Below are 45,687 nucleotides of genomic sequence, written 5' to 3' on the forward strand. Positions count from 1 at the left end.
TGTAGGCGAAGCACAGCCCGAGCAGCGCGGGCAGTTCGAAGTTCCAGGTGGTGTTGGTCCAGCCGAGACTGCGTGGCAGCCGGCCGTTGACCAGGGCGTCCTCGGCGGCCCGCAGCGCCTCGGCGGTGGGGGTGCCCTTGAGGGTGAGGTCCCAGGCGTGCAGGGCGCGCACCGGCCGGGAGGCCTCGCTCTCCTCGTCGATCCGGGCGGCGAGTTCGGTGACCTTGCGGGCCCGGTCGGGGCCGTTGTCCTCGTCGCGCTGGAGGGCGGTGTACAGCAGGTGGGCGGTCAGCAGCCGGTCCTTGCCGAGGCCTTCGGGGGTGGTCTCGGCCTCGCTCAGGCAGAGCCGGGCGGCGCCGGTGAGGTCGCCGCCGTGGGCGATCACCTCGGACAGCCGGAACACCGCCTCGACCCGCAGGTCGGGGCTGAGCCCGTCCTCGATGTCGAGTGCGCGGCGCAGCTGGTTGGCGGTCGCGTCGGGGTCGGTGAGCAGGGCGGCGCTGCCGAGTTCGTACAGCACCTCGGCGCGGTCGTCCTCGTCCGGCGGCTCGGCGAGAGCGCGTTCGAGGCAGCGGCGGGCGGCTTCGGGAGCGCCGATGGCGAGGTTCTCGGCGGCGGCCCGGCGCAGCTTGCGGACCATCAGGTCGTCGCCCTCGCCGGGGTGGGTCTCCAGCAGGTGGCGGGAGGCGGAGAGCAGCGATCCGCCCCGGTCCTCGATCGCGGTGGCGGCGACGCCGTGCATGCCGGTGCGGGTGGCTTCCGGGATCGACTGGTAGATCGAGGTGGCGATCAGCGGGTGCACGAATTCGAGCCTGCCGTTGGGCTGGCTGGTGAGCACCCGCAGTCGGCGCAGTTCGCGGACCGACTGGGCGGCCTGTGCCGGGCCCTGGGCGCAGATCGCGGCGGCCAGTTCCTCGTTGATCTCGGTGCCGAGCAGTGCGGCGGCCCAGGCGAACTGGATGATGGTCGGGCCGAGCTTGTCGAGCCAGTAGTCGCGGCCCTGACCGCGGGCGGCCGCGGCGAGGTCGCGCAGCCGGGGCGAGTTCTCCTCGACGGGTTCGAGGTTCTGGTCGCGCACCTCGCGCAGCAGGGCGACGGTGTCGAACGGGGCGCCGGCGGTGACGGCCCACACCTGGCGGCAGAACGCGTCGTCGGCCTCGGCGAACTCGCTGTGCACGATCTCGGCGATCGACAGCGGGTTGAGCGGCATCAGTTCGTGCCGGCGCTCGGCGCGGTCGAGGATCTGCAGGAGCAGCGGGCGGGCCACGTCGTCGAACTCGTGGCGGTAGGCGAAGACCAGCAGCACCGGCAGTTCGCGGGCGCGCAGCACGAACGAGGCCAGCCAGGTCAGCGACTCCTGGTCGACCGCGTGCAGGTCGTCGATCACCACGACCAACGGGGCCCGCCGGGGCGCGAGTTGGGTGATGACGAAGTCCAGGCCGTCGTGCACGCCCTGCGGGTCGATCCGCTCGACCTCGTCGGACGGCGGCTCCAGGCCGATGGCCGGCGCGACGATGTTGTACCAGTTGCCGAAGACGTCGGTGCGCTCGTCCGGGTCGAGGTCGCCGAGGACGGGCAGCAGCAGTTGCCGCAGGACGCGGAACGGTTCGTGCTTCTGCCGTTCGCTGCCGCGGGCGAACAGTACGGTGGGGTCCTTGCGGGCGCCGGCGATCCGGCGGACCTGTTCGAGCATGGTGGTCTTGCCCATGCCGGGAGGTCCGGAGAACAGCAGCAGTTCACCGATCTTTGTGCCGCCGGCTGCAAACTCTCGACACAACTTGTCCACAGCTTGTTCGGCGGACTGGAGTTCACTGTCGCGTTCCCAAAGCCGCTGGGCGGCCTTTCCCTCGCCGACCACCGCCGATTCCTGCGGCCCGCTCTGCTCTTCGGCCACGTCCGTCCTTCCGACTCGCCTTACCGCCACTCCGTTTCCGACCATAGCGTCGCCACGGGCCGCGCGGGCGGCGTTCCCGCAGGCCGGGGCCCGAACGGAGTGTCAGTTCACCTGGTCAGGGGCAAATCCCTTACAGACCGCGGCAACTGAGGATCAGCTAGGCTAACTCTTTCCGGTTTTCCAGGTGTATTCGATCTTTGCGGGGGAAGACCGACGCCGGGCGCAAGCCCGAACCGTTTTGCGTTTCCGCACACCAGCCCGCCCTGGAGATACGTTGGCTGCTATACCTCCGCTCTTCTGCCCCATCCCCTCGTCCCTGCATCCCGCGCACGAGGCGGTCGGCAAGAGCACCGAACTCTGGCTCGACACGATGGGATTCGCCCGGGACGCGGAACGCCGCCGCCGCCTCCTGGCCATCGGCGCACACGAGTTCGTCTGCCGGATCGCCAGCGACGCCGAGGGCATCACGGGGCTGGAACTGGTTTCGCAGTGGCTGTGCAGCATGCTCACGCTCGACGACGAGTGGGACACCGGCCGGTTGAGCCGGGACCCCTCCCGTGTACTCACGATAGCAGCCACACTACTGGCCGTTATCAATTCCACGCCTTCCCACCCGGAGGAGTCCGATCTCTACGTCTCCGCCGTGCGCGACGTGTTCCGCCGGGCCCGGGACTGGGCCCCCGCGGTGGCCGTGAAGCGTTGGGCGGACAGCCAGTTGGAGTCCTTCATGGGCGCCGCCGCCGTCACCGCGTACCGCGCCCAGGGCCGACCGATGACGCTCTCCGAGTACCTGACGATAGGGCCGCTGGACCGCGGCAGCCGCTCCTGCATCGAGATCATCGAGGTCTGCGAGCGCACCGCCGTCCCGCAGTCGCAGCTGGACTCGCCCCGGGTGCACGCGCTCACCGAGGCCGCCAAGTTCCTGGTGCTGGTCTCCGCCGACGTCTACTCCTACAAACGCGAGGACAGCCAGGGCGCGTTGGAGAGCAATATCGTCGACGCGCTGCAGCGACATCTGGGCTGCCCCAGGGAGCAGGCTCTCCTGGAGGCCGCCGCGCTGCACGACCGCACCATGGTGCTGTTCCTGCGCCTCTCGGACCGCGCCGGCCGCCGCGCCGGTCCCGAACTGAGACGCTACATCCAGCAGTTGGCCAACCTGGTGAGCGGGAACCTGGAGTGGGGATTCACCTCCGCCCGATACACCGCCCGGCCGCCCGGCGTCATCCCGATCGCCGAACGCGCCGACCGCCCCGCCGACGGCCGGCTCACGCCGCCGCCCTACCCGGAGATCGCCTGGTGGTGGGAGCAGCTCTGGTGACGGCTCCCTGACTGTCCGACGGCGCCCCACGGCTTCCCCGGCCGCAGCACGGAGGCGCCCATCCGGACATCACACCACACCACTCCCCCGGCCCCGGCCCGCGCCACGCGCCCGGGGCCTAAGCGTGCCCGCACCGGTGGCGCACCGGCTCCGACCGGCCCAGAAGGGCTGGCGAACGGCGGTCCGACGTGGTCACGTCGGGTCAGTGTCCGACCCGACGGGTCCGACCCCCCGTGACACCCCCCGCCCGACCGCCAAGGAGTGAACTCTCATGACCATCGCCGTCGACAAGCTCTCCGACCCCGCCGTACGCCGCCTGCTCGGCGCCGTCAACTCGGGCGACCGGAACGCCTTCTTCGCCGCCCTCACCGACGACGCCACGATGTCCGACGACGGCTCCGATCGCGACCTGGCGGACTGGGTCGACCGCGAGATCTTCTCCTCGCACGGCCACATCGAGGTGCAGACCGAGAAGTCCGGCGGCCGCGCCCTGGTCGCCGACTTCCGCAACGACGCCTGGGGCGAGATGCGCACCGCATGGAGGTTCACCGTCTCCCCGGACGGCCGGGTCAGCCGCTTCGACACCGGCCAGGCCTGACCTACGCCCCCCACCGGGCCGGCGACCGCTGGACCCGGCCCGCCAGGCACTCCCGAACGGCCGTTATCAGCGCCCGCGAACGGATGTCCCCGGTGACGCCCGGCTGCATGCCGTTGGTGACGTAGCCGAAGCCGATGCCCAGCTCGGGGTCGGCGAAGCCCAGCGAACCGCCGCGGCCCGGGTGGCCGAAGCTCGCCGGGGAAGCCATCGGCGCGGTGCCGCTGTGCCGGAAGAAGCCCTGGCCGAACGTGGTGTTGACGATCAGCACCCGGTCCGGCCCCTGCACCGAGGGCCCCGCCGCCTCGGGCAGGGTGGCCCGCCCGAACAGCGCCGACGACCGCTCCCCGGCCCCGTCCGCCCCGTCGACGGCGCCGATCAGCGCCGCGTAGAACCGGGCCAGCGACCTGGCGGTGCCGATGCCGCCCGCCCCCGGCACCTCGACGGCCTGCACCGCCGGGTCGTTCAGGTCCACGCTGCTGCGCACCGAGGCGAACGAACGGGCCGTCAGCGAGCGCGGGTCCCGGTAGGCGTCCACCACGGACTGCTTGGGGCGCATCCGCATCCCGCCCGGCCCGGCCTTGGCCGCCTCCGGCGCGGGCAGGTCGACCAGCCGGCCGACCCGGCCCGACTCGGCGGCGGGCAGGCCGATCCACAGGTCCAGCCCCAGCGGGCCGGCGATCTCCTCCGCGAAGTACCGCCCGACGCTGCGACCGCCCGACGCCCGACGCACCACCTCGCCGACCAGCCAGCCGAACGTCAGCGGGTGGTAGCCGTGCGCCGTGCCCGGCTCCCAGGCCGGAGCCTGCGCGGCGACGGCCGCCGCGGCCGGATCCCACGCCAGCACGTCCTCGATCCGCAGCGGCACGTCCAGCGCGGGCAGGCCCGCCTGGTGCGACAGCAGCCACCGCACCGGGATCCGCTCCTTGCCGGCCTGCTTGAACTCCGGCCAGTACGCGGACACCGGGGCGTCCAGGTCGAGCAGCCCGCGCTGCGCCAGCAGCAGCGCGGCGGAAGCCGTCAGCCCCTTGGTGACCGACCGCAGCACCTGCGCGGTGCCCGCCTCCCACTCCACGGCCGGAGCCGGCCTGGCCCCCACCTCCGGCCGGGCGTCACCGCCCCACAGATCGACCGCCTTCCGGCCGTCCACGTACAGCGCGAACGCCGCACCCAACTCCCCGTACTTCCGGAAGTTGCCCTCGAAGGCCGCCCTGACCGGCTCGAAACCGTCCGCCGTGAAACCCTGGATCTCCACCCGCCCACCTTAGACAGCACCCCTCGCCACCTGCGGCGGGGCCTCGTCCCGATGGGTACACCGCTACTCCATCACTCCACCGTCCAACCGATGTGGCCGATGCCGGAGGAGTAGAAGGCGCAGTGGCCCGCCGACTCCTGCGTCTGCCCGGGCTGGGCCGTCACCGAGGTGCCCGTGACGTCCGGCGCGAGGCCGCACACGATGTCGGCATGGAAGGTGATCGGGGCTCCGGTGTTGTTGGTGCAGTCCACCCCTCCGGTCAGCGGGTCGTTGTTGTGCACCCACGTGAGGCAGTCGAGCCCCGAGCGGACGGCGGCGGGCGCGGGCACCGCCGTCGCGGGCAGCACGGTGCCGAGCCCGAACAGGGCGGCGGCGACGGACAGAAGCGTGACGCTATTCCTCAACATCCCTCCAGCAGTTGCTATCTGACGACCCGATAGCTGACCTTCCCCACCCCGCCGCTCCGCATACCAACTCTTTCGGGTGATACCGCCCGCCCCGGGCCAGAATGGCGACATGGCCACTCCTTCTCCCGCTTCCCCCTCCGACGAACTCGTCGACGTGGTCGACGAACACGACCACGTGCTGCGCACCGCACCCCGCTCCGAGGTCTACCGCGACAACCTGCTGCACCGCTGCGTCTTCGTCCTGGTCCGCGACCCGCAGGGCCGGATCTTCACCCACCGCCGCACCGACACCAAGGCGTTCGCCCCCGGCGCCCACGACTGCTTCGTCGGCGGCGTGGTCGGCGCCGGCGAGAGCTACGCGGACGCCGCCGTCCGCGAGGCCGAGGAGGAACTCGGCGTCACCGGCATCCGCACCCGCCCGCTGTTCCGCTTCCGCTACACCGACGGCGAACGCTTCAGCTGGTGGTCGGACGTCCACGAGGCCGAGTGGGACGGCCCGGTCTCCCCGCAGACCGAGGAGGTCGCCTGGTACACCTGGCTCACCGAGGACGAACTCGCCGACCGCCTCGCCACCTGGGAGTTCGTCCCCGACGGCCGGGAGGCCTGGCGCCGCTACCTGGAACAGCGCGCCACCGGCTGACCACCCCGTCCGTGCTGTCCCGCGCCACCTCGACGAACTAGGGTGTGCCGCATGGCTTCCCGTACGCCGTCCGTGGCGCCCCGCGCGGAGGAACAGCAGCCCGCCCGCACCCCCCGGCGGCGGCTCACCGTCGACGAACGCCGCGAACAACTCATCGCGGTCGCCCTGGAACTGTTCTCGGACCGGGCCCCCGAGGATGTCTCCATCGACGACATCGCGGCCGCCGCCGGCGCCTCCCGCCCGCTGGTCTACCACTACTTCCCGGGCAAGCAGGCCCTCTACGAAGAGGCCCTGCGCCGGGCCGGCCGGGAGCTCGCCGGACGCTTCGAGGAAACCGCCGAAGGTCCCGTCTCCGAGCGCCTCTACCGCGTCATGGGCCGCTACCTGGACTTCGTCCAGTCCCACGAAGCCGGCTTCACCGCCCTGCTGCGCGGCGGCTCGGTCGCCGCCAGCCCCGACGCCGACGCCGTCATCGACCAGGTCCGGCGCGCCGCCCAGGAGCAGATCCTCCGCCACCTCGGCCTCGCGAACCCCAGCCCCACCCTGCGCCGCACCGTCCGCGCGTGGATCGCCAACGCCGAGATCAGCTCCCTCGACTGGCTCGCCGACAAGCCCGTCCCCGTCGAGACCCTGCAACTCCACCTGGTCCAGGACCTCGTCGCCTCCCTCGCCGTCGCCGCCACCCGCGACCCCGAACTCGCCGGCCTCGTCACCGAGTTCTTCACCAACGAAACCCCCGACGGCCCCACCGCCCGCCTCATCCGCGACCTCACCACCACCCTCGCCACCCTCACCCCCACCCTCCTCCACCTCGCCACCCCACCCACCCCCTGACCCCCAACCCACACCCCCCACCCCCGGACGACCCCTCAGCCTGCGTCGTCCACACCGCTCCCCACACGCCACTCCTCGCCGAAGGCGCCCCCTCCCCCACCGCGCCCTCCACCCCGCACCGCAGGCATTCCCCACCCACCCCACCAGCCCCACCAACCCCCACCCCCGAACGACCCCTCAGCCTGCGTCGTCCACGTCTGATAAAAAGTGCCTGAACTGTCCACACCCGAGAACGAGGGGGCTCGGCGAATGACGCAGGCAGGCTTCGCCGCCGCAGACCGGATCACGGCCACACTGGACGCGGCGTGCGCCGCACTCCTCGGCAGCCGCGCCACCTACTACCCCGTCGACGCGTTCACCGCGTTCCGCCGGCCCCAACACCCCGCCGCCAAGGCCCTTTTCGGCCTGCGGATCAGCCAGATCGGCCCCGGCCTGCTCTCCGTCCCGAAGCTCGGCACGGTGATAGAGGTCTCCGGCAACCGCCGCCCGAACGCGAGCGCCGGCCGCGAGGCCGTCCCCGTTCTGACGCAGCGTTTCGCCGCCTCCGCCCTCGACCTGACCGACGGCCCGTCAGCCGCCGCCCTGCGCGTGCACGCCGAGCCGACCGCCGTCGACAGTGAGCCGCTGGCCGGCTTCACCCAGTCCCTCGCGGCGCTGGCCGAGCCCCGCGTCACCGTCGCCCCCGACGAACTGTCGACCGGCTCCGGCGTCGAGGCCCGCATGGTGGTCCCGCCGGCCTTCCACACCCTGACGGTGCGCGGGTCGGGCAACGCTCTGTCCGCTCATCTCGCCGAGACCGCCGAGGAGTTGTTCTCCGGCGCGTCCCCGGCCGAGCGCAACGACTTCGCGGTCGTGGCGGCCCTGCTGGCGGAGCAGTTCTCCGCCGCGAACGTCGCCTACGCGGGCGTCGCGACGCTGCTGGTGAACGGCCGCCGTTCGCGGGTCACGCTGGTGGTGTCGACGGTCCCGTGCGCGCAGCCGATCCAGGAGCTGGCGGTGGAACTGTCCACCGAGCGCCCGCACGCCGAGGTGTGGACGGTGCTGCTGCCGGCCGGCCCGGCGGCGGTGCTGGTGGAGAACCGGTCGATGCCCGCCCTGAAGGAGCTGCGCGACGAGCGCCCGGGCGGTGTGGTGCACAGCTCGGTGGTCGAGGCGTTCGTGCCGATGCCGGACGGGGCGACGGTCCTGTCGGTGCAACTGACCACCTCCGACGCCGAGGACTGGGACGTCTACACCTCGGTCTTCGCCGACCTGCTCTGCTCGGTCCAACTCGCCTGGGACGGTGTGGCCGTGGCCCCCGCCCCGGTCCCGGTCGGCCGGGCCGTGCCCGCGCACGCCCAGACCGATCCGGCACAGCCCACCGCACCGACTGCCGCCCCGGCCGCCCCGCCGGTGTCGGTCGCGGCGCCCGGGCAGCCGGACGCCCCGTCGGGTACGTCGGTGCGGGTGCCGCCGAGCGACTTCAACCCGTTCGCGGCACCCGCCCCGACCGACCCTCCGGCCCACCAGCCGTCCCCGGTGCTGGCCTCCGCCGACCCGTTCGGCGCCCCGGCCCCCGTCGCCCGGCAGGAGCCGGACACGGGCACCTCGGTCCGGGTCCCCGCGAGCGACTTCAACCCCTTCGCGCCCCCGGCTGCCCCCACCGCGCCCGCGCCCGCCGCAACTCCGGCCCCCGAAGCGGCCGACCCGACCAAGGGACGCCTCGTCAAGGTCCCCCCGGCCGACTTCAACCCCTTCGCGGCACCCGCCCCCACCCCGACCCCCGTAGCGGCCGCCCCCGCGGCCCCGGCCGCCGACCCCTTCGGCGCTCCCGACCCCTTCGCGGCCCCGGACCCGTTCGCCGCCACCCCGACCCCGGCCGCAGCGCCCGCACCCGCACCCGCACCCGAGCCGACCCCCGAAGCGGCCGACCCGACCAAGGGACGCCTCGTCAAGGTCCCCCCGGCCGACTTCAACCCCTTCGCGGCACCCGCCCCGGCCCCGGCCGCAGCAGCCGCCCCGGCACCCGCGACCCCGGCCGCCGCCGACCCCTTCGGCACCCCGGACCCCTTCGGCGCACCCGCCGCCGCCCCGGCCCCCGCCGCGGCACCGGCACCCGCGCCTCAGCCCGAGGCCGCCGACCCGACCAAGGGACGCCTCGTGAAGGTGCCCCCGGCCGACTTCAACCCGTTCGCGCCCCCGGCCCCGGCCCCGGCCGCAGCGCAGGCCACCGAGCCGGAGCCCGCCCCCGAAGCCGCTGACCCCACCAAGGGACGCCTCGTCAAGGTCCCCCCGGCCGACTTCAACCCCTTCGCGGCACCCGCACCCGCCCCGGCCGCAGCAGCCGCCCCGGCACCCGCGACCCCGGCCGCCGCACCCGCGCCCACCCGCACGGCCTCCGCCGACCCGTTCGGCACGGTCCTGTCCGCCGAACCGTCCGACCCCTTCGGCACGGTCACCGGCACGCCCAGCAACATTCCGCCCCGCCCCACGGCCCCGCCGGCCGTCCCCGCCCCGGCCACCCCACCGGAGCCGGCCGACCCGACCAAGGGACGTCTGGTCAAGGTGCCCCCGGCGGACTTCAACCCGTTCGCGCCCCCGGCCCCGGCCGCAGCGCGGGCCACCGAGCCCGAGCCGGCCCCCGAAGCGGCCGACCCCACTAAGGGACGCCTCGTCAAGGTCCCCCCGGCCGACTTCAACCCCTTCGCGGCACCCGCCCCGGCCCCGGCCGCAGCAGCCGCCCCACAGTCCCCGCCGCCCTCATCGGCCAACAACCCCTTCGGCTAACCCTGCCCCTCACCCACCAAACGGCGAGCCCCACCCCGGGGCTCGCCGTTCCCCATTCCACCTGACGCCCACCACCCGACGTCCACCACCCGACACTCACCACCGCCTGTCAGCCCCCACTGCGACGATCGACCTCCACCCACCCGGAGGAGAGATCACCATGGGCACCTGGGACATCGGTCCGTTCGACAACGACACCGCCGCCGACTTCGCGGGCGACCTCGACGAGGCCGCCCCGGAGCAGCGCGAGGCCCTGATCCGCGCCGTACTCGGCGGCGCTGTCGGCGAGTTCGACGATCTGGACGCCGACGACGGTGCCCAGATCGTCGCCGCGGCCGCCCTGGTGGCCGCCCAGTGCCCGGGCGGCGCCCCGGTCACCACCGCCTACGGCCCCGCCCAGCCCCTCCCGCACTTCGACCCGGACCTCCGCCGACTCGCCCTGGACGCCCTGGCCGGCGTCCTCAGCGACGACTCCGAACTCGCCGAACTCTGGGACGAGTCGGACGAGGGCCCGACCTGGCGCCGCGAGGTCGAACGACTCCGCACCGTCCTGTCCAACACCGCGGCCTGACCCAAGGTCAGCACGCCCCAGCCCGCCCCCGCCTCAGCACACCCCAGCCCGCCCCCGCCTCAGCGCATCCCCGCCTCAGCGCGCCCCACGCTCGGCGTCGATCTCCTCGGCCAGCATCGCCATCCGGTACAGCGCGACGAAGTACCGCGAGGCGTAGCCGTCGACGCCGAACGTCGGCAGCAGGTCCCCGAGCAGGGCTGTTCGCCGGCTCAGGTACTCGCGGTGGCGGGCGCCGAGCGGCGGCCCGTCGAGGACGGTGGCGGCGAATCCGGTGAGGATGGTGTCCAGGGTGACCAGACAGGTGCCTTCGGGCTCCTGGTCGTACCAGCCGCTGGGAAACCGCATGGCGCTGAACTCGTCCCAGAGGCACGCCAGGAGGTCGGTCTTCTCGTCCGCCATGATGATGATCATGCCGCACGCGAGCTCCGCTGGGAACGCGTCTCCCGCACATCTTCCCCACCAAATCCGGCCACTTGCCGTCCGCGTCACCCGGCCCGGCGCGCCAGGTGCACCACATCGGGCACGCCGCGCTCGACGGCGATCTCCTCGGTGCGGACGTCCGTGAACCCGGCGTCCCGCAGCGCCTGTTCGAACGCGCTGGACGGCTGGGCGCTCCACACGGCGAGGATCCCGCCGGGCCGGAGCCGGTCGGCGGCGTTGGCCAGGCCGACGGGGCCGTACAGGGCGTCGTTCTCCTCGGTGACCGTCCAGTCGGGGCCGTTGTCGATGTCGAGGCAGAGCGCGTCGTAGCGTTCCTCCGCCGACGCCAGGTACGCCACCAGGTCGGTGTGCAGCACCTCGACCCGCGGGTCGTCCAGCGCGCCGGCCGAGAACGCGCCCAGCGGGCCCGTCCGGTGCCAGTCGATGATCGCCCCCTCCCGCTCGGCCACCGCGATCCGCCCCCACCGGCCCGAGGCTGCCGCGTGCGCCAGCGAGAACCCGACCCCGAGCCCCCCGATCAGCACACTCGGCCCGGTGGACCCGTCCAGCGAGTCCAGAGCCGCCTGGATCAGCAGCCGTTCGGAGCGCCCGTCCGCGGTGTCCATCAGGAAGCACCCGTTCGCGATGATCTCGTACTGCTCGCCGCGCCGCCGCAGCGCCACCTCGCCGTACGGACCCTCCCGCCGGTCGATCACTTCGGCCTCGGGCAGGCCTTGACGGCTGGGCAGCACGGACATTCGGCAACTCCCGGTCTACGCACGGTCACGAACCGAACGACCCTAACCGATCCCCGCACCGCACCGCCGATCTTTTCCTCACCCCTGCGCGGCGCTCCCCCACCCCAGCGAAACTCCTCCTCACCCCTGCGCGGCGCTCCCCCACCCCAGCGAAACTCCTCCTCACCCCTGCGCGTCCAGCACCGGCCCGGCGTCGGCGACCGGCGTCGCCCCCTCGCGCGGGCTGCGCCGGCCGCGCCGCTCCAGCCACTTGGCCAGCCAGGACAGCAGCAGACACATGCCGATGTAGATCGGCGCGATCACCATCACCACGGGGATGAACGGCAGGTCGTAGTCCAGGTTGGTGGCGATCAGCTTCCCGGCGTGCAGGAACTCCTCGAAGGTGATCAGGAAGCCCAGCGAGGTGTCCTTCAGCGCGACCACCAACTGGCTGACGATGGTCGGCAGCATCGCCCGGACGGCCTGCGGCACCAGCACGTACGTCATCACCTGCGTCTTGCGGAGCCCGAGCGCGAACGCGGCCTCCTTCTGCCCCTTGGGGACGGCGAGGATCCCGGCCCGGAACACTTCGGCCAGCACCGAGCCGTTGTACAGGGTGAGGCCGGCCACCAGTGCCCACAGCGGTTCGACCTTGAGCGCGACGAAGATGAAGAAGATCATCACCAGCAGCGGCATGGCCCGGAAGAACTCCACCACCAGGGTGGACACCCATCGCACCGCCCGGTGGTCGGAGAGCCGCCCGGCGGCGAACAGCGCGCCGAACGGCAGCGCGAACAGCACCGTCCAGCCGAACGCCTTCAGGGTGTTGCCGAGGCCGCGCAGCAGCAGCTCCTGAACGCCCTTGTACTGGAAGGCCATCCACTTCTGGTAGGTGAACTGGTTGGTGTGGAACAGCATCCAGATCACCCAGCCGATCACGGCGGCGATCACCACCAGCGCCAGGATGCCGTACAGCCGGTGCCGGGCCAGCGCCTTCGGCCCGGGGACGTCGTACAGCGCGGAGGACTCCACCGTCATCGGGACACCGCCACCCGTCGCTCCAGCACGTTGAACAGGGCACTGATCGCCAGCGTGATGATCAGATAGCCGACCGCGATCCAGACGAAGGTCCAGACGATGCTGTAGCCCAGCTCGTTGATGGTCCGGTAGGTGCCGAGCAGTTCGACCACACTGAACGACCCGGCGATCGCGGTGTTCTTCGCCAGCGCGATCATCACACTGCCCAGCGGGGCCACCACCGAGCGGTACGCCTGCGGCATGACGACCAGGCTCAGCGTCTGACCGAACGTCATGCCCAGGCTCCGCGCCGCCTCGCCCTGCCCGACCGGCACCGTGTTCACGCCCGAGCGCAGCGCCTCGCAGACGAACGCCGAGGTGTAGCAGCCCAGCGCCAGCACGGCGAAGGTGAAGAACGGCAGCGTGATGGAGAACCGGGGCAGCCCCAGCACCACGATGAAGAACAGCAGCGTCAGCGGGGTGTTCCGGAGCACCGTCACCCACCCGGTGCCGAACGCCCGCAGCGGTTTCACCGGCGAGACCCGGAAGCCCGCGATCACCACCCCCAGCACCAGCGCGAGCACAGCGCTGACCAGCGTCAGCCAGAGCGTGCCGAGGAAGCCGTGCCAGTAGGTGGACCAGTTGTCGGTCAGGACCTTCATCCGCGCCCCCGCTCAGTTGTACCGGTCGATGGCCGGGGGCGGCGGCGCGGGCACTCCGGAGAGGCCGAGCGTCGCGTCGTACGCCTTCTTCCAGTTGCCGTTGTCCATGTTCAGCTGCAGCGCGTCGTTGATCGTCATCCGCAGCACGGTGTCGTCCTTGGGGACGCCGATGCCGTACGGCTCGGTCGAGAACGGCTCGCCGACCATCTTCAACTCGTCGGGGACCTTCGCCACGTAGCCCTGCAGGATCGCGTTGTCCGTGGTCACCGCGTCGACCTGGTTGCTGATCAGGTTGTCCACGCACGCCGAGTAGGTGTCGTAGCCGACCAGCTGGGCCTTCGGGTAGTCGGTCTGGATCCGCTGGTAGGGGGTGGACCCGGCGGCCGAGCAGACCTTCCGCCCGGCCAGGTCCTGCGGGCCGTTGATCTTCGTCTCGTTCTTGCGGACCATCAGCGCCTGCCCGGCGATGAAGTACGGGCCGGCGAAGCCGACCAGCTTCTTCCGGTTGGCGTTGATGGTGTAGGTGCCCACGTAGTAGTCCACCTGGCCGTTCTGCAGCGCGGTCTCCCGGTTGGCGGAGGCGATGGTGCGGAACTCGATCCGGTCGGGTGCGAAGCCCAGGTAGGCGCCGACCATCTTGGCGATCTCGATGTCGAAGCCGGAGTACTCGCCGGTGGCCGGGTTCTTCTGCCCCAGGTACGGCTGGTCCTCCTTGGCGCCGACCACCAGGCGCCCGCGCGCCCGGGCCGCGTCCAGGGTCGGCGAGCCGGTGACGGTGTTGCTGCGCACCTCGTAGCTGGGCAGCGCACTGGGCTGCGGGCCCTTGGGCGGCGGGGTGCCCTCCTTGCCGCAGCCCGACAGACCGGCCAGACCGGGCAGCACCACGAGCAGGGCCACGACGCGCAGGACGTACCGCTGGTTCACCGCGCCGCCTCAGTGCTTCAGGATCTTGGAGAGGAAGTCCCGGGCACGCTCGCTCTGCGGGTTCGCGAAGAACTCCTCGGGGACGCGGTCCTCGACGATCCGCCCGTCCGCCATGAAGACCACGCGGTTGGCGGCGGAGCGCGCGAAGCCCATCTCGTGGGTGACCACCACCATGGTCATCCCCTCGGCGGCCAGCGAGCGCATCACCTCCAGCACCTCGTTGATCATCTCGGGGTCGAGCGCCGAGGTCGGCTCGTCGAACAGCAGCGCCTTCGGGTCCATCGCCAGCGCCCGCGCGATCGCCACCCGCTGCTGCTGCCCGCCGGACAGCTGCGACGGGTACTTGTCGGCGTGCGCGGCGAGCCCGACCCGTTCCAGCAGCGCCCGTCCCCTGGACTCGGCCTCCGCCCTGCCGCGCTTGCGGACCTTGATCTGGGCGAGCGTCACGTTCTGCAGCACCGTCCGGTGCGCGAACAGGTTGAAGGACTGGAACACCATCCCGACCTCGGCGCGCAGCTTCGCCAGGCCCTTGCCCTCGGCGGGCAGCGGCTGGCCCTCGATCAGGATGTCGCCGCTCTCCACCGGCTCCAGCCGGTTGATCGCCCGGCACAGCGTGGACTTCCCCGACCCGGACGGGCCGATCACCACCACGACCTCGCCCCGGCCGACCGTCAGGTCGATGTCCTGCAGCACGTGCAGCTGCCCGTAGTGCTTGTTCACCCGCCGAAGTTCGATCAGCGGTTCTCCGGTCGACCGCCCCGCGGCCTCCTGCGGGGCAGTCACCTGCTGCTCCGGCCCTTCAGCAGCCAGCCGAGTGCCGTCCCGGCGATCAGCGTCGCCAGCAGGGCGATCCAGAGCGGGCAGGTGACGGTGAAGACCCAGAACTGGATCTTCACCTTGTCCAGGTTGGCGAACAGGAACCAGATCGCGAGCACCACGATGACGCCGATCCCGATCCACCGGGTCGGAACGCCGCCGATCTCACTGCGCCGGGTACTGGACGGAGAGCCACCTGAAGTCTTGGTCACGCTGGCAGTCTGCGCCCGGCCCGCCCGCCGACCGCAGCACCACCACCGCCTCCCCTGCCCATTCACCCGTCCGGAGGACACACCCCGGGGTCGACAGCGGGAATACTCCGCCGTTCGTCCCGGTTGCGGCCCTTTTGGAAGCCTCCGCAAAAGCCAGAAGCCAGAAGCCAGAAGCCAGACGCGCCTGCCAGAAGCGCCTGCGAGGGCCTCCGCCCACCACAGACCACGCACAACCGAAGGGCACCCCTTCTCGTGACCAGCACTCCCGCAGTACCCCCGATCCCCTCGATCACGCTGAACAACGGCGTGCGGATCCCGCAGCTCGGCTTCGGCGTCTGGCAGGTGCCGGACGCGGAGGCCGTCCCGGCGGTCCGCACCGCGATCGAGTCGGGCTACCGCTCGATCGACACCGCCGCGATCTACGAGAACGAGGCGGGCACCGGCCAGGCGATCGCCGAGTCCGGCGTCGCCCGGGACGAGCTGTTCGTGACCACCAAGCTGTGGAACTCCGGCACCGTCGACTGGTCCGGCGAGCAGGGCCGCGACCGGGTGCTGCGCGACTTCGACGAGTCGCTGGCCAAGCTCGGCCTGGAGCAGCTGGACCTGTACCTGATCCACTGGCCGCGCCCGATGCACGGCACGTCCTTCCTGAACATCTGGCAGGCCTTCGAGCAGCTGCACGCCGACGGCCGGGTCCGGGCGATCGGCGTCTCCAACTTCCGCGTCGCGGACCTCCAGCTGCTGGTGAAGGAGTCCTCCGTCGTTCCGGCGCTGAACCAGATCGAGCTGCACCCGTACTTCCCGCAGGCCGAGCTGCGCGCCTTCCACGCCGAGCACGGCATCGCCACCGAGGCGTGGAGCCCGCTGGGCCAGGGCCGCGACCTGCTGGCCGAGCCCGCGCTGCTGAAGATCGCCGAGAAGCACGGCCGTTCGGCGGCCCAGGTGGTGCTGCGCTGGCACCTGCAGAGCGGCGTGATCGCCATCCCGAAGTCGGTCACCCCGGCCCGGATCCGGGAGAACCTGGACGTGACGGGCTTCGAGCTGGACTCCGAGGACCTCGCGGCGATCGCCGCCGTCGACTCCGGCAAGCGGATCGGCCCCGACCCGGCCGAGTTCGACTGGAGCTGACGACCCGCCGTTCGCCCGCGGAACTGACGATGCATCAGTTTCGACTGATGCCCGATCAGCACGGAGCGTGACGACCGGAACAACCCGGAAGGGGCCGACACCTGACGTGGTGTCGGCCCCTTCCGGAGCGTCCCGAGCGGTGCCGCATGCCCGCCGGGGCGCGTTCGCCGCCCAAAAAATTGGGCGACGCTTTGCAGAATCGTTACAGCCGGGCCGCCTTCGCGAGCAAGGCCAGCGCCGGCGCGTGCTCGTGCGGCTCCAGCGAAGCGAGCAGCGCCTCCTGGACCTCGCGGACCCCGGCGGTGGAGCGGTGCAGCAGCTCCTGGCCGGTCGGGGAGAGCGAGAGCAGGTTGCGGCGCCCGTCCGAGGGGTCGCGACGACGCAGCACCAGGCCGCGCCGCACCAGCCGACTGACCATTTCGGCCATCGTCGCCTTGTCGAGCGAGGCAAGCTCGCCCACGGTGCGCTGGTCGGCGCCCGGTTCGGTCTCCAGCGCGTCCAGCACCGCGTACTGCGGAGCCGTCAGCTCGGTGCCGACCTTCTCCGACCAGAGCTTGGTGTGCACCTGCTGGGCGACCCGAATCAGGTAGCCGATGGCCCGCTGGGCGTCCAGCGTGGGCCTGGCGTCGGCTATCACGGCAACGGCGGCCGGCTCCAGCCGGGCGATCCGTGCCATGGTGCGGACGAGTTCCAACTGCTCGTCAGGACTGAGCGGTTCGAACAGGGTCCGCTGGACCCGGACCACTCCGCCGGTCGCCTCGCGCACCGCCTGGGCGCCGCTCTGCGAGAGCGCCAGCAGCTTGCGACGACCGTCGGCGGGGTCGCGGCGACGGAGCACCAGGCCCCGCCGGACCAGCCGGGCGACCATTTCTGCCATCGTCGCCTTGTCGAGCGAGGCCCGTTCGCCGACCGTGCGCTGGTCGGCTCCGGGCTCTAGTGCCAGTACCAGCAGCACCGCGAACTGCGGGGCTGTCAGCTCGGTACCGACGTATTCGGACCACAAGCGGGTGTGAACCTGCTGGGCCACGCGGATGAGGTGACCGGGCGACTGCTGCAGTCGACCGGGCACACGGGTTGTCGGGATCTCCCCCAGCACCATGAAATCCGTCCCGGTGTCACGCTCGGGGGTGTGTGGGACACCCGAGCGGGGCAGTAACGGCGAGTGAGCATCCCGCTGTGAGTAAGGACGCGCCGGCCGTGCAGCCGGTGGCTGCTGGCGCACACTATACAAACGGTCGGCCTGGACCGGCAGGTAGGGGCGCAGAGTAGTCGCAGGTTCGGCAAAGTTGGCATATTTCCCCCGTATGTCGGGACGGCGACCGACCTGGTTCACCCGCTCGGCCGCCGCACGCCCTCACCCTCTGTCACCTGCGGCGCTGCCTCTGGCCGGAATTTCTACTCGCCGGTAGGGTTGCCGCGCTGCGCGCTGCGCACCTCATTCAATTCTCATCCGCGGGTCGCCGGCCCGGGCCGGTTCCGTCGTCCGATTTCGAGAGAGACGAGTACGAAGATGACCGAGCAGAGCACGTCCGCGATCACCGACGCTCCGGTGCGGGTGGCCGTGGTGACGGGCGCGGCCCGCGGCATCGGCGCCGCCACCGCGCTGCGGCTGGCCGCCGACGGCTACGCGGTCGCGGTGGTCGACCTGGAGGAGTCGAACGCCAAGGGCACTGCCGAGGCGATCGTCGCCGCGGGCGGCCGGGCGCTGGCCGTCGGCGCCGACGTCTCGAACGCCGAGCAGGTGCAGGCCGCGGTCGACCGGATCGCCGCCGAGCTCGGCGCCCCCGTGGTGCTGGTGAACAACGCGGGCGTGCTCCGCGACAACCTGCTGTTCAAGATGTCCGAGTCCGACTGGGACACCGTGATGAACGTCCACCTCAAGGGCGCCTTCCTGATGACCCGCGCGGTGCAGAAGCACATGGTGGACGCCGGCTTCGGACGCGTCGTCAACCTGTCCTCCTCCTCCGCGCAGGGCAACCGCGGCCAGGCCAACTACTCGGCGGCCAAGGCCGGCCTGCAGGGCTTCACCAAGACCCTGGCCATCGAGCTCGGCAAGTTCGGCATCACCGCCAACGCCGTCGCCCCCGGCTTCATCGCCACCGACATGACGGCGGCCACCGCCGCCCGGGTCGGCATGGAGTTCGAGGCGTTCAAGCAGGCCGCCGCGTCGGCGATCCCGGTCCAGCGGGTCGGCACGCCGGACGACATCGCCCACACCATCTCCTTCCTCGCCTCCGAGGGCGCCGGTTTCGTCTCCGGCCAGGTCATCTACGTCGCGGGCGGCCCGCTCGACTAGTCGGCCCGCTGCGGGTTCGTGGTGCGCCGCCCACGGCGCGGGTCCAGACTCGACGTGCAGACCTCCCGCCGCCGCCCCCCGGCGGCGGGGCGCACCCATGGAGGATCTTGATGACGGATTCCACGGACAGCGACTCCGCGCCGACTCCGGACAAGCTGCTGCACACCGGGGCGGAGCACCCGGTCGACCCCGAGGACCTGGTGATGGCCTCGGGGCGCGACGTCACGAAGGAGCGGCTCGCGAAGGCGAAGAAGGACATGGAGGAGCACGGCGCGGCAGCCGTCGAGAAGGTGTTGCCCTGAGCCGCGCCACCCCGCCCGACCTGGCGGTCGATTTCCCAAAGTGACGTACGTCACGGAAATCGGCCGCCTCTTTCGTTCCCGCACTACCCGCCCGTCAATTGGAGAAACCCGAGGATAACGGCACTCGGAGGCGTCCCCGAGGGTGATTTCGCACACTCCCCTCCGCTTTCCCGCCCCACCCCTCGACCCTTGAACTGCCCGTATGGGGAAAGTGCGGACAACCGATCACCGGCGGGTGACGGATCGACCGAATAGCCCGGACCCGTCCGAGTCAGCCGGTAATGTCGAACGCGTGCCAGCGAAGCCCGAATGCCCCGTACCGCGGATATCGACCGCACCGCGTACGGTTCCGGTCCAGTCCGAGCGCGATTCCGTCACTACGGCGACCAAATCCGCACTCCCGCCGATCAGCCGGCGGCACGCCCTGCTCTTCGGCATCACCGCCGTGCTGTACCTGGCGGTGGTGCTGGCCATCATGGGCGATTCGCCGCTGGTCGACCTGGACTGGGCGCTGCAGCAGCTGCGCCCGTACAAGGTGTGGCCGGAGGCCCTGCCCTACCTGGACATCTGGGTGGTCGCCGGCCAACGCGGCCCGACCGCCATTGCCGCCTGCCTCTGGTTGGGGTGGCGCTGCTACCGCACGCACTCGTCACGACCACTGCTCGTCATGGGCATGGCACTGCTGCTGCTGAACGTCACCGTCGGGGCGGTGAAGATCCTCACCGGCCGGCTCGGCCCGCACTACGCGCACTACGTGGGCTCGCCCGAGCTGTTCTCCGGCGGCAACATCTTCCCGTCCGGGCACACCGCCAACGCCGTCGTCACCTGGGGCGTGCTGGCCTATCTGGCGGTGCGCTGGCGGCGGACGGGCACGGTGCTGGCCGCGCTCACCGCGGCCTCGATCGGCCTGACCACCGTCTACCTCGGCACCCACTGGATCTCCGACGTGTTCGCCGGCTGGACGGCGGGCGCGCTGGTACTGCTGTCGCTGCCGCTGGCCGAACCGGCCATCGCCGCACTGGACGAGCGGATCCTGGCGATCTGGCACCGCGAGGGCCGCTTCGCCCGCCCCGCCCCCGTGCCCCGGCCGAAGCCGGCGACCGCGCACTGGGCCGGCCGCCCGCTGCCGGTGCGCCCTCAGCCCGCCCAGGCCCGTTCCACCACGCCGCCGCGCACCGTCAGGTTGAGCCGCTCGGACCGGTACTCCATGGTGAGCAGCGCCTCCGGCTCCAGCACCCGCACCGTCCGCCAGCCGCGCTCCGCGGCCAGCGCCCGGGCCGGCTCCACCGGCAGCCCCAGGTAGTCGTCCAACCGGTCGTCCATCACTCCGCCTCCCCGTCCCCGACAGTCCTACGCTGGAAGGGTACGAGGGAGGCGGTGGCGTATGCGGCGGGCGAAGACTCCGAAGGTCTGGCGGAGCGGGACGGAACCCGCCACCGCACGCAGCGATCTGAAGCTGCGCTTCCTGCTGTCGATGATCTTCCTGCCGTTCTTCGCGCTGTGCACGGCCGGTTTCGCGGTCTGGGCGGCCTACGCGTCGCCGCACGGCGCACCGAGCAGCGGCACGCTGACCGTGTTCGCGGTGGCCTGCGGGGTGCTGACGCTGGTGGCGGCGGCGGACCTGTGGGTCGTGGTGCGCCGCCGCCGCACCGAGCTCTAGGACAGGCCCTAACGCGAGCCCACGGCTTGCTTGACCAGCGTCCGGCCGAAGTCCCACATCAGGCCGCTGCCGCGGTGCGCGTCGTCCATCACCTCGGTGAAGGCGTCCATGAAGCGGTCGACCTCCTTCTCGGTGATGATCAGCGGCGGGATCAGCTTGATCACTTCCAGGTGGTCGCCGGAGACCTGGGTGAGGATCCGGTGCCGCTGCAGCAGCGGGACGACCACCATCTGCGCGAACAGCCCCTTGCGGGCGGCCTGCAGCGCCGTCCAGCCGGTGCGGAGCTTGAGCGACTTGGGGCGGCCGAACTCGATGCCGATCATCAGGCCGCGTCCGCGCACCTCGGCGAGCAGCTCGTAGCGTTCGACCAGCGCGGACAGCCGGGCCTTGAACAGTTCGCCGACCCGGGCGGCGTTCTCCACCACCTTCTCCTGCCGCATCACGTGCAGGGTGGCCAGGCCGGCGGCCATCGCCTGCGCGTTGGAACCGAAGCTGGCGGAGTGCACCAGCACCCGGTCCATCGAGGAGTACACCTTCTCGAAGATCCACGACGTGCCGAGGGTGGCCCCGATCGGCACGTACCCGCCGGACAGCGCCTTGGCCGCGCACACCAGGTCGGGGTGGACGCCCTCCTCGGCCTGGTGGGCGAAGAAGGTGCCGGTGCGGCCGACGCCGGTCTGCACCTCGTCGCAGATCAGCAGCGCCTTGTGCGCGTGCAGCAGTTCCTGGGCGGCGGCCAGCCAGCCGGGCGGCGGGGCGAGCACGCCCTTGCCCTGGATCGGCTCGACGATCAGCGCGGCGACGTCCCCCTTCTTCAGTTCCCGCTTCAGCGCCGCCAGGTCGCCGAGCGGGATCGCGGTGTCCGGCAGCAGCGGGTCGAAGCCCTTGCGGAAGCCGTTCTCGCCGTTGACGGAGAGCGAGCCGGTGGTGAGGCCGTGGAAGGCGTGGTCGCAGTACAGGACGCGGCGCCGGCCGGTGGCGTACCGGGCGAACTTGAGCGCCGTCTCGACGGCCTCGGTGCCGCTGTTGCCGAAGAACACCCGGTCCAGCCCGGGCGCGTGGGCGAGCAGCTGTTCGGCGAGCAGGCCGGGCAGCGGGGAGCAGTCGAAGCGGGTCAGGTCGGCGGTCTCCAGGTCCATCGCCTGCTGGACGGTCGCCCGGACGGCGGGGTGGTGCCGGCCGAGCGCGAAGACGCCGAACCCGGCGAGCATGTCGAGGTACTCGTTGCCCTCGGCGTCGTAGAAGTACGGGCCCTTGGCGCGTTCGTAGGTCCGGTCGAAGCCGATGGTGTGCAGCATCCGCGGCAGTTGCGGGTTGAGGTAGCGGGCGTGCAGTTCGTAGCGTTCGCCGCCCCGGGCGTCGAGCAGGGCGGCGAGGTCGAGCGGTTCGGCCTGGGTCACGCGGGTTCGCTCCAATCGGTCAGCGGCATCCTGCGCCGGTACTCCCGGGCGGCGGTGCGGGTTCCGGTGCCGGGCAGCAGGCGGCGGGCGTGGGCGGCGGTCTGGGCGGCGACGCCGGTGCCGGTGAGTCCGATCTCCTCGAGGATCTCACCGCGCGAGGCGTGTTCCAGGAACTCCTGCGGGATGCCGAGGTCGCGCAGCGGGGTGTCGACCTCGGCGTCCCGCATGGCCTGGGCGAGGGCGGCGCCGACGCCGCCGGTGCGGCCGTTGTCCTCGACGGTGACCACCATCCGGTGCGCGGCGGCCAGCTCGACCAGGGCGGGGTCGACGGGCTTGACCCAGCGCGGGTCGACGACGGTGGCGGTGATGCCGTCGGCGGCGAGCAGCGCGGCGGCGTCCAGGCAGGCGGGGGCCATCGCGCCGACGGCGACCAGCAGCACGTCGGGGGCGGGTCCGGTGCGGGCGAGCACGTCGAGGCCGGCGATCCGTTCGATCGCGGGCACCTCGGGGCCGAGCTCGCCCTTGGGGAAGCGCAGCACGGTGGGGGCGTCCTCGACGGCGACGGCCTCGCGCAGCTGTTCGCGCAGCCGGGCGGCGTCGCGCGGCGCGGCGATCCGCAGCCCGGGGACGACCTGCAGCACCGACAGGTCCCACATCCCGTTGTGCGAGGCCCCGTCGTTGCCGGTGACACCGGCCCGGTCGAGCACGAAGGTGACGCCGAGCCGGTGCAGCGCGACGTCCATCAGCACCTGGTCGAACGCCCGGTTCAGGAAGGTCGCGTACACCGCGACGACGGGGTGCAGCCCGCCGGTGGCCAGGCCCGCGGCGGAGGCGACGGCGTGCTGTTCGGCGATCCCGACGTCGAAGGTCCGCCCGGGGTGGGCCTTCGCGAACGGCCCGAGCCCGACGGGGTGCAGCATCGCGGCGGTGACGGCGACCAGGTCGGGCCGTTCGGCGCCGAGCGCGAGCATCTCCTTGCCGAACACGGACGTCCAGGACGCCCCGGCGGACGGCGAGATCGGCAGGCAGGTGTACGGGTCGATCGGGTTGACGGCGTGGAAGCGGTCGGCCTCGTCCTGCTCGGCGGGCCGGTAGCCGCGGCCCTTGACGGTGATGCAGTGCACGATGACGGGCCCACCGAAGTTGCGGGCCTGACGCAGCGCCTGTTCGACGGCGGCGATGTCGTGCCCGTCGATCGGGCCGAGGTACTTCAGGCCGAGGTCCTCGAACATGCCCTGCGGGGCGAAGGCGTCCTTGAAGCCCTTCTTGGCCCCGTGCAGCGCGTCGAACAGCGGCGGCCCGACCACGGGGGTGCGCTGCAGGGCGTCCTTGCCCCAGGCGAGGAAGCGTTCGTAGCCCTTGGTGGTGCGCAGCGTGGCGAGATGGTGGGCGAGGCCGCCGATGGTGGGCGCGTAGGAGCGTTCGTTGTCGTTGACGACGATGATCAGCGGGCGGTCCTCGGCCTCGGCGATGTTGTTGAGGGCTTCCCAGGCCATGCCGCCGGTGAGCGCGCCGTCGCCGATCACGGCGACGGTGCAGCGGTCGACGCCGAGCAGCTGGTTGGCCTTGGCGATGCCGTCGGCGTGGCCGAGAGCGGTGGAGGCGTGCGAGTTCTCGATCAGGTCGTGCGGGGATTCGGCGCGCGAGGGGTAGCCGGAGAGGCCGTCCTTGGCGCGCAGTCGGCCGAAGTCCTGTCGGCCGGTGAGCAGTTTGTGCACGTAGGCCTGGTGGCCGGTGTCCCACAGGATGCGGTCGTGCGGGGAGTCGAAGACGCGGTGCAGGGCGATGCTGAGTTCGACCACGCCGAGGTTGGGTCCGAGGTGGCCGCCGGTGCGGGTGACGTTGTCGATCAGGAAGTCGCGGATCTCGGCGGCGAGCGGGGGGAGCTGTTCGGGGTGGAGTCGGCGGAGGTCGGCGGGCCCGGCGATCCGGCTCAGCAGTGGCATGGCGTGCCCCTCACGGCTGTTCGGGTGGGTGGACGGTCGGTGTCCAGCCTGCGGCCCTGCGCCCCGGGTCGCCTGTCGGCGTGGGCCGCCCGCGCCGTTGCGGCGCGGGCGGCCGGTGACGCGTGCTCAGAGGGCCTTGGGGGCGGCGAGGGTCTCCCGGGCGGCGCGGATCGTCTCCTTGAGCGAGCCCATGGTGGCGAGCACCGCGGTGGGCTCGTACCCGCAGTGGGCCATGCAGTTGTCGCAGCGCGGGTCGCGGCCGCGGCCGTACTTGTCCCAGTCGGTCTTCTCGATGAGTTCCCGGTAGGTGGGGACGTAGCCGTCGGCCATCAGGTAGCAGGGGCGCTGCCAGCCGAACAGCGAGTAGTTGGGGATGCCCCAGGCGGTGCACTCGAAGTCGACCTTGCCTTCGAGGAAGTCCAGGAACAGCGGGCTGTGGTTGAGCCGCCAGCGGCGGCGGTTGCCGCCGGCGAAGGCCGTGCGGAAGAGCTCCCGGGTCTGTTCGACGCCGAGGAAGTGCTCCTGATCGGGGGCCTTCTCGTACGCGTAGGCCGGGGAGATCATCATCTCGTCGACCTTGAGTTCGTCGTTCAGGAAGTCCAGCACCTCGACCACGGTCTGCGGGGTGTCGGTGTTGAAGAACGTCGAGTTGGTGGTGACCCGGAAGCCCCGCCGCTTGGCCTCCTTGATCGCCTCGACGGCCTCCGCGAAGGTGCCCTCCTTGGCGACCGAGGCGTCGTGCCGCTCCTGCAGGCCGTCGATGTGCACGGCGAAGGTGAAGTACGGGGACGGGGTGAACAGGTCGAGCTTCTTGCGCATCAGCAGCGCGTTGGTGCACAGGAAGACGTACTTGCGGCGGGCGACCAGCTGCCGGACGATCTCGTCGATCTGCGGGTGCATCAGCGGTTCGCCGCCGGCGATGGAGACCATCGGGGCGCCGCACTCCAGGACCGCGCCGACCGCCTGCGCGACCGGCATCCGCTGCTTGAGCACCCCGGCCGGGTGCTGGATCTTGCCGCAGCCCTCGCACTTCAGGTTGCAGGCGAACAGCGGCTCCAGCTCCACGATCAGCGGGAACTTGTCCCGGCGCTTCAGCTTCTGCTGCATGAGGTAGGTGGATACGCGGACGGTCTGACGCAGCGGCATGGCCATGGCTTAGCTCGCCTCCTGAGGGAGCGTCGAGGGCTGTGTCGAGGACGGTGGGGTCGTCGGCGGAGGGGGTGCGGCGTTCAGCTGCCGGTGCCAGGCGGTGAGGGCGGGGACGGCGGCCCGCAGCGCCCGCCAGGCCCGGAAGCCGGCGGGCAGGGTGCCGGGGCGGACGAGTTCCCGCTCGGGGGTGTCGACCACCACCCGCAGCACGGCGGCGGGCAGGTCGGGGGCGTGCTCGGCGCGGGCGGCGAGCACCGCGGCGGCCTCCATGTCGACGGCGAGCGCGCCCTCGGCGTGCAGCCGGGCCCGTTCGGCGCCGCGCACCACGTGGTCGGCGGTGCGGTGGGTGCCCAGGTGGACGCGGAGCCCGGCCTCCTCCAGGGCGGTGGCCAGCGCGGGCGCGGTGGCCAACGGGTGGGTGCGGCCCTCGGCGTCGGTGACCCGGTCGGCGACGATCACCTCGCCGGGTCGTACCCCGGGGCCGACCGCGGCGCCGAACCCGGCGACCAGCAGCGCCCCGTAGCCGCCGGCCTCCAGCAGTACGGCGGCCCGCCGCCCGGCCGTCCGGCGGCCCATGCCGGTGCGGGCCAGCACCGGGGGCCCGCCGGCCGCGCCGGACCAGTCGCCGCCGCGCAGCGCCCAGGCCTCGGGGGCGAGCGCGCAGAGCACCAGCAGCGGGGCGGTCATCGGTGGCCGCCCCGGCCGAGCGGGGCGTCGTGCAGGTAGCGGCCGAGGGCGGTGACCGGGAAGACCAGCCGGTACAGGTGGTAGTTGATGGAGAAGTCCCAGGGGAACCCGGTGCCGGTGAACTGCGGTTCGTCCCACGTCCCGTCGGGGCGCTGGGTGCGGGTCAGCCAGGCGACGCCGCGTTCGACGGCCTCGGAGTCGCGTTCGCCGGCGGCGAGCAGCGCCATCAGCGCCCAGGCGGTCTGCGAGGCGGTGGAGTCGCCGCGGCCGGCCCAGGTGGCCGGGTCCTCGTAGGAGCGCATGTCCTCGCCCCAGCCGCCGTCGGTGTTCTGCCGGCCGGTCAGCCAGCGGACGGCGCGTCGGATCGAGGGGTGGCCGGGGGTGAGTCCGGCGGCGATCAGGGCGGGCAGCACGGAGCCGGTGCCGTAGATGTAGTTGGTGCCCCAGCGGCCGAACCAGGAGCCGTCGGCCTCCTGGTGGCTCAGCAGCCAGGCGACGCCGCGCCGGGTGCGCGGGTCCCGGGTGCGGCCGGTCTCGGCGAGCATCTCCACCATGTGCGCGGTGACGTCGGCGGACGGCGGGTCGATGACTTCGCCGAAGTCGCAGAACGGCAGCTTGTTGGGCAGCCGGCTGGTGTTGTCGGCGTCGAACGCGGCCCAGGCGCCGTCCTTGGACTGCATGCCGAGGCTCCAGTCGACGGCGCGTTCGACGGCGCCGGCCATCCGGGGCCGGTCGGGGTGGTCGATGCGGCGCAGCGCGAGCACCACTTCGGCGGTGTCGTCGACGTCGGGGTAGGTGTCGTTCTGGAATTCGAACGCCCAGCCGCCGGGGGCCAGCCGGGGGCGTTTGACGGCCCAGTCGCCGCGGGTGGTGACCTCCTCGCCGAGCATCCACTCGCCGGCCCGGACCAGGGCGGGGTGGTCGCCGGGCAGGCCGGCGTCGCGCAGCGCGATGGCGGCCAGGCAGGTGTCCCAGACCGGGGACTGGCAGGCCTCCATCCAGCGCTCGCCGTCCTCGGTGTGCACGGTGAAGGAGTCGAAGGCGGCGAGGCCGGCCTTCATCACGGGGTGGTCGAGGCCGTAGCCGAGCAGCCGCAGCGCGATCAGCGAGTACACGGCGGGCGGCTGGATGCCGCCCCAGCAGCCGTCGGCCTCCTGCCGTTCGACGATCCAGGCGGCGGCCTGCCGCAGCGCCAGCCGGCGCACCGGTTTGACGGCGTGCCGGTGGTAGTGGTGCATCAGCCGGTCGAGGCGCTGGAAGAGGCCGTCCCAGGTGTGCGCGGCGGCGAGCGGCCGCCTCGGGTACGGGTTCGCCGGGTCGGTGTGCAGTTCGTCGAGGTCGAACGGGGCGGGGCGCACGGGGCGGTGGGCGGAGACCACGGTCAGCGGGACGATGGTCTGGCGGGCCCACTGGCCGAAGGAGTAGATGTTCAGCGGGGCCCAGCTGGGCAGGAACAGCACTTCGGGGGGCAGTTCGGGGAGCTTCTCCCAGGGCCACCAGCCGAACAGGGCGAGCCAGATCCGGGTGAAGACCCGGGTGGCGGCGATGCCGCCGTGTTCGCGGACGAAGGCGGCGGCGGCCCGCATGTGCGCGGCGTCGGGGTCGTCCCCGGCGAGCCGGAGGGCGACGTACGCCTCGACGGTGGTGGACAGTTCGGGCGGGCCGCCGTGGAAGGTGGCCCAGGTGCCGTCCTCCCGCTGCCGGGAGCGGATCCAGGCCGCGGTGGCCCGGGTCTGCTCCTCGGTGCGGATGCCGAGGAACTGGCGGAGCAGCAGGTCTTCGGCGTCCATGGTGACGTTGGTCTCCAGGTCGCCCTTCCACCAGCCGTCGGCGTGCTGGAGTGACAGCAGGTGTGCGGTGGCCCGGCTGAGCGCCGCCGCGGGTGAGGAATCGTCAGATCGTGTTACTGCAACTGAGGTTTGGGGTCCGAGCCTTCCACCCGCGGTTGCTGTCACTCTTACGTCACCTCTCTCTGACCACCACGAATTCGGCGAGTGCGACGAAGTGCTCGCGCACCTCGTCGGCCATGGGCACCTCGCCGAGCGCGGCGAGGGCGGTGTCGTACTGGCGGCGGGCCTCTTCCTGCGTCCAGGCCCGGCCGCCGGCCTGCTCGATCAGCGCGGCGCGGGCGGCGAGCTGCTGCTCGCTCTCCTCGCCGCGGCCGGTCGGGTCGGCCAGCTGTGCGGCCAGCTCGCGGGAGGCGGCGCCACCCTCGGCCAGCGCGGCGCACACCGGCAGCGACTTCTTGCGCGACTGGAGGTCGCTCCAGTGCGGCTTGCCCGTCACTTCGGTGGCGCCCCAGATGCCCAGCAGGTCGTCCACCGCCTGGAATGCCAGGCCCAGGTGGTGGCCGTACCGCTGGAGCGCGTCGGAGATCTTGTCGTCGGCGCCGGCCAGCACCGCGCCGATCGCCGCGGAGGCCGCCAGCAGGGCGCCGGTCTTGCCGCCCTCCATGGTCAGACACTCCTCGACCGTCACCACGTCCCGTTGTTCGAACGAGACGTCCAGCGCCTGACCGTCGATCAGCCGCCGGGTCGCGGTGGTGATCAGCCGGACGGCGCGGGCGGCGTCGGTCGGAGTGGCCCCGCCGGTCACCGCGGCGTCCAGCAGGACCTCGGTGCCGAGGGTGGCCAGCGCATCGCCGACCAGTACGGCCTGCGCCGGGCCGAACACCGTCCAGGCGGTGGCCCGGTGCCGACGTGTCTCGTCACCGTCCATCAGGTCATCATGGAGGAGGGAGAAATTGTGGACCAGTTCGACCGACACGCCGCCGGGTACGCCCACCTGCGCGTCCGCGCCCACCGCCTCGGCCGACAGCAGCGCCAGCGCCGGGCGCACGGCCTTGCCGCCGTCGCCCGCGGCGGGCCGGCCGTCGCGGTCGATCCAGCCGAAGTGGTACGCGGCGACGGTGTCCATCGGTGCGGCCAGACGGGCGACGGCCTCGCGCATCGGCGGCGTGCAGAGCGTGCGTCCGCGCGCCAGCAGGTCCAGGACCGTCGGGGTGTCCCTGACCGTCGAGCCGGTGCGTGCCTCCACGTGCGTTCCCTCTCGGTACGTCTGACCGGCCGCGAACGGCGGCCGGCCGGGTGCGATGTCGGTGGTCGGGGCCTGCCGGGTCTCCGTCATCGGGGCCACCGCCCGTCGGCCCGGTCGACGGGGAGCCGGCCGGTGCCGGCCAGCGCGGCGTCGGCCGCGGCGTGGCCGCTGCGGACTGCGCCCTCCATCGTCGCGGGCCAGCCGGTGGCCGTCCAGGACCCGGCGAGCAGGATGCCCGGGACGTCGGTGCGCGCGCCGGGGCGCAGTGCGGCGGTGCCGGGCGCCGGGTCGAAGGTGGCGGTGCGCTCGCGGGTGACGAAGAAGTCCAGCACCTTCGCGTCGCGGGCGGCGGGCAGCAGCCGGGCGAGCTCCGGCAGGTAGCGGTCCCGCAGTTCGGCGACCGGCAGGTCGATCTCGTCCTCGACGGCGGACTGCGACACGGCCAGGTACTGGGCGCCGGGGACGTCCAGCCCGGAGTGCCGGGTGCGGTCGAAGACGAACTGCACCGGGGAGCCGATCGCGGCGAAGAACGGACGGCGGATCAGCGGCCGGTCGTAGATCACGTGCACGTTGAGGATCGGCGCGGTGCCGAAGTCGGCGAACCGCTCCTGCCCGGGGACGGCGCCGGGCGGCAGCAGCGCCGCCGCGGTGTCCTGGGCGCCGGCCAGCACCACGGTGTCGGCGGTGAGCAGTTCGCCGCCCTCCAGCCGGACGGCGTGCGGTTCGGCGGCCTTGAGTTCGGCGGCCTTGGCGCGCAGCAGCACCCGGACGCCCGCGCGTTCGAGTTCGGCGCGGGCCCGGTCGTGGTGGATCTCGCCGAGCGGGACGCGGGCGGTGCCGATGTCGGCGGCGCCCGGGTCGGACAGCAGGCCGGTCTGGAAGACCTTCGCGGCCAGTGCCGTCGAGGTGCGGTCGGCGGTGGCGTTCAGGGTGGCGACGCCCACCAGGTCCCAGACCGCCTCGACGGTGGCCGGGGTCTGGCCGTGGCGGCGCAGCCACTCGCCGAACGAGATCTCGTCGAGCGCCGGGTCGTCCAGCCGCAGGCCCTTGAGGGCGAGCGCGCCGCGCACCACCCGCAGCCGGTCGGCCGGGCTCAGGTGGCGGTAGGTGGCAAGACTGCCGGCCAGGTGCAGCGGGACGGGCAGGGCGGCGCGGCGGAGCCGGCCGAGGCTGCGGGTGCCGTCGGCGGCGAGGCCGAGCACCGGGACGTCCAGCCGGTCCTGGAGGTCGGTCAGGTCGTGCGCGCCGAGGCGGTCGATCAGGCCGCGGTAGGCGGTGCAGCAGCGCATGAACACGTGCTGGCCGTTGTCGACCGTCAGGTCGCCGCGCTTGAAGGAGAAGGCCAGGCCACCGAGCCGGGGGCGGGCCTCGACCAGGGTGGTGCGCACGTCGGCGTCGGCCAGGCGGAGGGCGGCGGTGATGCCGGCCAGGCCGCCGCCGATCACCACGGCGGTGCGCTGCCGCTGCGGCGTCGGCGTGCTCATCGGTCCTCCCCGGCAGCAGTGGACTGTGGGCACAACAACGTGCGCATGCGTCGTGATTCCCTGTTGACACAGCGTGACATAACTGGCGTGAGAATCAAGAACGCCCTCCGGCGAGCCCGGACAGTGCCACGTACGCCTTCTCCCAGCCGGGCAGCGAGACCCGGCCGCGGAGCACCGAGTGCGGGTCGGCGGCGATCCGGCCGAGCAGGCGGTGGTAGATGCCGGCCATCGCGGCGGTGGCGGCGCGGCTGCGGCGGTCGAGCATCGGCAGCAGGCGCAGGCCCTCGGTGAAGGCCTGCTGGGCGCGTTCGGCCTCGAAGGCGACCAGGCCGGTGAAGTCGGCGCCGACCGGGAGCTGCGGGAGGGCGAAGCCCTGCTGGCAGCCGAACCGGACGAGGTCCTCGGTGGGCAGGTAGGTGCGGCCGTTCAGGGCGTCCTCGCGCAGGTCGCGCAGGATGTTGGTGAGCTGCAGGGCCAGGCCCAGGGTGTCGGCGTACTCGGCGCCGCGCTCCCGGTCGTCGCAGCCGTACACGCCGAGCGAGAGGCGGCCGATCGAGCCGGCCACGCAGCGGCAGTACACCTTGAGCTCGTCGAAGGTCTGGTACTCGACGCCCTTGAGGTCCATCTCGACGCCGTCGATCAGCTCGTCGAAGCCGCCGAGCGGGATCGGGAAGCGGCGGGCGGCGTCGGCCAGCGCGACCTTGATCGGGTCGGTGTCCTCCTCGCCGACCGCGCCCGCCCGGATCTCGTCCAGCAGGGCGCGGGTGCGGGCCAGCGCCTCGGTCTTCTGTTCGGCGGGCAGGTCGCCGTCGCCGATGTCGTCGACCCGGCGGGCCAGCGCGTACAGCGCGGACATCGCCAGCCGCTTGGCCTCGGGCAGCAGCCGGATGCCGTAGCTGAAGTTGCGGGCCTGTAGGGCGGTGACCGCCTCGCAGTACCGGTAGGCCGCCATGACCGGCGCGGACGCCAGTGGTGATGCCCCCACGCGGGCACTCACCTTCCCTTCGCGAAAAGTGCCGCCGCCCGGCCGGCCAGGCGGCGCTTGTCCGGCTTCGCCCGGTGCGCGAGCACGTCGTACCCGGCCGCCGCGATGGCGTCCAGGGCGGCGTACCCGCCGGCGGTGAATCCCGCCAGCAGCAGTCGAAGCCTCCCGTGAACCGTACCTACCAGCGGCGCGCCGCGGTCGAGCAGGGTCCGGGCCCGGCTCGCCTCCCAGGCGATCAGCTGCCGGACCTCGCGCGAGGCGGCGGGAGCGGCGAGGTCCTGTTCGGTGACGCCGAAGGTGGCGAGGTCCTCCTGCGGGAGGTAGATCCGGCCGCGGTCGAGGTCCTCGGCGACGTCCTGGAGGTGTTCGACGATCTGCAGCGCGGTGCAGATCGCGTCGGACATCTCGATGCGTTCGGGGGTGGTGCGGCCGGCCAGGGCGAGCACCAGGCGGCCGACCGGGTCGGCGGAGAGCGTGCAGTAGTGCCGCAGGTCGTCCCAGGTCGGGTAGCGGGTGACGGCCTGGTCGACCCGGTTGGCCTCGATCAGGCGGCGGAACGGCTCGGGGGTGACGGCGTGCCGGTCGATCAGCGGGACGAGGCCGCGGATCAGCGGGTGCCGGGGCTCGCCGGCGGCGGTGCCGAGGACGGTGCCGCCCTGGGCGCGGTCGTCGCCGAGGACGGTGGCGAAGGCCCGGTCGAGGTCGCGCTCCAGGCCGTCCAGCAGGTCGAGCCGGAAGTCGGCGTCCTCGGGGGCGCCGGGGACGTCCAGCAGGTGGGCGACGGAGGCCGGGTCGGCGAGGTCGCCGTCGCCGGCGTCGTCGATCAGCCGGGCGAAGCCGTAGACCGCCATCAGGTCGCCCCGCCAGGCGGCGGGCAGGAAGGCGGGGGCGACCGGGAAGTTCTCCAGGTCCGCCTTGTCCAGCGTCACCGCCGCTGTCTGGTTATCGGATTTGGTTGAAGCCGACACTGCCGTCACTCCCCCGTTCTACACCGGTGCCGGGCGCCACCGCGCCTCGGACACGCTTCCGTCGCCACGCCTTCACCCGCCGCACGGCACAGGGCCGGTGCCGGGGAGGACTCCCCGCGCACCGGCCCTGCGACCGTCGGCCGCGCCCCGTTCAGGGGCGCTCGCCCTTCTCGTACCGCCGGACCACCTCGTCGGTGTGCCCGTCCATGATCAGCTCGCCGTGCTCGATCCAGATGGTGCGCTCACAGGTCTCGCGGATCGCGTTGTTGTCGTGGCTGACCAGGAAGACCGTGCCGGCCTCCTTGCGCAGCTCGTTGATCCGGGCCTTGGAGCGCTGCTGGAAGCCCTGGTCGCCGGTGGCGAGGGCCTCGTCGATCAGCAGCACGTCGTGGGTCTTCGCCGCGGCGATGGAGAACCGCAGGCGGGCGCCCATGCCGGAGGAGTAGGTGCGCATCGGCAGCGAGATGAAGTCGCCCTTCTCGTTGATGCCCGAGAAGTCGACGATGCTCTGGTAGCGCTCGCGCACCTGGGCCGGGGACATGCCCATCGCCAGGCAGCCCAGCACCACGTTGCGCTCGCCGGTCAGGTCGTTCATCAGCGCCGCGTTCACGCCCAGCAGCGAGGGCTGGCCGTTGGTGTAGATGGCGCCCCTGGCGGTCGGCAGCAGGCCGGCGATGGCCGCCAGCATGGTCGACTTGCCGGAGCCGTTGGAGCCGATCAGGCCGACGGCCTCGCCCTTGTACGCGGTGAAGCTGATGCCGCGCACCGCGTGCACCTCGCGGATCGCGGGCGACTTCTTGCGGGTGATCATCCGGCTCAGCGCCGAGGTGGCGCTGCCCTTGCCGGCACCCGCGCCGTGCACCTTGTAGATGATGTGCACGTCGTCCGCCACCACGGTGGGGACCCGGGCCTGGTTGTCCACCGCGGTGGTCTCCTTCAGGGTGTCGATCGCTGCGTCAGCCACGGCCGTACTCCTCCTCGGACTTCCAGAAGAACACGAAGCCGATGACGAAGGCGACGATCGCCCAGGTGCCGGCCATGATCCAGATGTGGTGCGGGAGGTTCAGCGCGGTGGGGAGCTGGTGGCCCGCCGCGTCGTAGCCTCCCGGGTACTTGGCCTTGTCGAAGCTGTCCGGCATGAACGCGTAGCGCATCAGGTCCATGTAGACCGTCGCCGGGTTCCAGGAGTAGACCGTCTGCCAGATCGTCGGCCAGCTCTTGATGTAGCCGGAGACGCTGTACATGACGCCGGAGACGTACATCCAGGTGCGCAGCAGGAACGGCATCAGCTGCGAGATGTCCGAGGTCTTGGCGCCGACCCGGGCCATCACCATGGCGAGGCCGGTGTTGAACAGCGACTGCAGCACCAGCGCCGGGACGATCAGCAGCCAGGTCATGGCCGGCTTGATGTCGTTCGCCAGCACGATGGCGACCAGCACCACCATCGAGATCAGCAGCTGCTGGAGCTGGATCACGGTGAAGGCGATCGGCAGCGCGGCGCGCGGGAAGTGCAGCGCCCGGATCAGGCCGAGGTTGTCCGAGATGGACCGGGTGCCGGCCTGGATCGCGCTCTGCGAGAACTGGAAGACGAAGACGCCGACGCACAGCCAGGCGATGTAGACCGGGACGCCGTCCCGGCTCTTCATGATCACACCGAAGACCAGGTAGAACACCGCGCAGTTGAGCAGCGGGGTGAGCACCTGCCAGAGCTGGCCGAGCTTCGCGGTGGTGTACTGCGCCACCAGGCGGGCGGTCGCGAACGAGCTGATGAAGGCGCGCCGGGCCCAGAGCTGGCGGATGTACTTCGGCAGACTCGGCCGCTTGCCGCTGACGGACAGCCCGTACTTGTCCGCCAGTTGCTTCGGGGTCAGACCCGCGTCGGCGCCCCTCGGTGCGGAGAGGTTGACCGGGTCACTCAGTGTCGACACATTCGTCCTTCAGGGGGTCGAAAATCCCGCGCCCGAGGGGACGGGGCGCGGAACCGGGGCGTACCACGAGGAGCTCAGGTTTGCGTGCGGCCGACGGGGGTATCGCCGACCGGTTGCGATCAGATGATTGGCGGTCTGCCGAGCCTGGTCAAGCGCCAGACGGTGGACCACTTCATCGGCCGACGCGGGCCGCAGGGCTCGCTCCAGCCTGCCCGGAACCCGCCGAGCCACGCCTTGAGCGCCGAGCCGGAGGGCCGGCGGGCGACGGTCAGCAGGAACCAGGTCCCCAGGTAGAGAGGCACCAACAGGACCGGAAGGTTCCGCCGCGCCAGCCACACCCGGTTGCGGGCGACGTTGTGGAAGTACGCCGCGTGCCGGGCCGGGGAGGTCGCCGGGTGGTACAGCACCACGTCCGGGCGGTAGTCGATGGACCAGCCGGCGTCCAGCGCCCGCCAGGCCAGGTCGGTCTCCTCGTGGGCGTAGAAGAACTCCGCGGGCAGCTGCCCGGCCTGCGGGAAGACCGCGCTGCGCACGGCGCTCGCGCCGCCGAGGAAGGTGGTGACCCGGGAGCCGCGCATCGGGTCGCTGGCGCGCAGCCGGGGCACGTGCCGGCGCTGGGTGGTGCCGGTCTCCGGGTCGGCGATCCGGAACGAGACGATGCCCAGCGACGGGTCGGCGGTGAACGCCTTGCGGAGGAGTTCGGCGGAGTCGGTGTTCGGCAGCGAGCCGTCGTCGTCCAGGAACAGCACCGCGTCGACGTCCCGGCCGTCCGGGCCGAACAGCTCGATGCCGACGTTGCGGCCGCCGGGGATGCCCAGGTTCTCGGGCAGCTCGACGGTGCGCACGCCCGCGGGCAGCGGGGGCAGCGGGGCGCCGTTGCCGACCACTGCGAGTTCGACCGGCGGGCCCTGCTGGGCGCGCACCGACTCGATCAGCGCGTTCAGTTCGGCGGGCCGGTTGCCCATGGTGATGATGACCGCGCCGAGGCGGAAGTCGTCGCTCATCGCAGCCTGCTGGACAGGACGATCGACAGCAGGTGCAGGACGGTCTGCAGCATCGCGATGGCGGCGAGCACCACCACGGCGAGGCGGGTGAAGTACAGGCCGCCGTGGACCTGGTCGGCGATGCCGGCGGCCAGGATGAACAGCGAGGCCTCGACGGCGCCCACCAGGCGGTGGAACTTCAGCAGCGCGGCGGCCCGCCGGGCCTTGGCGACAGCGTTCGAGCGCGGCACCGAGGCCTCGTCCTGGACGGCGGTCATCCCGGAGCGGGCCCGGGCGACGTCGACCAGGTCGGTCTCGGACTTGATCAGGATCGCGCCGAGCGCGGCCAGCGTGCCGAGGAAGGCCCACTGCCAGGCGGCGTGGTCGCCGTCGCGGTGCAGCAGGTCGGCGGCCCGCAGGCCGAGGCCGGTGAGCAGCGCGGCCTCGGACATGTAGTGGCCGACCCGGTCCAGGTAGACGCCGGTGAGCGAGGTCTGGCGGCGCCAGCGGGCGACCTCGCCGTCCACGCAGTCCAGCAGCAGGTAGATCTGGATCAGCAGCGCGCCGAGGATCGCGCCGGTCAGGCCCGGGACCACCAGGGCGATGCCGGCCAGGATGCCGGTGAGCATCATCAGGTAGGTCAGGCCGTTGGGCGTGATCACGGTGACGGTCGACAGGATGCGGGTGATCCGCAGCGAGATCTTCCGCATGTAGAGGCGGCCGGCCCAGTGCTCGGCGCTGCGTCGCTGGAGCATGCCCTCCGGGTGGATGACCGCCCGGAGCTCCTCGATCGACGGGCGGCGGGTGAGGTCAACCGGCGGGCGTTCAGCTGTTGACGGCTTGGACATAGTCGGCGTACGCGTCCCTGATGTCTGTGGCGGAGAGGTCGAGGTGTTCGAGGATGGTGAAGCGCCCCGGTCTGGTGTTCGGAGCGTAGTGCACCGCTTCGGTGAACTCCGCCTCGGTGAAGCCGATCTGATCGGCGGTCACCGGCAGGCCGTGGAAGCGCAGGCGCTCCACGATCAGTCCGGACAGGTCCCGCTCGCCCCGCAGGAAGCAGGCGAAGGCCGCGCCGAGGCCGACCTGCTCGCCATGCTGGGCGGACCGCTTGGGGTACAGCACGTCCAGGGCATGCGAGATCTCGTGGCAGGCTCCCGAGCTGGGCCGGGTGCTGCCCGCGATGTTCATCGCGATGCCGGACAGTACCAGGGCTTCCGCGAGCGTCGTCAGGAGGTCCGGGTCCTCCAGGGTGCCCGGGTGCCGCAGCAGGTTCTCACCGGCCGCCCGGGCCATCGCCACGGCGAGGCCGTCGACCGGCTCGCCGGTGACGGTGTGCGAGAGCTCCCAGTCGGCGCAGGCGGAGATGTTGGAGACGGCGTCGCCGATGCCCGCCGCCACGAAGCGCTTCGGCGCCTTGGAGATGACGTCCAGGTCGACCACGATGCCGATCGGGCCGGGCACCCCGTAGGAGCCGCGGCCGGCGTCGTTGTCGAGGGTGGAGACCGGGGAGCAGATGCCGTCGTGGGCGAGGTTGGTGGCGACCGCGACCACCGGCAGGCCGACCCGGGCCGCGGCGTACTTGGCCACGTCGATGATCTTGCCGCCGCCGAGGCCGACCAGGGCGTCGTAGTGGCCGCGGCGGATCTCGTCGGTCAGCCGGACCGCGCTGTCCAGGGTGCCGTCGTCGACCTGGTACCAGTCGGCGCCGGGCAGCGCCGGCTCCAGGCGCTCGCGCAGCACGGCGCCGGAGCCGCCGCTGATCGCCACCGCGATCCGGCCGGACGAGGAGAGCCGCTGGTCGGCCAGGATGCCGCCGAGCGCGTCCAGCGCGCCGGACCGCACCTCGACGAAGACCGGCGAGGGCACCAGTCGGGTCAGTACCGGCACGCGATCTCCCGAGCCTTGGCCAGGTCGTCGTGGTTGTCGACCTCGACCCAGGAGACCTCGCCGATCGGCTGGACGTCGACGACCAGGCCGCGGTCGACCATCTCCTGGTAGCCGTCCTCGTAGTACAGCTGCGGGTCGCGCTCGAAGACCGCCTTGAGGGCGTCGGCGAGGGCCGGGCCGGCCGACGGGTTGATCACGGTGACGCCGATGTACTCGCCGGTGGCGTCCAGCGGGTCCATCAGCTTGGTGATCCGGCGCACGCCGAGCTCGGGGTCGACGACGACCTTCATCTCCTCGTCGGCGAGCTTCTTCACGGTGTCCAGCGCGAGCAGGATGCCGGGGGCCTTGCCCTCCTTGATGCGGCGGTCGTTGCCGTCCAGCATGGTGCGCTGCACCGAGGCCGGGTGGACGGTGTCGCCGTTGGCCAGCAGCAGACCCTCGCCGAACAGGTCGCGGGCGCACCACAGGGAGTAGGCGTTGTTCCACTCCTCGGCCTTGTCGTTCTCGACCAGGGTGAGCTTGACGCCGTACTTCTGCTCCAGCGCCTGCTTGCGGTCCTGGATCGCCTCCTTGCGGTAGCCGACGACGATCGCAGCCTCCCGCAGGCCGACCTCGGCGAAGTTCCCCAGGGTCAGGTCGAGCACCGTCCGCTCTCCGTCGACCGGCACCAGCGCCTTGGGCAGGGTGTCGGTGTACGGACGAAGCCGGCGGCCTGCGCCGGCGGCCAGGACGAGGCCGATCATGCGGGACTCCAGGGTCTCGGGTGCCGTCCGGCGCGCCGGTGCGGGTAGCGGCGCCGGGACGCGGCCGCGGCTGCGGCGCGCCGTACGGGCGCGTCTTGCGGACCGCCCGGTCCCACTGATGGTAGGCGACCCCGGCCACCTGCCAGAACGCGGCCCGGGCGGCTCAGGTGATCAACTGCCGGGCTGCGCGGCGGTCGGATCGCATGATCGACTGCCGAATCCGGGGCGGTCGGATCAACCGATCAGCTGCGGGCACGGGGCGGACGTTCGACGACGCCGTACGGTCGCGGATCGCACAGTTCTGCCGAACATCCGGTCCTCCACCCCGGTGACGTGCGTCGCGGCCCCGGGGCCACCCGGGCATGCGGCAGACTTGGGCCCCGACGCCGTCGGCGGACCGGCCAGACCGGGCCGACGTGCGCGCAGCCGACCTCACAACCGGGGTGGGCGGCCCCGGGCCCGGCCCGGGCGCGGCCCCGGTCCACGCGCCGAAAGGGGCATTTCGCCCATGAGTCCTGCTGTCAGCCCGACCGACGACCTCTCCCCCGAGCTCGCCTCCCCGTCCGCGGCCGCACCCGGCGAGATCCTGCTGGAGCTGGTCGACGACCACGGCGCGACCATCGGGACCGGGGAGAAGCTCTGGGCCCACCAGCAGCCGGGCCGGCTCCACCGCGCCTTCTCGGTGTTCCTGTTCGACCGGCAGGGCCGGATGCTGCTGCAGCGCCGGGCGCTCGGCAAGTACCACTCGCCGGGTGTCTGGTCGAACACCTGCTGCGGCCACCCCTACCCCGGCGAGCAGCCGTTCGTGGCGGCCGCCCGCCGCACCACCGAGGAACTGGGCGCCGCCCCCGCGCTGCTCTGCGAGGCCGGCACCACCCGCTACGACCTGCCGGACGAGACCACCGGGCTGATCGAGCGGGAGTGGAACCACCTGTTCGTCGGGCTGATCACCGCCGAGCCGGACCCGGCGCCGGAGGAGGTCGAGGACACCCGCTTCGTCACGGCCGCCGAGCTGCGCGCGCTGCGCGCCGAGAAGCCGTTCTCGGTGTGGTTCGAGACGGTCTTCGAGGCGGCCCTGCCCGGGATCCGGGAGATCGCCGGCAACGACTGGTAGGCGTCTCAGCAGTCCGGGCCGCCGTCGGGGCCGTCCCCCGTCCCGGCGGGGCCCGGCAGCGGCAGCGGCAGGCTGGCCCAGATCACCTTGCCGCCGTCCTCGGTGGGCTCCACGTCGCACTCGCCGCCCGCCTGCAGGGTCACGCTCTTGACCAGCAGCAGGCCGCGCCCGCCCGGGCGGACCGGGTCGTTCGACTGCGCCCTGGGGCGGTACGGGTGGCCGTCGAGCACCGAGACCCGCACCCGCTCCGGGTCGATCACCAGCTCGCAGTGCACCTGCGGGGAGAGCGCCGCGGCATGCGTGACGGCGTTCGACACCAGCTCCGAGACGATCAGCAGCAGGTCGTCCACCAGCTCCTGGTAGCGCTCCCCCGCCATGCCCTGGGCCAGCAGCCGGTCCCGCACCGCGTGCCGGGTGCGCGGCACCGAGGACTCCTCCGGGGCCGCGCTGAACCGCCACGCCCCGGGCCGGAGCCCTGCCGCGGCGGGCCGCCGCCCGGCCGCTGCGTCCGTGGCCGTCTCCTGCGTCTGTTCCACTGCACGCCGCCCTTCGCTCGGGGCTCCCTGGTGACCCGAGGCTAGGAGAGCGGGCCCCGCCGAGTGGCACCGGGACTGGAATCACGCGTGTCGTGAAGCTTCCCGACCGATTCGGTGCGCGATTCGCCCCGTCCTGGCCGCGCACGCTCCCGGACGGCCCGTTTTTGCCGCCGGAACACCCGTCCGAACCCCGCTCACCAGCAGCTTCACCACTTCTTCCGCCCGCCTTGCCCGCGTTGCGCCCGAATTGCCCCGCCATTCGGCCCTCAGGCCTCGAAAACGCAGGTGAGAAGCACTCCGGAAGCCTGGTAATGTTCTCTTTGTCGCCAGGGGGCGGCCGAAAGGAAGCCCCAAGGTGAACACCCGGTCCGGGTGGCGGAATGGCAGACGCGCTAGCTTGAGGTGCTAGTGCCCTTTATCGGGCGTGGGGGTTCAAGTCCCCCCTCGGACACCAAACGAAAGACCCCAGTTCATCTGGGGTCTTTTACGTTTTCCGGGCCCGGTTCCCAGAAGCCTTCGGCGCGGCCCTCGTCGATGCGGGTCAGGTGGGCGAGGTCGCGGCGGCGGTGGCGGCGACGGCCGCCGGGGGTGACGACCTGGGTTGACGGTGCGTCAACTGTCTTGCCGGGAACGGGCGGAGGGGGTCGCTCGCCCGAACTGGACGGCGGGCGGAAGCGGTTGGTGCTCGGCGCGGCGGGGTCGGGCCGCCGGTCGGACGTGGCGCCCGGGCGTCAGCCGGAGTGGCGGGCGCAGTCGGCGCAGAGCCCCCGGTAGGTGACCTCGGCGGCGGTGATGGTGAAGCCGAAGCGCTCGCCGGCGGGGAGGGCGGCCAGCGGGTCGCCGGTGGGGTGGACGTCGCGGATGGTGCCGCAGGCGAAGCAGACCAGGTGCTGGTGCGGCTGGTGGGCGTTGGGGTCGTAGCGCTTGGCGCGGCCGTCGGTGGAGACCTCCAGGATCTCGCCGAGGGTGACGAGTTCGCCGAGTGTGTTGTACACGGTGGCGCGGGAGATCTCGGGGAGGCGTTCGGCGGCGCGGGCGTGGACCTCGTCCGCGGTCAGGTGGACGTGGTCGCCGTCGAGGACTTCGGCCACCACCCGGCGCTGGGAGGTCAGCCGCCACCCCCGGTCACGCAGCCGTTCCAGCAGGTCACTCATGTGTTCATCCATTCAGCTCAACAGACGCCCGAACTGTACAGGGGACGCAGCGACGCGCCCGAGTCGAGCGGAACCACCACCCGATTGACCGAGTTCTTGACTTAGACTGTGTCTATCTTAGGATCGACTCCGGCGAACGGCCAAGGTGCCCGTCAGCGCCGAAGTGTCCGTAAAGAGTGCGATCCGCCCGATCCGGAGGGACTTCCCATGCCCGAGAACGACGACGCCATCGTCACCGACCCCAAGTCCGAGGGTGCGGGCGGCTGCCCGGTCGCGCACGGCCGCGCGCCCCATCCGACCCAGGGCGGCGGCAACCAGCAGTGGTGGCCGAACCGGTTGAACCTGAAGATCCTGGCCAAGAACCCGGCGGTGGCGAACCCGCTGGGCGGCGACTTCGACTACGCCGAGGCGTTCAACAGCCTCGACCTGCCCGCCGTGAAGCGCGACATCGAGCAGGCCCTCACCACCTCGCAGGACTGGTGGCCCGCCGACTTCGGCCACTACGGCCCGCTGATCATCCGGATGGCCTGGCACAGCGCCGGCACCTACCGGATCTCCGACGGCCGCGGTGGCGCGGGCGCCGGCCAGCAGCGCTTCGCCCCGCTGAACTCGTGGCCGGACAACGCCAACCTGGACAAGGCCCGCCGGGTGCTGTGGCCGGTCAAGCAGAAGTACGGCAAGAGCCTGTCCTGGGCCGACCTGCTGATCCTCTCCGGCAACGTCGCGCTGGAGTCGATGGGCTTCGACACCTTCGGCTTCGCCGGCGGCCGCGCGGACGTCTGGGAGGCCGACGAGGACGTCTACTGGGGCCCCGAGACCACCTGGCTGGGCGACGAGCGCTACACCGGCGACCGTGACCTCGAAGACCCGCTGGGCGCCGTCCAGATGGGCCTGATCTACGTCAACCCCGAGGGCCCCAACGGCAACCCGGACCCGGTCGCGGCGGCCCGCGACATCCGCGAGACCTTCCGTCGGATGGCGATGAACGACGAGGAGACCGTCGCGCTGATCGCCGGCGGCCACACCTTCGGCAAGACCCACGGCGCCGGCCCGGCGGACAACGTCGGCGAGGCCCCCGAGGGCGCGGGCCTGGAGGAGATGGGCCTCGGCTGGAAGAGCACCTACGGCTCCGGCAAGGCCGGCGACGCGATCACCTCCGGCCTGGAGGTCACCTGGACCAACACGCCGACCACCTGGGACAACACCTTCTTCGAGATCCTGTTCGGCTACGAGTGGGAGCTGACGAAGTCCCCGGCCGGCGCGCACCAGTGGAAGCCGAAGGACGGCGCCGGCGAGGGCACCGTGCCGGACGCCTTCGACCCGTCGAAGAAGCACGCCCCGCAGATGCTCACCACCGACCTCTCGCTGCGCTTCGACCCGGTGTACGAGCAGATCTCCCGCCGCTTCCTGAACGACCCGGCGGCGTTCGCGGACGCCTTCGCCCGCGCCTGGTACAAGCTGACCCACCGTGACATGGGCCCGGTGGCCCGCTACCTCGGCCCCGAGGTGCCCAGCGAGGAGCTGCTCTGGCAGGACCCGCTGCCGCAGGCGCAGGGCGCGCCGATCGACGCGGCGGACGCCGCCGCGCTCAAGGAGCGGGTGCTGGCCTCCGGGCTGACCACCGCGCAGCTGGTGTCGACCGCGTGGGCGGCGGCGTCCTCGTTCCGCGGCAGCGACAAGCGCGGCGGCGCGAACGGCGCCCGGGTGCGCCTGGAGCCGCAGCGCGGCTGGGAGGTCAACGACCCGGAGCAGCTGGCGCAGGTGCTGCGGGTGCTGGAGACCATTCGGACGGCGTTCAACGCGGAGGGCGGCAAGCACGTCTCGCTGGCCGACCTGATCGTGCTGGCCGGCACCGCGGCCGTCGAGCAGGCCGCGAAGGCCGGCGGCGTGGACGTCGCGGTGGCCTTCCACCCGGGCCGGGTGGACGCCTCCCAGGAGAACACCGACGTCGAGTCGTTCTCCGCCCTGGAGCCGAAGGCCGACGGCTTCCGCAACTACGCGGGCAAGGGCAGCCGGCTGCCCGCCGAGTACCTGCTGGTGGACAAGGCGAACCTGCTGAACCTGTCCGCCCCCGAGCTGACCGTGCTGGTCGGCGGCCTGCGGGTGCTGGGCGCCAACCACGGCGGCTCGCAGCACGGCGTGTTCACCGACCGTCCGGGCACGCTGAGCAACGACTTCTTCGTCAACCTGCTCGACATGGACACCGCGTGGGCGCCGGTCGGCTCCGACAACGCGCTGTTCGAGGGCCGGGACGCCGCCGGTGCGGTCAAGTGGACCGGCACCCGGTCCGACCTGGTGTTCGGCTCCAACTCGGAGCTGCGGGCGGTCGCCGAGGTGTACGCCTCGGACGACGCCAAGGAGAAGTTCGTGAAGGACTTCGCCGCCGCCTGGACGAAGGTCATGGACCTGGACCGCTTCGACCTGGCGTGAGCCGCTGAATGACGGAGGCCCGGTCCCGCTGGTGCGGGGCCGGGTCTCCGGTGTGTGCGGTGCTTCGGCTCTTCGGTGCTTCGGCGCTTCGGTGCTTCGGTGCTTCGGTGCTTCGGCGGGCCGGTCAGTGGCGCAGTTCGAGGGTGCAGCACTTGACGGCGCCGCCGGCCCGGAGCAGTTCGGTGAGGTCCACGCCGATCGGGTGGAAGCCGCGTTCGCGGAGCTGCTCGGCGAGGCCGGTGGCGGCCTCCGGGAGGACGACGTTCGCACCGTCGGAGACGGCGTTGAGGCCGAACACCCGGGCGTCGTCGGCGCCGGCCAGGATCGCGTCCGGGTAGAGGCGCTCCAGCGCGGCCCGGGACTCGGCGTCGAAGGCCGGCGGGTAGTACATGATCTCGTCGTCGTCGAGCACGGCGAGCGCGGTGTCCAGGTGGTAGTGGCGCGGATCGACCAGCCGCAGGGTGACCACCTCGCGGTCGAGGAAGGACGCGGCCTCGGCGTGCGCGGCGGGCTCGGTGCGGAAGCCGGTGCCGGCCAGGATGCGGCCGCCGGCCACCAGCAGGTCGCCCTCGCCCTCGTTGACGTGTTCGGCGTCCCGGACCTGCCAGCCGCGCTCGCGGAACCAGTCGGCGTACGCGGGGCCCTCGGCGACCCGCTCCGGGTACAGGAAGCGGGCGCCGAGCACCCGGCCGTCGACCACGGTGGCGCCGTTGGCGGCGAACACCATGTCCGGCAGGCCGGGCAGTGGATCGATCAACTCGACGGTGTGGCCCAGGCGTTGGAAGAGTGCGTACAGCTCGTCCCACTGGGCGAGGGCGGTGCCGGTGTCGGTGGGCTTGGCCGGGTCCATCCACGGGTTGATGGAGTAGTCGACGGTGAAGTGCGCGGGCCGGCACATCAGGTAGTGGCGCGGGCGGGCGGTTCGCGGCGACACGGTGGTGTCTCCTTCCGGGCGGAACGGGTCGACTGACGGTCGGTCAGCGGTACGCCGTACGGGCGAAGTCTGAAGGGGGTTCAACTGCCGATGGACTGCGGGAAGGTGAACAGTCCGTCCGGGTCGTGGCGGTGCTTCACGGCGACCAGGCGGGGGTAGTTCGCACCGTAGTAGGCGTTTCGCCAGTCTCGCAGGTCCGGGTCGGTGAAGTTCAGGTACGCGCCGTCGGTCGTGCACGAGGCGATCAGGTGATCAAGGCCGGCCAGCCAGTCGAGCTGCGCGGCCGGGTCCTCGCCCGGCAGCCAGGAGGTGTCCAGGCTGACCAGGTACTGGGCGTCGCGGTGCACGAACGCGGTGGCGGACGGCTCGACCCGGTTGATCGCGCCGCCCCACCCGAACAGCGCCAGGCCGCAGCCGTCCGGGTTGCCGCCGGGGGGCGCGGCGGCGAGGTGCTCCAGCGCCGCCGCGACGACCTGCGGGGGCAGCGGGTCGGTGGCGAAGTGCGTCCGGACGGCGAACGCGCCGCCGGCGGTCTCGTGCTGCAGGTAGTCCATGGCGTCCCAGAAATCGCGGTCGGCGATCTCCTCGCGCAGCGGGCGGGCGGCGGCGAACGCGGGCGCGAGGAGCGCGCGCAGCTCGGCGGCCGGGCCGAGGTGCAGGCCGACGGCGGACACCAGGGTGCGGCCGCCGGAGGTGGCGACGCCCAGGCGCAGCGAGGACTCCTCCGGGGCGGTGCGCATCAGGTGCTGCACGGCCTCGAAGACGGCGGGCGCGTGCGCGACGTCCCAGAGCAGCAGGCAGGTGGACGACGGCGGGGCCGCGACCGCCTGGAAGGTCAGGTCGAGGTTGATGCCGAAGTTGCCGCCGCCACCGCCGCGGCAGGCCCAGTACAGGTCCTCGTTCTGGGTGGCGTCGCAGGTCAGCACGGTGCCGGCGGCGGTGGCCAGGGTGGTGGCGCGGAGGGTGTCGGCCGTCAGGCCGAGCCGCCGGGAGGTGGCGGCCGAGCCGCCGCCGAGAGCGAGGCCCGCGATGCCGACGCCCGCGCCGTTGCCGAGCGGCAGCGCGAGGCCGTGCGGCCGCAACGCCGCATACAGCGCGCCCGTCAGGACGCCTCCGCCGACCGTGACCAGCCCGCTCCCGGGGTCGACCTGGATCGCGTCCAACGCCCGCAGGTCCACCACCAGCCCGGAGTTGACGGAGTGCCCGGCGTACGAGTGCCCGCCTCCGCGCGGCACGATCGGCACCCCGCGCTCCCGCGCCCACTCGATCGCCCGCAGCACGTCCTCCGCGCCCGCCGCCCGCAGCACGCCGGCGGGCGCCCGCCCCGCCCACCGCTCGTTGAACGCGGCCGACGACTCCCGGAACCCCCCGTCACCGGGCCGCAGCAGCGGGCCGACGGTGTGCTTGTCGAGCAACGCCCAGTCGGGGCTCATCGGGAGGCCTCCTCAACAAGCGCGCTGCGCGCGGCAACGAACGGACGGAGAGCACGAACGGCGCTGCGCGGGGCGACGGACGGGCACAGGACACGGACAGCGCTGCGCGCGGCAACGGGCAGACGAAGAACAGGAACGGCGCTGCGCGGGGCGACGGACGGGCACAGAACACCGACAGCGCTGCGCGCGGCAACGGGCAGACGAAGAGCACGAACGGCGCTGCGTGGGGCGACGGACGGGCAGGAATCGACGGCCCGCCGAGCCACGCCGTCCCCTCCCGCCCAGCGGACGGAGTCACCGCCGCGCGGGGCGACGAGACGCCGAGCTCCCGTCCGGAGGGCAACGCCACCGCTGCGCGGAGCGACGAGCGGCCGGAGGCCGACCCCGCGAACCTGCGCCTGCCCGGCGCAGCCGGTGTCGTGTCGGGTGACGGACG

The 45,687-nt window shown here is 72.3% G+C and carries 43 protein-coding genes, 1 tRNA gene and 1 pseudogene; 14 read left to right on the top strand and 31 right to left on the bottom strand.

Annotated features, from left to right (window positions below):
* A partial coding sequence (locus tag AMK19_RS34405; protein WP_158071927.1) for an ATP-binding protein occupies positions 1-1,894 on the bottom strand: 1,894 nt, incomplete at its 3' end.
* Positions 1,895-2,168: 274 nt separating this feature from the next.
* Between AMK19_RS34405 and AMK19_RS18755 the strand changes: the two genes are divergently transcribed.
* On the top strand, positions 2,169-3,212 hold the full coding sequence (locus AMK19_RS18755) for a terpene synthase family protein (RefSeq protein WP_143200287.1): 1,044 nt from the start codon (positions 2,169-2,171) through the stop codon (positions 3,210-3,212).
* A 271-nt stretch (positions 3,213-3,483) separates the two neighbouring features.
* On the top strand, positions 3,484-3,810 hold the full coding sequence (locus AMK19_RS18760) for a hypothetical protein (protein WP_073813138.1): 327 nt from the start codon (positions 3,484-3,486) through the stop codon (positions 3,808-3,810).
* Position 3,811: 1 nt separating this feature from the next.
* Here AMK19_RS18760 and AMK19_RS18765 read toward each other — a convergent pair whose 3' ends face one another.
* Positions 3,812-5,062: a serine hydrolase domain-containing protein gene (locus tag AMK19_RS18765; RefSeq protein ID WP_073813139.1), complete on the bottom strand. Its 1,251-nt coding sequence runs from the start codon at positions 5,060-5,062 to the stop codon at positions 3,812-3,814.
* A 71-nt stretch (positions 5,063-5,133) separates the two neighbouring features.
* A complete protein-coding gene (locus AMK19_RS18770) occupies positions 5,134-5,469 on the bottom strand; it encodes a hypothetical protein (protein WP_073813141.1) in 336 nt (111 codons plus the stop codon).
* Between the two features lie 109 nt (positions 5,470-5,578).
* On the opposite strand from AMK19_RS18770, the gene AMK19_RS18775 reads away from it, so the two are divergent.
* From AMK19_RS18775 to AMK19_RS18790, 4 genes are all read left to right on the top strand, one after another.
* Positions 5,579-6,109: an NUDIX hydrolase gene (locus AMK19_RS18775; RefSeq protein WP_073813142.1), complete on the top strand. Its 531-nt coding sequence runs from the start codon at positions 5,579-5,581 to the stop codon at positions 6,107-6,109.
* 51 nt (positions 6,110-6,160) lie between these two features.
* Positions 6,161-6,943 (top strand): TetR/AcrR family transcriptional regulator, encoded by a 783-nt coding sequence (locus AMK19_RS18780; protein ID WP_083647044.1) that lies wholly within the window; start codon positions 6,161-6,163, stop codon positions 6,941-6,943.
* 249 nt (positions 6,944-7,192) lie between these two features.
* Positions 7,193-9,709, top strand: a complete 2,517-nt coding sequence (locus tag AMK19_RS18785; RefSeq protein WP_073813145.1) for a hypothetical protein — start codon at positions 7,193-7,195, stop codon at positions 9,707-9,709.
* Between the two features lie 160 nt (positions 9,710-9,869).
* Positions 9,870-10,280, top strand: coding sequence for a DUF4259 domain-containing protein (locus AMK19_RS18790; RefSeq protein ID WP_073813147.1), 411 nt, complete (start codon positions 9,870-9,872; stop codon positions 10,278-10,280).
* 75 nt (positions 10,281-10,355) lie between these two features.
* Here the strand turns inward: AMK19_RS18790 and AMK19_RS18795 are convergent, their stop codons facing one another.
* From AMK19_RS18795 to AMK19_RS18825, 7 genes are all read right to left on the bottom strand, one after another.
* Positions 10,356-10,679 (bottom strand): hypothetical protein, encoded by a 324-nt coding sequence (locus AMK19_RS18795; protein WP_143200288.1) that lies wholly within the window; start codon positions 10,677-10,679, stop codon positions 10,356-10,358.
* Between the two features lie 86 nt (positions 10,680-10,765).
* Positions 10,766-11,458 (bottom strand): spermidine synthase, encoded by a 693-nt coding sequence (locus AMK19_RS18800; RefSeq protein ID WP_073813150.1) that lies wholly within the window; start codon positions 11,456-11,458, stop codon positions 10,766-10,768.
* 162 nt (positions 11,459-11,620) lie between these two features.
* A complete protein-coding gene (locus tag AMK19_RS18805; protein WP_073813151.1) occupies positions 11,621-12,475 on the bottom strand; it encodes an amino acid ABC transporter permease in 855 nt (284 codons plus the stop codon).
* Positions 12,472-13,116 carry an amino acid ABC transporter permease gene (locus tag AMK19_RS18810; RefSeq protein ID WP_073813153.1) on the bottom strand — a complete coding sequence of 215 codons (645 nt, stop codon included), beginning with the start codon at positions 13,114-13,116 and terminating at the stop codon, positions 12,472-12,474. Before AMK19_RS18810 ends, AMK19_RS18805 begins: the two co-directional genes overlap by 4 nt.
* A 12-nt stretch (positions 13,117-13,128) precedes the next feature.
* A complete protein-coding gene (locus tag AMK19_RS18815; RefSeq protein WP_443135022.1) occupies positions 13,129-14,040 on the bottom strand; it encodes a glutamate ABC transporter substrate-binding protein in 912 nt (303 codons plus the stop codon).
* A 9-nt stretch (positions 14,041-14,049) separates the two neighbouring features.
* Positions 14,050-14,778, bottom strand: coding sequence for an amino acid ABC transporter ATP-binding protein (locus AMK19_RS18820; RefSeq protein WP_073813775.1), 729 nt, complete (start codon positions 14,776-14,778; stop codon positions 14,050-14,052).
* Between the two features lie 41 nt (positions 14,779-14,819).
* Positions 14,820-15,068 carry a LapA family protein gene (locus tag AMK19_RS18825; protein ID WP_083647045.1) on the bottom strand — a complete coding sequence of 83 codons (249 nt, stop codon included), beginning with the start codon at positions 15,066-15,068 and terminating at the stop codon, positions 14,820-14,822.
* 252 nt (positions 15,069-15,320) lie between these two features.
* On the opposite strand from AMK19_RS18825, the gene AMK19_RS18830 reads away from it, so the two are divergent.
* Positions 15,321-16,196 carry an aldo/keto reductase gene (locus AMK19_RS18830; RefSeq protein WP_073813154.1) on the top strand — a complete coding sequence of 292 codons (876 nt, stop codon included), beginning with the start codon at positions 15,321-15,323 and terminating at the stop codon, positions 16,194-16,196.
* 202 nt (positions 16,197-16,398) lie between these two features.
* On the opposite strand, the gene AMK19_RS37330 is transcribed toward AMK19_RS18830, so the two are convergent.
* Positions 16,399-17,223 (bottom strand): MarR family winged helix-turn-helix transcriptional regulator, encoded by an 825-nt coding sequence (locus AMK19_RS37330; protein ID WP_241844482.1) that lies wholly within the window; start codon positions 17,221-17,223, stop codon positions 16,399-16,401.
* Positions 17,224-17,706: 483 nt separating this feature from the next.
* Here AMK19_RS37330 and fabG point away from each other — a divergent pair, with 483 nt between their 5' ends.
* The 3 genes and pseudogenes from fabG to AMK19_RS37335 all read left to right on the top strand — a co-directional run.
* Positions 17,707-18,492: a 3-oxoacyl-ACP reductase FabG gene (fabG, locus tag AMK19_RS18840; RefSeq protein ID WP_073813157.1), complete on the top strand. Its 786-nt coding sequence runs from the start codon at positions 17,707-17,709 to the stop codon at positions 18,490-18,492.
* Between the two features lie 110 nt (positions 18,493-18,602).
* A complete protein-coding gene (locus AMK19_RS18845) occupies positions 18,603-18,794 on the top strand; it encodes a hypothetical protein (protein WP_073813159.1) in 192 nt (63 codons plus the stop codon).
* Positions 18,795-19,467: 673 nt separating this feature from the next.
* Positions 19,468-19,722: pseudogene (locus tag AMK19_RS37335) on the top strand (phosphatase PAP2 family protein); the annotation flags it as partial.
* A 209-nt stretch (positions 19,723-19,931) separates the two neighbouring features.
* Here the strand turns inward: AMK19_RS37335 and AMK19_RS36560 are convergent.
* Positions 19,932-20,117, bottom strand: a complete 186-nt coding sequence (locus AMK19_RS36560; RefSeq protein WP_073813160.1) for an I78 family peptidase inhibitor — start codon at positions 20,115-20,117, stop codon at positions 19,932-19,934.
* 61 nt (positions 20,118-20,178) lie between these two features.
* On the opposite strand from AMK19_RS36560, the gene AMK19_RS18860 reads away from it, so the two are divergent.
* Positions 20,179-20,454: a DUF6343 family protein gene (locus AMK19_RS18860; RefSeq protein ID WP_073813162.1), complete on the top strand. Its 276-nt coding sequence runs from the start codon at positions 20,179-20,181 to the stop codon at positions 20,452-20,454.
* Between the two features lie 8 nt (positions 20,455-20,462).
* On the opposite strand, the gene AMK19_RS18865 is transcribed toward AMK19_RS18860, so the two are convergent.
* From AMK19_RS18865 to AMK19_RS18935, 15 genes are all read right to left on the bottom strand, one after another.
* Positions 20,463-21,854 carry an aspartate aminotransferase family protein gene (locus tag AMK19_RS18865; RefSeq protein WP_198953368.1) on the bottom strand — a complete coding sequence of 464 codons (1,392 nt, stop codon included), beginning with the start codon at positions 21,852-21,854 and terminating at the stop codon, positions 20,463-20,465.
* Positions 21,851-23,800, bottom strand: a complete 1,950-nt coding sequence (dxs, locus tag AMK19_RS18870; protein WP_073813165.1) for a 1-deoxy-D-xylulose-5-phosphate synthase — start codon at positions 23,798-23,800, stop codon at positions 21,851-21,853. The genes AMK19_RS18865 and dxs overlap by 4 nt, the downstream gene beginning before the upstream one ends.
* Positions 23,801-23,926: 126 nt before the next feature.
* Positions 23,927-24,952: an adenosyl-hopene transferase HpnH gene (gene hpnH, locus AMK19_RS18875; protein ID WP_073813167.1), complete on the bottom strand. Its 1,026-nt coding sequence runs from the start codon at positions 24,950-24,952 to the stop codon at positions 23,927-23,929.
* A 3-nt stretch (positions 24,953-24,955) separates the two neighbouring features.
* Positions 24,956-25,636, bottom strand: a complete 681-nt coding sequence (locus tag AMK19_RS18880; protein ID WP_073813170.1) for a phosphorylase family protein — start codon at positions 25,634-25,636, stop codon at positions 24,956-24,958.
* A complete protein-coding gene (gene shc / locus AMK19_RS18885) occupies positions 25,633-27,591 on the bottom strand; it encodes a squalene--hopene cyclase (protein WP_073813173.1) in 1,959 nt (652 codons plus the stop codon). The genes AMK19_RS18880 and shc overlap by 4 nt, the downstream gene beginning before the upstream one ends.
* 7 nt (positions 27,592-27,598) lie before the next feature.
* Positions 27,599-28,762 (bottom strand): polyprenyl synthetase family protein, encoded by a 1,164-nt coding sequence (locus AMK19_RS18890; RefSeq protein ID WP_443135023.1) that lies wholly within the window; start codon positions 28,760-28,762, stop codon positions 27,599-27,601.
* Positions 28,759-30,156 (bottom strand): hydroxysqualene dehydroxylase HpnE, encoded by a 1,398-nt coding sequence (gene hpnE, locus AMK19_RS18895; RefSeq protein WP_073813176.1) that lies wholly within the window; start codon positions 30,154-30,156, stop codon positions 28,759-28,761. Before hpnE ends, AMK19_RS18890 begins: the two co-directional genes overlap by 4 nt.
* A 94-nt stretch (positions 30,157-30,250) precedes the next feature.
* Positions 30,251-31,108: a presqualene diphosphate synthase HpnD gene (gene hpnD, locus AMK19_RS18900; protein WP_073813179.1), complete on the bottom strand. Its 858-nt coding sequence runs from the start codon at positions 31,106-31,108 to the stop codon at positions 30,251-30,253.
* 41 nt (positions 31,109-31,149) lie between these two features.
* On the bottom strand, positions 31,150-32,070 hold the full coding sequence (hpnC, locus tag AMK19_RS18905) for a squalene synthase HpnC (RefSeq protein ID WP_443135024.1): 921 nt from the start codon (positions 32,068-32,070) through the stop codon (positions 31,150-31,152).
* Positions 32,071-32,260: 190 nt separating this feature from the next.
* Positions 32,261-33,073 (bottom strand): ABC transporter ATP-binding protein, encoded by an 813-nt coding sequence (locus tag AMK19_RS18910; RefSeq protein WP_073813185.1) that lies wholly within the window; start codon positions 33,071-33,073, stop codon positions 32,261-32,263.
* On the bottom strand, positions 33,066-34,037 hold the full coding sequence (locus tag AMK19_RS18915) for an ABC transporter permease (protein ID WP_083647047.1): 972 nt from the start codon (positions 34,035-34,037) through the stop codon (positions 33,066-33,068). The genes AMK19_RS18910 and AMK19_RS18915 overlap by 8 nt, the downstream gene beginning before the upstream one ends.
* A gap of 119 nt (positions 34,038-34,156) precedes the next feature.
* Positions 34,157-35,041, bottom strand: coding sequence for a glycosyltransferase family 2 protein (locus AMK19_RS18920; RefSeq protein ID WP_073813188.1), 885 nt, complete (start codon positions 35,039-35,041; stop codon positions 34,157-34,159).
* A complete protein-coding gene (locus tag AMK19_RS18925; protein WP_198953369.1) occupies positions 35,038-35,775 on the bottom strand; it encodes a CDP-alcohol phosphatidyltransferase family protein in 738 nt (245 codons plus the stop codon). The genes AMK19_RS18920 and AMK19_RS18925 overlap by 4 nt, the downstream gene beginning before the upstream one ends.
* Positions 35,776-35,845: 70 nt before the next feature.
* Positions 35,846-36,907 carry an iron-containing alcohol dehydrogenase family protein gene (locus tag AMK19_RS18930; RefSeq protein WP_073813190.1) on the bottom strand — a complete coding sequence of 354 codons (1,062 nt, stop codon included), beginning with the start codon at positions 36,905-36,907 and terminating at the stop codon, positions 35,846-35,848.
* Positions 36,895-37,650, bottom strand: a complete 756-nt coding sequence (locus AMK19_RS18935; RefSeq protein ID WP_073813193.1) for a phosphocholine cytidylyltransferase family protein — start codon at positions 37,648-37,650, stop codon at positions 36,895-36,897. The genes AMK19_RS18930 and AMK19_RS18935 overlap by 13 nt, the downstream gene beginning before the upstream one ends.
* A 508-nt stretch (positions 37,651-38,158) precedes the next feature.
* Here AMK19_RS18935 and idi point away from each other — a divergent pair.
* Positions 38,159-38,764 carry an isopentenyl-diphosphate Delta-isomerase gene (gene idi, locus AMK19_RS18940; protein ID WP_073813195.1) on the top strand — a complete coding sequence of 202 codons (606 nt, stop codon included), beginning with the start codon at positions 38,159-38,161 and terminating at the stop codon, positions 38,762-38,764.
* A gap of 5 nt (positions 38,765-38,769) precedes the next feature.
* Here the strand turns inward: idi and AMK19_RS18945 are convergent, their stop codons facing one another.
* On the bottom strand, positions 38,770-39,189 hold the full coding sequence (locus tag AMK19_RS18945; RefSeq protein WP_338015800.1) for an ATP-binding protein: 420 nt from the start codon (positions 39,187-39,189) through the stop codon (positions 38,770-38,772).
* A gap of 477 nt (positions 39,190-39,666) precedes the next feature.
* Here AMK19_RS18945 and AMK19_RS18950 point away from each other — a divergent pair.
* A tRNA-Leu gene (locus AMK19_RS18950) sits at positions 39,667-39,754 on the top strand.
* A 277-nt stretch (positions 39,755-40,031) separates the two neighbouring features.
* Here the strand turns inward: AMK19_RS18950 and AMK19_RS18955 are convergent.
* Positions 40,032-40,454, bottom strand: a complete 423-nt coding sequence (locus AMK19_RS18955; RefSeq protein ID WP_073813198.1) for a Fur family transcriptional regulator — start codon at positions 40,452-40,454, stop codon at positions 40,032-40,034.
* A gap of 207 nt (positions 40,455-40,661) precedes the next feature.
* Here AMK19_RS18955 and katG point away from each other — a divergent pair, with 207 nt between their 5' ends.
* Entirely contained in the window at positions 40,662-42,884 is a 2,223-nt protein-coding gene (gene katG, locus AMK19_RS18960) for a catalase/peroxidase HPI (RefSeq protein WP_073813200.1), read from the top strand.
* 124 nt (positions 42,885-43,008) lie between these two features.
* On the opposite strand, the gene ddaH is transcribed toward katG, so the two are convergent.
* Together ddaH and AMK19_RS18970 are read right to left on the bottom strand one after the other, a co-directional pair.
* A complete protein-coding gene (ddaH, locus tag AMK19_RS18965) occupies positions 43,009-43,818 on the bottom strand; it encodes a dimethylargininase (protein ID WP_338015801.1) in 810 nt (269 codons plus the stop codon).
* Between the two features lie 80 nt (positions 43,819-43,898).
* A complete protein-coding gene (locus tag AMK19_RS18970) occupies positions 43,899-45,251 on the bottom strand; it encodes an FAD-binding oxidoreductase (protein ID WP_073813202.1) in 1,353 nt (450 codons plus the stop codon).
* Positions 45,252-45,687: the final 436 nt, after the last annotated feature.

Origin of the sequence: Kitasatospora sp. CB01950, assembly GCF_001905465.1 — a bacterium.
Classification (GTDB): Bacteria; Actinomycetota; Actinomycetes; order Streptomycetales; family Streptomycetaceae; genus Kitasatospora.

Excerpts from the sequence above, each read along its gene's own strand:
- AMK19_RS18760 (WP_073813138.1), top strand. The coding sequence starts at position 3,484 with ATGACCATCGCCGTCGACAAGCTCTCCGACCCCGCCGTACGCCGCCTG.
- AMK19_RS18770 (WP_073813141.1), bottom strand. The coding sequence starts at position 5,469 with ATGTTGAGGAATAGCGTCACGCTTCTGTCCGTCGCCGCCGCCCTGTTC.
- AMK19_RS18775 (WP_073813142.1), top strand. The coding sequence starts at position 5,579 with ATGGCCACTCCTTCTCCCGCTTCCCCCTCCGACGAACTCGTCGACGTG.
- AMK19_RS18780 (WP_083647044.1), top strand. The coding sequence starts at position 6,161 with ATGGCTTCCCGTACGCCGTCCGTGGCGCCCCGCGCGGAGGAACAGCAG.
- AMK19_RS18785 (WP_073813145.1), top strand. The coding sequence starts at position 7,193 with ATGACGCAGGCAGGCTTCGCCGCCGCAGACCGGATCACGGCCACACTG.
- AMK19_RS18790 (WP_073813147.1), top strand. The coding sequence starts at position 9,870 with ATGGGCACCTGGGACATCGGTCCGTTCGACAACGACACCGCCGCCGAC.
- AMK19_RS18795 (WP_143200288.1), bottom strand. The coding sequence starts at position 10,679 with ATGGCGGACGAGAAGACCGACCTCCTGGCGTGCCTCTGGGACGAGTTC.
- AMK19_RS18800 (WP_073813150.1), bottom strand. The coding sequence starts at position 11,458 with ATGTCCGTGCTGCCCAGCCGTCAAGGCCTGCCCGAGGCCGAAGTGATC.
- AMK19_RS18805 (WP_073813151.1), bottom strand. The coding sequence starts at position 12,475 with ATGACGGTGGAGTCCTCCGCGCTGTACGACGTCCCCGGGCCGAAGGCG.
- AMK19_RS18810 (WP_073813153.1), bottom strand. The coding sequence starts at position 13,116 with ATGAAGGTCCTGACCGACAACTGGTCCACCTACTGGCACGGCTTCCTC.
- fabG (WP_073813157.1), top strand. The coding sequence starts at position 17,707 with ATGACCGAGCAGAGCACGTCCGCGATCACCGACGCTCCGGTGCGGGTG.
- AMK19_RS18845 (WP_073813159.1), top strand. The coding sequence starts at position 18,603 with ATGACGGATTCCACGGACAGCGACTCCGCGCCGACTCCGGACAAGCTG.
- AMK19_RS36560 (WP_073813160.1), bottom strand. The coding sequence starts at position 20,117 with ATGGACGACCGGTTGGACGACTACCTGGGGCTGCCGGTGGAGCCGGCC.
- AMK19_RS18860 (WP_073813162.1), top strand. The coding sequence starts at position 20,179 with ATGCGGCGGGCGAAGACTCCGAAGGTCTGGCGGAGCGGGACGGAACCC.
- dxs (WP_073813165.1), bottom strand. The coding sequence starts at position 23,800 with ATGCCACTGCTGAGCCGGATCGCCGGGCCCGCCGACCTCCGCCGACTC.
- hpnH (WP_073813167.1), bottom strand. The coding sequence starts at position 24,952 with ATGGCCATGCCGCTGCGTCAGACCGTCCGCGTATCCACCTACCTCATG.
- AMK19_RS18880 (WP_073813170.1), bottom strand. The coding sequence starts at position 25,636 with ATGACCGCCCCGCTGCTGGTGCTCTGCGCGCTCGCCCCCGAGGCCTGG.
- AMK19_RS18890 (WP_443135023.1), bottom strand. The coding sequence starts at position 28,762 with ATGACGGAGACCCGGCAGGCCCCGACCACCGACATCGCACCCGGCCGG.
- hpnE (WP_073813176.1), bottom strand. The coding sequence starts at position 30,156 with ATGAGCACGCCGACGCCGCAGCGGCAGCGCACCGCCGTGGTGATCGGC.
- hpnD (WP_073813179.1), bottom strand. The coding sequence starts at position 31,108 with ATGGCGGCCTACCGGTACTGCGAGGCGGTCACCGCCCTACAGGCCCGC.
- AMK19_RS18920 (WP_073813188.1), bottom strand. The coding sequence starts at position 35,041 with ATGAGCGACGACTTCCGCCTCGGCGCGGTCATCATCACCATGGGCAAC.
- AMK19_RS18925 (WP_198953369.1), bottom strand. The coding sequence starts at position 35,775 with ATGCTCCAGCGACGCAGCGCCGAGCACTGGGCCGGCCGCCTCTACATG.
- AMK19_RS18935 (WP_073813193.1), bottom strand. The coding sequence starts at position 37,650 with ATGATCGGCCTCGTCCTGGCCGCCGGCGCAGGCCGCCGGCTTCGTCCG.
- idi (WP_073813195.1), top strand. The coding sequence starts at position 38,159 with ATGAGTCCTGCTGTCAGCCCGACCGACGACCTCTCCCCCGAGCTCGCC.
- AMK19_RS18955 (WP_073813198.1), bottom strand. The coding sequence starts at position 40,454 with ATGAGTGACCTGCTGGAACGGCTGCGTGACCGGGGGTGGCGGCTGACC.
- katG (WP_073813200.1), top strand. The coding sequence starts at position 40,662 with ATGCCCGAGAACGACGACGCCATCGTCACCGACCCCAAGTCCGAGGGT.
- AMK19_RS18970 (WP_073813202.1), bottom strand. The coding sequence starts at position 45,251 with ATGAGCCCCGACTGGGCGTTGCTCGACAAGCACACCGTCGGCCCGCTG.